The organism is Sphingobacteruim zhuxiongii (assembly GCF_009557615.1).
In the GTDB taxonomy this organism is placed as follows: Bacteria; Bacteroidota; Bacteroidia; order Sphingobacteriales; family Sphingobacteriaceae; genus Sphingobacterium; species Sphingobacterium zhuxiongii.
Window position 1 is genome coordinate 1 of record NZ_CP045652.1, and the last position, 57671, is coordinate 57671.

The 57671-nt window shown below is 38.6% G+C and carries 59 protein-coding genes and 1 tRNA gene (1 of these 60 running past the window's edge); 39 read left to right on the forward strand and 21 right to left on the reverse strand.

Going from position 1 to position 57671, the window contains the following annotated elements:
* The first annotated feature begins 100 nt into the window (after positions 1 to 100).
* Positions 101 to 1528: a chromosomal replication initiator protein DnaA gene (dnaA, locus tag GFH32_RS00005; RefSeq protein ID WP_153509124.1), complete on the forward strand. Its 1428-nt coding sequence runs from the start codon at positions 101 to 103 to the stop codon at positions 1526 to 1528.
* Positions 1529 to 1583: 55 nt separating this feature from the next.
* On the opposite strand, the gene GFH32_RS00010 is transcribed toward dnaA, so the two are convergent.
* From GFH32_RS00010 to GFH32_RS00035, 6 genes are all read right to left on the reverse strand, one after another.
* A complete protein-coding gene (locus tag GFH32_RS00010; protein WP_153509126.1) occupies positions 1584 to 2210 on the reverse strand; it encodes a CatA-like O-acetyltransferase in 627 nt (208 codons plus the stop codon).
* A gap of 173 nt (positions 2211 to 2383) precedes the next feature.
* A complete protein-coding gene (locus GFH32_RS00015; RefSeq protein WP_153509128.1) occupies positions 2384 to 2758 on the reverse strand; it encodes a hypothetical protein in 375 nt (124 codons plus the stop codon).
* Between the two features lie 253 nt (positions 2759 to 3011).
* A complete protein-coding gene (gene lpxK, locus GFH32_RS00020) occupies positions 3012 to 4040 on the reverse strand; it encodes a tetraacyldisaccharide 4'-kinase (RefSeq protein WP_153509130.1) in 1029 nt (342 codons plus the stop codon).
* Between the two features lie 3 nt (positions 4041 to 4043).
* A complete protein-coding gene (locus GFH32_RS00025; protein ID WP_160366849.1) occupies positions 4044 to 4505 on the reverse strand; it encodes a gliding motility lipoprotein GldH in 462 nt (153 codons plus the stop codon).
* A gap of 13 nt (positions 4506 to 4518) precedes the next feature.
* Entirely contained in the window at positions 4519 to 5829 is a 1311-nt protein-coding gene (locus GFH32_RS00030) for a PSP1 domain-containing protein (RefSeq protein ID WP_153509134.1), read from the reverse strand.
* A 100-nt stretch (positions 5830 to 5929) separates the two neighbouring features.
* Entirely contained in the window at positions 5930 to 7072 is a 1143-nt protein-coding gene (locus tag GFH32_RS00035) for a DNA polymerase III subunit (protein WP_153509136.1), read from the reverse strand.
* 127 nt (positions 7073 to 7199) lie between these two features.
* Here GFH32_RS00035 and dnaN point away from each other — a divergent pair, with 127 nt between their 5' ends.
* The 16 genes from dnaN to GFH32_RS00115 all read left to right on the forward strand — a co-directional run bounded on the left by dnaN (position 7200) and on the right by GFH32_RS00115 (position 21109).
* Complete coding sequence (dnaN, locus tag GFH32_RS00040) at positions 7200 to 8321, forward strand: DNA polymerase III subunit beta (RefSeq protein ID WP_153509137.1); 1122 nt, start codon at positions 7200 to 7202, stop codon at positions 8319 to 8321.
* A gap of 11 nt (positions 8322 to 8332) precedes the next feature.
* A complete protein-coding gene (locus GFH32_RS00045; RefSeq protein WP_153509138.1) occupies positions 8333 to 8989 on the forward strand; it encodes a DedA family protein in 657 nt (218 codons plus the stop codon).
* A gap of 124 nt (positions 8990 to 9113) precedes the next feature.
* A complete protein-coding gene (locus GFH32_RS00050) occupies positions 9114 to 9770 on the forward strand; it encodes a DedA family protein (RefSeq protein ID WP_153509139.1) in 657 nt (218 codons plus the stop codon).
* A 46-nt stretch (positions 9771 to 9816) separates the two neighbouring features.
* Positions 9817 to 10389, forward strand: coding sequence for a CAP domain-containing protein (locus GFH32_RS00055; protein ID WP_153509140.1), 573 nt, complete (start codon positions 9817 to 9819; stop codon positions 10387 to 10389).
* Positions 10390 to 10428: 39 nt separating this feature from the next.
* The gene (locus GFH32_RS00060; protein WP_153509141.1) at positions 10429 to 11301 is read left to right on the forward strand and encodes a YicC/YloC family endoribonuclease; all 873 of its coding nucleotides are present in this window, start codon (positions 10429 to 10431) and stop codon (positions 11299 to 11301) included.
* 1 nt (position 11302) lies between these two features.
* On the forward strand, positions 11303 to 11872 hold the full coding sequence (gmk, locus tag GFH32_RS00065; protein ID WP_153509142.1) for a guanylate kinase: 570 nt from the start codon (positions 11303 to 11305) through the stop codon (positions 11870 to 11872).
* The gene (gene nadD / locus GFH32_RS00070) at positions 11873 to 12454 is read left to right on the forward strand and encodes a nicotinate (nicotinamide) nucleotide adenylyltransferase (protein WP_194285654.1); all 582 of its coding nucleotides are present in this window, start codon (positions 11873 to 11875) and stop codon (positions 12452 to 12454) included.
* A gap of 111 nt (positions 12455 to 12565) precedes the next feature.
* Positions 12566 to 12754 (forward strand): CsbD family protein, encoded by a 189-nt coding sequence (locus tag GFH32_RS00075; RefSeq protein WP_149524213.1) that lies wholly within the window; start codon positions 12566 to 12568, stop codon positions 12752 to 12754.
* A gap of 264 nt (positions 12755 to 13018) precedes the next feature.
* Positions 13019 to 13798 carry a 5'/3'-nucleotidase SurE gene (gene surE / locus GFH32_RS00080; protein WP_153509143.1) on the forward strand — a complete coding sequence of 260 codons (780 nt, stop codon included), beginning with the start codon at positions 13019 to 13021 and terminating at the stop codon, positions 13796 to 13798.
* 3 nt (positions 13799 to 13801) lie between these two features.
* Positions 13802 to 14062 carry a hypothetical protein gene (locus tag GFH32_RS00085; RefSeq protein ID WP_153509144.1) on the forward strand — a complete coding sequence of 87 codons (261 nt, stop codon included), beginning with the start codon at positions 13802 to 13804 and terminating at the stop codon, positions 14060 to 14062.
* 20 nt (positions 14063 to 14082) lie between these two features.
* Positions 14083 to 14955 (forward strand): 1,4-dihydroxy-6-naphthoate synthase, encoded by an 873-nt coding sequence (locus GFH32_RS00090; protein ID WP_153509145.1) that lies wholly within the window; start codon positions 14083 to 14085, stop codon positions 14953 to 14955.
* Between the two features lie 129 nt (positions 14956 to 15084).
* Positions 15085 to 18384, forward strand: a complete 3300-nt coding sequence (secA, locus tag GFH32_RS00095) for a preprotein translocase subunit SecA (RefSeq protein WP_153509146.1) — start codon at positions 15085 to 15087, stop codon at positions 18382 to 18384.
* An 8-nt stretch (positions 18385 to 18392) separates the two neighbouring features.
* A complete protein-coding gene (locus GFH32_RS00100) occupies positions 18393 to 18851 on the forward strand; it encodes an SPOR domain-containing protein (RefSeq protein WP_153509147.1) in 459 nt (152 codons plus the stop codon).
* A complete protein-coding gene (locus GFH32_RS00105) occupies positions 18842 to 20053 on the forward strand; it encodes a M20 metallopeptidase family protein (protein ID WP_228384172.1) in 1212 nt (403 codons plus the stop codon). Before GFH32_RS00100 ends, GFH32_RS00105 begins: the two co-directional genes overlap by 10 nt.
* 1 nt (position 20054) lies before the next feature.
* Positions 20055 to 20624, forward strand: coding sequence for a hypothetical protein (locus GFH32_RS00110; RefSeq protein WP_153509149.1), 570 nt, complete (start codon positions 20055 to 20057; stop codon positions 20622 to 20624).
* Complete coding sequence (locus tag GFH32_RS00115; protein WP_153509150.1) at positions 20621 to 21109, forward strand: GNAT family N-acetyltransferase; 489 nt, start codon at positions 20621 to 20623, stop codon at positions 21107 to 21109. The genes GFH32_RS00110 and GFH32_RS00115 overlap by 4 nt, the downstream gene beginning before the upstream one ends.
* Here GFH32_RS00115 and GFH32_RS00120 read toward each other — a convergent pair.
* On the reverse strand, positions 21098 to 22414 hold the full coding sequence (locus GFH32_RS00120) for a M28 family metallopeptidase (RefSeq protein ID WP_153509151.1): 1317 nt from the start codon (positions 22412 to 22414) through the stop codon (positions 21098 to 21100). The two genes, GFH32_RS00115 and GFH32_RS00120, sit on opposite strands and share 12 nt — an antisense overlap.
* 93 nt (positions 22415 to 22507) lie before the next feature.
* Here GFH32_RS00120 and GFH32_RS00125 point away from each other — a divergent pair, with 93 nt between their 5' ends.
* The 4 genes from GFH32_RS00125 (at position 22508) to GFH32_RS00140 (ending at position 25037) form a co-directional block, all read left to right on the forward strand.
* On the forward strand, positions 22508 to 22822 hold the full coding sequence (locus GFH32_RS00125) for a rhodanese-like domain-containing protein (protein WP_153509152.1): 315 nt from the start codon (positions 22508 to 22510) through the stop codon (positions 22820 to 22822).
* Positions 22823 to 23034: 212 nt separating this feature from the next.
* Entirely contained in the window at positions 23035 to 24459 is a 1425-nt protein-coding gene (locus GFH32_RS00130) for a Glu/Leu/Phe/Val family dehydrogenase (RefSeq protein ID WP_153509153.1), read from the forward strand.
* Positions 24460 to 24495: 36 nt separating this feature from the next.
* Positions 24496 to 24801, forward strand: a complete 306-nt coding sequence (locus GFH32_RS00135; protein ID WP_153509154.1) for a hypothetical protein — start codon at positions 24496 to 24498, stop codon at positions 24799 to 24801.
* Entirely contained in the window at positions 24798 to 25037 is a 240-nt protein-coding gene (locus GFH32_RS00140) for a DUF6358 family protein (protein WP_153509155.1), read from the forward strand. The genes GFH32_RS00135 and GFH32_RS00140 overlap by 4 nt, the downstream gene beginning before the upstream one ends.
* A gap of 24 nt (positions 25038 to 25061) precedes the next feature.
* Here GFH32_RS00140 and gcvT read toward each other — a convergent pair whose 3' ends face one another.
* From gcvT to GFH32_RS00165, 5 genes are all read right to left on the reverse strand, one after another.
* Positions 25062 to 26141, reverse strand: coding sequence for a glycine cleavage system aminomethyltransferase GcvT (gene gcvT, locus GFH32_RS00145; RefSeq protein ID WP_153509156.1), 1080 nt, complete (start codon positions 26139 to 26141; stop codon positions 25062 to 25064).
* A gap of 104 nt (positions 26142 to 26245) precedes the next feature.
* Positions 26246 to 26932, reverse strand: a complete 687-nt coding sequence (locus tag GFH32_RS00150; RefSeq protein WP_153509157.1) for a pseudouridine synthase — start codon at positions 26930 to 26932, stop codon at positions 26246 to 26248.
* Positions 26932 to 27300, reverse strand: a complete 369-nt coding sequence (locus tag GFH32_RS00155; RefSeq protein ID WP_153509158.1) for a hypothetical protein — start codon at positions 27298 to 27300, stop codon at positions 26932 to 26934. Before GFH32_RS00155 ends, GFH32_RS00150 begins: the two co-directional genes overlap by 1 nt.
* Before the next feature lie 22 nt (positions 27301 to 27322).
* Positions 27323 to 27802, reverse strand: coding sequence for a DUF4112 domain-containing protein (locus GFH32_RS00160; RefSeq protein WP_153509159.1), 480 nt, complete (start codon positions 27800 to 27802; stop codon positions 27323 to 27325).
* A 2-nt stretch (positions 27803 to 27804) separates the two neighbouring features.
* Entirely contained in the window at positions 27805 to 28533 is a 729-nt protein-coding gene (locus GFH32_RS00165; protein ID WP_153509160.1) for an SIMPL domain-containing protein, read from the reverse strand.
* A gap of 154 nt (positions 28534 to 28687) precedes the next feature.
* Here GFH32_RS00165 and GFH32_RS00170 point away from each other — a divergent pair, with 154 nt between their 5' ends.
* Positions 28688 to 28879, forward strand: a complete 192-nt coding sequence (locus GFH32_RS00170; protein WP_149524232.1) for a cold-shock protein — start codon at positions 28688 to 28690, stop codon at positions 28877 to 28879.
* 74 nt (positions 28880 to 28953) lie between these two features.
* On the opposite strand, the gene recO is transcribed toward GFH32_RS00170, so the two are convergent.
* Both recO and GFH32_RS00180 read right to left on the reverse strand, forming a co-directional pair.
* Positions 28954 to 29670: a DNA repair protein RecO gene (gene recO / locus GFH32_RS00175; RefSeq protein ID WP_153509161.1), complete on the reverse strand. Its 717-nt coding sequence runs from the start codon at positions 29668 to 29670 to the stop codon at positions 28954 to 28956.
* A 3-nt stretch (positions 29671 to 29673) separates the two neighbouring features.
* Positions 29674 to 29898, reverse strand: coding sequence for a signal peptidase (locus GFH32_RS00180; RefSeq protein ID WP_153509162.1), 225 nt, complete (start codon positions 29896 to 29898; stop codon positions 29674 to 29676).
* A gap of 208 nt (positions 29899 to 30106) precedes the next feature.
* Between GFH32_RS00180 and rpmB the strand changes: the two genes are divergently transcribed.
* The 11 genes from rpmB (at position 30107) to GFH32_RS00235 (ending at position 41381) form a co-directional block, all read left to right on the forward strand.
* Positions 30107 to 30340, forward strand: coding sequence for a 50S ribosomal protein L28 (gene rpmB / locus GFH32_RS00185; RefSeq protein WP_153509163.1), 234 nt, complete (start codon positions 30107 to 30109; stop codon positions 30338 to 30340).
* A gap of 75 nt (positions 30341 to 30415) precedes the next feature.
* On the forward strand, positions 30416 to 30598 hold the full coding sequence (gene rpmG / locus GFH32_RS00190; RefSeq protein ID WP_085474106.1) for a 50S ribosomal protein L33: 183 nt from the start codon (positions 30416 to 30418) through the stop codon (positions 30596 to 30598).
* 41 nt (positions 30599 to 30639) lie between these two features.
* Positions 30640 to 30801 (forward strand): DUF4295 domain-containing protein, encoded by a 162-nt coding sequence (locus GFH32_RS00195; protein WP_153509164.1) that lies wholly within the window; start codon positions 30640 to 30642, stop codon positions 30799 to 30801.
* Between the two features lie 142 nt (positions 30802 to 30943).
* Positions 30944 to 31906: a signal recognition particle-docking protein FtsY gene (ftsY, locus tag GFH32_RS00200; RefSeq protein WP_153509165.1), complete on the forward strand. Its 963-nt coding sequence runs from the start codon at positions 30944 to 30946 to the stop codon at positions 31904 to 31906.
* Positions 31907 to 31919: 13 nt separating this feature from the next.
* On the forward strand, positions 31920 to 33254 hold the full coding sequence (gene rimO, locus GFH32_RS00205; RefSeq protein WP_153509166.1) for a 30S ribosomal protein S12 methylthiotransferase RimO: 1335 nt from the start codon (positions 31920 to 31922) through the stop codon (positions 33252 to 33254).
* A gap of 95 nt (positions 33255 to 33349) precedes the next feature.
* On the forward strand, positions 33350 to 34939 hold the full coding sequence (bshC, locus tag GFH32_RS00210) for a bacillithiol biosynthesis cysteine-adding enzyme BshC (RefSeq protein WP_153509167.1): 1590 nt from the start codon (positions 33350 to 33352) through the stop codon (positions 34937 to 34939).
* Positions 34939 to 35541 carry a Crp/Fnr family transcriptional regulator gene (locus tag GFH32_RS00215; protein ID WP_153509168.1) on the forward strand — a complete coding sequence of 201 codons (603 nt, stop codon included), beginning with the start codon at positions 34939 to 34941 and terminating at the stop codon, positions 35539 to 35541. Before bshC ends, GFH32_RS00215 begins: the two co-directional genes overlap by 1 nt.
* 81 nt (positions 35542 to 35622) lie before the next feature.
* On the forward strand, positions 35623 to 36084 hold the full coding sequence (locus GFH32_RS00220; protein WP_153509169.1) for a hypothetical protein: 462 nt from the start codon (positions 35623 to 35625) through the stop codon (positions 36082 to 36084).
* Between the two features lie 494 nt (positions 36085 to 36578).
* Positions 36579 to 39452: an aminomethyl-transferring glycine dehydrogenase gene (gcvP, locus tag GFH32_RS00225; RefSeq protein ID WP_153509170.1), complete on the forward strand. Its 2874-nt coding sequence runs from the start codon at positions 36579 to 36581 to the stop codon at positions 39450 to 39452.
* A gap of 315 nt (positions 39453 to 39767) precedes the next feature.
* Positions 39768 to 40520: a 3-keto-disaccharide hydrolase gene (locus GFH32_RS00230; RefSeq protein WP_228384173.1), complete on the forward strand. Its 753-nt coding sequence runs from the start codon at positions 39768 to 39770 to the stop codon at positions 40518 to 40520.
* 36 nt (positions 40521 to 40556) lie between these two features.
* Positions 40557 to 41381 carry an N-acetylmuramoyl-L-alanine amidase gene (locus GFH32_RS00235; RefSeq protein ID WP_153509171.1) on the forward strand — a complete coding sequence of 275 codons (825 nt, stop codon included), beginning with the start codon at positions 40557 to 40559 and terminating at the stop codon, positions 41379 to 41381.
* Positions 41382 to 41507: 126 nt separating this feature from the next.
* On the opposite strand, the gene GFH32_RS00240 is transcribed toward GFH32_RS00235, so the two are convergent.
* From GFH32_RS00240 to GFH32_RS00270, 7 genes are all read right to left on the reverse strand, one after another.
* Positions 41508 to 42821: a nicotinamide mononucleotide adenylyltransferase gene (locus tag GFH32_RS00240; protein ID WP_153509172.1), complete on the reverse strand. Its 1314-nt coding sequence runs from the start codon at positions 42819 to 42821 to the stop codon at positions 41508 to 41510.
* A 72-nt stretch (positions 42822 to 42893) separates the two neighbouring features.
* Positions 42894 to 43436, reverse strand: a complete 543-nt coding sequence (locus GFH32_RS00245; protein ID WP_153509173.1) for an NUDIX hydrolase — start codon at positions 43434 to 43436, stop codon at positions 42894 to 42896.
* A complete protein-coding gene (locus tag GFH32_RS00250) occupies positions 43437 to 45176 on the reverse strand; it encodes a phospho-sugar mutase (protein WP_153509174.1) in 1740 nt (579 codons plus the stop codon).
* A gap of 26 nt (positions 45177 to 45202) precedes the next feature.
* A complete protein-coding gene (locus tag GFH32_RS00255; protein WP_153509175.1) occupies positions 45203 to 45850 on the reverse strand; it encodes a hypothetical protein in 648 nt (215 codons plus the stop codon).
* Complete coding sequence (locus tag GFH32_RS00260; RefSeq protein WP_153509176.1) at positions 45850 to 46722, reverse strand: SDR family oxidoreductase; 873 nt, start codon at positions 46720 to 46722, stop codon at positions 45850 to 45852. The genes GFH32_RS00255 and GFH32_RS00260 overlap by 1 nt, the downstream gene beginning before the upstream one ends.
* 1 nt (position 46723) lies before the next feature.
* Positions 46724 to 47488 carry an enoyl-CoA hydratase/isomerase family protein gene (locus tag GFH32_RS00265; RefSeq protein ID WP_153509177.1) on the reverse strand — a complete coding sequence of 255 codons (765 nt, stop codon included), beginning with the start codon at positions 47486 to 47488 and terminating at the stop codon, positions 46724 to 46726.
* 47 nt (positions 47489 to 47535) lie between these two features.
* The gene (locus GFH32_RS00270; RefSeq protein ID WP_160366848.1) at positions 47536 to 50196 is read right to left on the reverse strand and encodes an MG2 domain-containing protein; all 2661 of its coding nucleotides are present in this window, start codon (positions 50194 to 50196) and stop codon (positions 47536 to 47538) included.
* Between the two features lie 105 nt (positions 50197 to 50301).
* On the opposite strand from GFH32_RS00270, the gene purD reads away from it, so the two are divergent.
* The 6 genes from purD to GFH32_RS00300 all read left to right on the forward strand — a co-directional run.
* Entirely contained in the window at positions 50302 to 51576 is a 1275-nt protein-coding gene (gene purD, locus GFH32_RS00275; protein ID WP_153509179.1) for a phosphoribosylamine--glycine ligase, read from the forward strand.
* Between the two features lie 98 nt (positions 51577 to 51674).
* Positions 51675 to 51749: transfer RNA gene (locus GFH32_RS00280), tRNA-Glu, on the forward strand.
* A gap of 155 nt (positions 51750 to 51904) precedes the next feature.
* Positions 51905 to 52258 carry an ISAon1 family transposase N-terminal region protein gene (locus tag GFH32_RS00285; RefSeq protein WP_153509180.1) on the forward strand — a complete coding sequence of 118 codons (354 nt, stop codon included), beginning with the start codon at positions 51905 to 51907 and terminating at the stop codon, positions 52256 to 52258.
* 40 nt (positions 52259 to 52298) lie between these two features.
* Positions 52299 to 53234: an ISAon1 family transposase gene (locus GFH32_RS00290; RefSeq protein ID WP_153509181.1), complete on the forward strand. Its 936-nt coding sequence runs from the start codon at positions 52299 to 52301 to the stop codon at positions 53232 to 53234.
* Positions 53235 to 53423: 189 nt separating this feature from the next.
* Positions 53424 to 54644: a site-specific integrase gene (locus GFH32_RS00295; protein ID WP_153509182.1), complete on the forward strand. Its 1221-nt coding sequence runs from the start codon at positions 53424 to 53426 to the stop codon at positions 54642 to 54644.
* Between the two features lie 768 nt (positions 54645 to 55412).
* A protein-coding gene (locus GFH32_RS00300) for a SusC/RagA family TonB-linked outer membrane protein (protein WP_194285655.1) crosses the window boundary here: on the forward strand, positions 55413 to 57671 show its 5' portion. The gene runs 990 nt beyond the window's last position; 2259 of the gene's 3249 nt are visible here — the first part of the coding sequence; it begins with the start codon at positions 55413 to 55415; its stop codon lies off the right edge, out of view.

The window sequence follows — 57671 nt, forward strand, 5'->3', positions numbered from 1 at the left end:
AGTTTTTTTGGTAAAAAAAAATGGTCATATTCGTAGTAGATAAAAGTTATGAACAGAATTTTTGTCAATTATTGGTTATCAAGTTATTAACAAATATAGAATGGAAAAAACGTGTACAAGTGTTTGGGAAAGTTGTCTTGCGGTCATAAAAGATAACATACCGACACAAAGTTTTAAAACATGGTTCGAACCCGTTAAAGCTGTACGTCTTGAAGGAAACGTTTTAACTATTCAAGTACCTAGTTTGTTTTTCTACGAGTGGTTAGAAGAACATTACGTAGGTATCCTAAGAAAAACGGTTAAAAAGTTTTTAGGAGAGCAAGGTCGCTTAGAGTACAATATCGTAGTAGAGAAGTCCTCGGCAAACACTCCCTATACAACGAACATTCCTTCAAATGGAAATGGTGCAGAAGGCAAGAGACAATCTATTCCTGTTCCTGTAGCGCTTAATAAAAACATCAAGAATCCATTCGTGATTCCTGGCTTAAAGAAATTGCAAGTTGATCCGCAATTGAACCAAAACTATACATTCGACAATTTTATTGAAGGGGAGTGTAATCGTTTGGCTAGATCAGCAGGATATGCAGTAGCGAATAAACCGGGAGGTACATCATTTAATCCCTTGATGATTTATGGCGATGTAGGTTTGGGTAAGACACACCTTGCACAAGCAATCGGAAATGAAATCAAGCGTAATCTTCCAGACAAGCTCGTAATTTACGTGTCATGTGAGAAGTTCTGTCAACAGTTTGTTGACTCATTAAAGAACAACACGATCAATGACTTTGTAAATTTCTATCAAGCAATGGATGTCATCATTATGGATGATGTTCATAATTTTGCTGGTAAAGAGAAAACGCAGGATATCTTCTTCCATATCTTTAATCATTTGCATCAGACGGGCAAGCAGATTATCTTAACATCGGACAAGGCGCCAAAGGATCTGTCGGGATTAGAAGAACGCTTATTAAGCCGTTTTAAATGGGGCTTATCAGCGGATATTCAGGTTCCTGATCTAGAGACTCGTATGGCGATCTTAAAGAAAAAGATGTACTCGGACGGGATTGAGTTGCCAGAAAATGTGGTAGAGTATGTGGCAAATCAAATTGATAATTCGGTTCGTGAATTAGAGGGCGCTATGGTTTCTTTATTAGCACAATCTACATTGAACAAGCGAGAGATTGATTTGAACCTTGCAAAATCTATGTTGAAGAACTTTGTGAAGAATACCCACAAAGAGATTTCAATGGAATACATTCAAAAATTAGTTTGCGAATATTTCGAAGTACCAGTAGAAATGGTGAAGTCGAAAGTTCGGAAACGCGAAATTGTACAGGCGAGACAGATTTCTATGTATTTAGCTAAGAATCATACAAAATCATCGCTTAAATCGATAGGTAGTTTCTTTGGAGGACGTGATCACTCTACTGTAATCTATGCGTGTCAAACAGTTGAAGACTTAATCGAAACAGATAAGAAATTCAAGACTTACGTGCAAGATATTCAAAAGAAGTTAAAAGCTTCTTAAACATATAGTAAAGCAAAAGATTTTTAAAGGGTATCCATATAGGTACCCTTTTTTGTTATTGATCCAGTAGATCCTGGAAGTATTCTAAAAGTTGTGAGACATGGAAAGCATCCATTAAACCATGGTGTGCATGTATTGATATGGGCATCATCATTTTCCCGTCTGCCCCTCTCGCTAGTTTTCCGAAGGATATCTTCGGACAGGAGTCCTTTTTCGAGAAAGCGCGAGCATGCGATAACCCAGTGAAATTAAACCAAGGTAGTGCAGAAAAATGAATTTCATTTTCTCCCCAGGGTGTTGACAACAGTGTGTTGCTAGCTCTAACGGTCTTTATTTCTTGTAGTGCTTTTTCAATGAATATGGCTTCATCTTCATTGTATTTGAAATAACCGAATCCGAAGCTATTATCAGGCCTATTAACCGTGGAGGCAGCATAAACGCTATCAAAGAGGTACACCTCGCCATCTATAATTCTATACTTGAAGTTTTCTACGGCATTGCAGGCCATCAATGTACGATATAGATAGTATAGGAAGAATGATTTGTTCTGTGATTTGGCATTCGAATAAGCCAAGCTACAGTCTACTTGCACATTGATTCCAAAGAATGGTTCTTCAAAACTTGAAAAAAATTGAAAGTGATTTTTCCGGGGCCAGTTATTGATGTCAATTCTGGTTTTCATGTCTTCTTATGTGATGAATAATCTTATTTACAAAATTCAATATAAGACTAATAGTTGATTTGTAATAGACGTTTTATGTTGGCTAATAGGATCTATTTGTCCATTAGCATAAGAAAAGAGGGGTTTGACAATTGTCAAACCCCTCTTTTATATGAAACATGAATAATTCTAGATTATTGTTGTTGAGGTTGTGCCTCAGGTGCTTGTTGTTTCGTAGCACGCGCTTCAACGATTTTAGCATATAATGGTTTTTGCTCTTCTGTCAATAAACCAACTACTTTGCTATCTAAGTCTGCGGTAATAGCCGCAATTTGTTCTGCTTTCTTTGCTTCATCTGTTTGTGCAGTATCAGCTTTAATAGCCAATTTTGCTTTCTTTGCTTCTAACACAACATCATAGATTTGTGTTTGCTGCTCTTGAGTTAAATTCAATTGTGAAGTCCACTCGGTTACTGTTTGTTTCGCTTTTTCCTCTGGATTCACTTCTTGTGCAAATGTTAGAGTTAATGAAAATAATACTGCGGATACTGCTAAAAATAACTTTTTCATGATCTGTCTTTTTTCGTTAAACATTTATTATTTACTCCGTTTCTGTACAATAATAACAGGGCTTTGCATCTATTTATTGTTCAATTGTATCACGTTTGTTACTTTTTAACATATCTTAACAGGAAGGACATTAGATGAAAAGGGTATAAATAGGGATAAAAATAGCAGTAGAAACCCTTTAAATGGCTATTTTGAAATCTTATACCAGAAATACAATAAATGGAACCAATTAACAATTGGAAGTCGAACCAATCTAACTGTTATGATTAAGCAGCGTGTCTAATTTGGAAAGAAAGCGTGTCTCCTGATCAATTCTGGTTTCAATCGGGATGTAATAGAGCGGGATATTAGAAAACTTGGCTAAATCTAAACGTTGAGCGTCTTTCTCTGTTGTGAGGATAATCTTTCGATTTGAATCTACGCTTTTAAATGCATCCAATACCTTATTGTAGTCCGAATTGCTATAATTATGATGATCAGGAAATGCTATATGTATAAAAGGAATCCCCTGTTTTGATAGATAGCCCTCTAAAGGCTTAGGATTGGCTATTCCGGTAAACAGGATAACTGTGTGGTCTGTGAGATCTTCGATCGCTGGAGCCACTGTAAGTGGCCGAAGAGGCTTATATACTATATAAGAGTAGAAAATCTCTGCTGTCTTGTTCTGTTTTCGAATCTTACGCTCGATTTTATCTTTATTTTCCTTACTGATATTCTCGGGACACTTTGTAATCAAGATGATATCAGCACGTTTAGTCTGATTGAAGCCATCACGAAAATTTCCAGTTGGTAAAAGAAGTATTGGTTTTAGTAGGGAATAATATTCAAAAAGGAGTATAGAACATGTGGGCTTAACTTTCCGATGTTGAAAGGCATCATCTAACAGGATTAGGTTATGCTCTTTTTGAAGAATCTCAATACCTTCTGCCCTATTCTCATCAACCGCTACGGTAATATTCGGATGTTTTTTTTTTAATTGCAAAGGCTCATCTCCAACATGCTCAACGCTGTCCGAAACCTGAACTAACCGAAAACCCTTTGTTTTTCGACCATAACCTCTGCTAAGGGTTGCAAGGCGATAATCTGCTTGCAATTTGTCAACAAGTAATTGAACCAAGGGAGATTTACCTGCGCCTCCGACAGCCAAATTACCAATAACGACAGTGTTTACAGGAAAGGTTTTTGAAGTCAATATGCCGAGATCATAACATTGATTTCTAACCCAAATAATTAGGGTATAGAGGATGGTAAACGGGAGTAATAACCATCGTAAGATTAGCATAACTTACTTTTTGATAAGCTTAAGACCCACATCATTAACACCATGAAGTGGGTTCTCACGCATATTTTGTTCAATAGAAAACTTATATTTTCCGGTATCCGGAAAGCTGTAGCTTTCTTTAATTAAAACCGATTGCTCGTATAGATTGCCAGCAGATCGTCCGGTCCAACGTCCATCTAATTCCGCAAGCTTTATTTCATGTCTATAAGCGGTATCTTTTAATCCTTTCCCTTTCTCGTGCAATAGCAAATAGATATTCGAGAAGGGGTAGTAAGCATTATGACGAAGATTGACATAAACATCAAATTTGACGTTTTTATCGGTTATCTGAACTTCAAAAGCAGGCTTGTTCTTGTATTCCCAACTTTGATTGGGAATATCGATATTTTTCTCAAAGAAATATCCATCCTGGCAAGAACTAACCAATAAGGTCAGAATAAAAAACAAACCAATACATGTCTTCATTCGTACGATATACTTAGTTTTCTGGTTTTGGACCTCCATCCTGAGGTTTATTATTTCTTCTATTTCTATTGTTGTTTGGACGTTTTTTAGGCCGAGGAGCTTGATTTACATCTTTAGCTTCTCCGTCTTGTGCCTTGACAGGCTGTCCATCGTTGTTTGCACTATTTGCAGACTTTTGTTGAGGACGTCGATTCTCCGGCTTCGCTGTAGAATTTGTTTCTTGCTTCGGCTTCGGCGTTCCTTCTTGTTTATCGGCCGCAGCATTTGGGCTCTTTTTCTTCTTCTTCCTCTTTTTCTTATTACGATCGTCTAAGCGGGTCAAACTATCTTGACCTACAACATTTTCGTAATCTGGAGCAACTTCTTTTTCGTCTTCATCGTCCGGAACGATACCCAATTCGGCAGGTTTCTTACCCTCAGCATTCATCGCAGCGAATTCTTTGACCTTCTCAGCAGATAATGGAATCCAGTTCTCTGCTCTCGGGTATGAGAACCACATCGTCTTTTTAAAGATGTCGATCTTTTGTAAGTACGCGACGCCTATTTCCGTTTCAATACGCTCGATATTCGAAGGAATATCTTTTAACGCATCCATATAACTATCGAGCTCAAAGTTTAAGCAACATTTAAGTTTACCACATTGCCCAGCTAATTTAAGTGTATTGAGGGATAGATTTTGATAGCGCGCAGCTGACGTTGAAACAGTTTTAAAGTCCGTTAACCAAGTTGAACAGCATAATTCACGACCACAGCTACCAATACCACCTAAACGGCTAGCCTCTTGACGCATCCCGATCTGTCTCATTTCGATACGGATTCGGAAGGCCTCAGCCATACGCTTAATCAATTCACGAAAATCGACACGACCTTCTGCTGTATAATAAAACGTAGCTTTGGTTTTGTCTCCCTGATAGTCGACGTCGGAGATCTTCATAGAAAGACCCAGCTCTAAGGCTAAGTTACGTGCTCGGTGCATCGTTTCCCATTCCAAATCTTTAGCCATTTCATATTTGGCTACGTCATTTTCATTCGCTTTCCGATAGATTTTCTTAACAACGTCTTCCGCTTTTGTATTATTTTTCTTGAGTTGTAGGCGAACCAATTCGCCTGTTAATGATACGTGACCTATATCGTAACCACCTGTATTAGGTTCTACAGCCACCATCTCCCCCATCTCTAAATAAATATTGTCCGTATTGACAAAAAACTCTTTTCGAGAACCTTTAAATCTAACTTCTACAATATCAAACGGTTTATAATTTGATGGCAAGTCCATATCAACTAGCCAATCGTATATATCTAATTTATTACATCCGCTGGTCATGCACGTCCCGTTGTTGTTACAACCGGCCGGAACAGTACCTAGTGTCTTGCTTCCGCAACCACCCCCGGATGAGCAACTGCCACATCCCATATTTTCCTTTTTATATATATTGAGTCTCCTTAAGAGACGACTTGTATTTAAACAATAAAACTAACTGCAAAGATAAATCTAAAAATAATATTTTAGGATTTGCATTTCTTTCGACAGAATAATGCGTTTTTTCCAAGAGGTCGATCGCTTCCGTCAATTGCTCTAAGCTAGTTATTTCACTAAACTTTTGAACAAATTCAAGCTCCTGGCCCTTTAAAAACAACATGTTGGATGCGCCATTCTGTACTAAAACTATTTGACGAAGAACATTTATACAGTAGATTATGAAAATTTTCTGATTTTCTCTACCGAGTTTACTCAGCTCTTCTTCACATAACTGAATAATATTAAGACCAGAATCCGTTACTATAAACCGAAACCAACGAATGAGTAGATCGAAATGTGTATTCGATTCTTCCGCTAATTGATCGATCGCTTCCTGAATATTCCCATCAGCAATAAAAGCGATTTCGTTAGCGCGATCTGACGATAAGTGTTTTTCCTGAACTAAGTAAGTTGCTAGTTCCTCATGACTCAGCTTGTTGACCTTCACTAGTTGTGTTCTAGAAATAATTGTATTCAAGATTTTATCTTGATTTTCAGCAACGAGTAGAAATAAGGTCTTTGCAGGAGGTTCTTCAATTAATTTCAGAAGCGCATTCCCCTGCGTATCTAAGTATTCGGGCAACCACATGATAAGCACCTTATATTCGGCTTCAAATGCCTTCAGGCTAAGTTTTTTGATGATGTCGTGCGCCTCAGCGATATTGATGTTGGCTTGTTTGTTATCCGCTTCAAGTTGTCCACGCCAATGATTTAAACTTAGATAAGGATTATCTAGAAAAGCTTTACGCCACTCCTCCATGTAGGTAGTAGCTGTTTCATCAGCTTTCTTCGCAAAAAAGGGATAGGAAAAATGTAAATCTGGATGGATTAATTTCTCATATTTGATACAAGAGGAACATTTGCCGCAACTATCCGTTGCTTGTTTATCTTCGCAGTTGATAAATTGAGCATAGGCAAGCGCAAGTGCAAGACTTCCTGAACCCTCGGGACCGAGAAAGAGCTGCGCATGGCTGACCCGATTTTCTTTTACTGTAGAAACAAGCTGTTCTTTTAATGCTTGATGCCCTATTATCCTATTAAACTGCATACTTTATAGACAAAGTTACAAAAATATAGATACCTCATTGATTTTATTACCGAGTAACTCGTATTTGCATTTCAGATATTTAGATTCTTTTCTGTATTATTGCATATAAAAACTATTTTCCCAGGAAATGAGATTCATTGTATCCACCTCTATTTTATTAAAACAATTACAATCTATCAGCGGCGCTTCAAGCTCTAGCACGGTGCTCCCTATTTTAGAAAACTTTTTGTTTGAAATCAAAGACAACTTATTGACAATTTCAGCTACGGATTTACAAACCAGTATGGTTACGAGTTTGCAGATTGAAGCGAAAGAAGAAGGTCGTGTGGCAATGCCATCGAAAATCTTGATTGAAACGTTGAAAACGTTGCCAGATCAACCTGTTGCTTTTTCTGTAGACATGAGTACACTGGCGATTGAGATCAGTGCAGGCGATGGTAAGTATAAATTAAGCGGAGAAAATGCCGATGATTTCCCGAAAATCCCTGTTGTAGACAATATCTCAACGGTAAACCTTGCTGCACCAGTATTGTTAGAAGCAATTAACAAAACGATTTTTGCGGTAAGTAACGATGAACTTCGCCCGGCAATGTCTGGTGTATTAGTACAATTAGCGGAGCAGACCATAACTTTTGTAGCGACTGACGCTCATAAATTAGTTCGTTACCGTCGTACAGATATCGGTGCTGAAAAACCAACGTCATTAATCTTACCGAAGAAAGCGCTTACTTTATTGAAGTCATCTTTACCATCTGATGATGTGAATGTTTCAATTGAGTATAATAATACAAACGCATTCTTCCAATTCGGAAATATTAGCTTAATCTGTCGTTTAATCGATGAGCGTTACCCTGATTATGAAGCTGTAATACCTCGTTTAAATCCAAATAAGCTAACGGTAGATCGTTCACTGTTCTTAAATACATTACGTCGTGTTGTTATTTTCGCTAACAAAACAACACATCAAGTACGTTTAAAGATTTCTGGATCAGAGTTACACATTTCAGCAGAGGATCTAGACTTTTCTAATGAAGCACACGAGCGTCTAAGTTGTCAATTCGAAGGAGAAGACATGGAAATTGGTTTCAATGCGAAATTCTTAGTAGAGATGCTTAATAACTTAAACTGTGAGGAAGTTGTATTAGAGATGAGTACTCCTAATCGTGCAGGCCTATTGTTACCAGCGATTAAAGAAGATGGTGTTGACGTCTTGATGTTAGTGATGCCAGTGATGTTAAACAATATTTAATAGCAAAGCAATTGGAATTTATTTATACTATTATTGACTTTATTCTGCATATCGATGACCATCTGGTGGAAATCGTCAATAATTATCAAACTTGGACTTACTTAATCCTCTTCCTGATTATTTTTGCAGAAACAGGATTTGTTGTTACCCCATTTCTTCCTGGAGATTCCTTATTATTTGCAACAGGAGCGATTATCGCAAAACCAGAAACTGATCTAAACGTCTTTGTGATGTGGGGACTGTTAATGGTGGCAGGTATTTTAGGTGATATGGTGAATTACCATATCGGAAAATATTTTGGTCCGAAGGCCTTCAGTGGAAAATATAAATTCTTGAAAAAAGAATATCTAGAGAAAACAGAGAAATTCTACGAGAAATATGGTGGTAAAACGATCATTTATGCGCGTTTTGTTCCGATTATAAGAACCTTTGCTCCTTTCGTAGCAGGCGTTGGATCCATGTCATATGCAAAATTTGCTTCTTATAATGTTATTGGAGCTGTTGTATGGGTTACTTCATTCTTATTTATTGGATACTTCTTTGGAGGTTTACCTATTATCAAGGATAACTTTACTATCGTGATATTCGCTATTATCATCCTATCGATGGTACCGCCAATAATCGAAGTAATAAAAGAAAAATACGGAAAAAAGAAGGAAGCCAATTAGGCTTCCTTCTTTTTTTATACTTAAAGCACTCCCTCCTGACTGAAAGTAAAAGCGATAAACGTGTTTATTATTTTAATTGATAATCCAATCAAACTTTCGGAGTTTTGTACGGTATTTAAGATAGATGGAACTGATCACAACATTAATCGATTTTATCCTGCATATTGATAAGCATTTAGTCAATATTACGCAGGAATATCAAGCTTGGACCTACTTAATCCTTTTCCTGATTATTTTCGCTGAAACAGGTCTTGTCGTTACCCCTTTTCTTCCTGGCGATTCTGTTTTATTTGCTGCAGGGGCACTGATTGCTAAACCCGAAACCAATCTGAATATATTTGTGATGATGGGACTGTTGATTGCAGCTGCCATTATTGGAGATTTTGTGAACTATGAGATTGGGAAGCACTTTGGAGCAAGAGTTTTTAAGCCTGGATCCAAGATTTTTAAATCCGCTTATCTTGAAAAAACGCAAGGCTTCTATCAGAAATACGGACTAAAGACCATAATTTATGCTCGTTTTGTGCCAATCGTGCGCACTTTTGCCCCATTTGTAGCAGGTATTGTTAAAATGCCTTATCGACAATTTGGTGCTTATAATATAATTGGAGGAGTTTTGTGGGTCGCCCTGTTCTTATCGGTGGGCTATTTTTTCGGACAGATTCCCTTTGTAAAAAATAATTTTTCGCTTGTGGTACTGGCAATTATCTGCATATCACTGCTTCCTCCAATAATAGAAGTACTAAAGGGGCGTTTCTCAAAGAGACAGAAATTACAATAGCTGTTTAAACGCTTTTTGTAATTGCTAGTCTGTTTAAAGAAAAGCTATGCGTTATTTATTACTTGCTATAATCCTTTGGGCTAATCCCCTATTTGCACAGAAAAACATCAAGATCGACCGCTCCGAGGCTAAACAAGCCTATGAGTACCTCAATAAAATTCGGACTAATCCAGAGAAATATCGGCGTTCTTTGCAAATTTCAAATATTAATAAAGTTACACGGACGAAATTAAGCTGGAACAACAAACTGGCCAAGGCGGCGGAGTATAGGGCTTATGATATGGCTAATCGAAATTACTTTGACCACACTAATCCAGAGGGCATTGGCCCGAATTTCTATATCCAAGAAGCAGGATATGACTTAAATAAAGACTGGTTGAAGCGAAAATCAAATAATAATTTTGAATCTATTGCAGCGAATCATGAAAGTGGAAATGACGCCATCGATGCGTTTATAATAGGGCATGGCTCTCCCGGAAAAATGCATAGAAAGCACCTTTTAGGGATGGATCAATGGAATGGTTCTCTTCAAGATGTAGGCATAGGCTTTGCCCGTGTTCCACGTGGTTCAACCTATAAAACCTATATCTGCGTGATTATTGCTAAGCATGATTGGTAATTAGCCTATTTCTTTTCTTGAAGTTTTATACCTTTGCATATGATAAAATCGATGACAGGATACGGTATTGGTTCTGCTGATAATGGAACCGTTAAATATACTGTAGAAATCAAATCTTTAAATTCCAAGTTCTTAGAACTTAATCTTCGTCTACCCAAAGCCGTTTCTGACAAGGAACTTTTCCTTCGTGGGGAATGTAGTAAGCTGATCGAGCGCGGTAAAGTGAATATCAATATTTCTACAGAATATGTTGATCAGACAGCTAAAGGAGCATCGATTAATGCAGAATTGTTGAAGTCCTACTATTCAACATTGCAAGCGATAGCAAATCAATTGGGGGATACTAAAGCAAACATCTTCGAGCAGGCACTAAATATGCCAGAAGTAATTAGCCACGATGACGAAGTGGATGAAGAAGAAGGTAATGTGCTTACTTCGGCTTTTTATGCCGCTGTGGAGAAATTCAACACCTTTAGAAAAGATGAAGGCAATGTGTTAAAGCAAGATTTGCAACATCGCGTCGAATTGATATTATCGCATTTAACAGAAGTAGAAGCTGTTGAAGGTAGCCGAATCCCATTGATACGTGAACGTATTAATCAGTATATGGAGGAAGCTGTAGGAAAAGAAAATGTTGATATGAATCGTTTCGAACAAGAGCTCGTCTTTTATATTGAGAAATTGGATATCACGGAAGAAAAAGTTCGTTTACGCAGTCACTGTAATTATTTTATCAAAGCATTAAACGGTGCAGATTCCAATGGAAAGAAATTGGGCTTTATTTCTCAGGAGATGGGAAGAGAGATCAATACCTTGGGTTCTAAAGCAAATAATGCTCAGATCCAACAGATTGTGGTAAAAATGAAAGATGAATTAGAAAAAGTAAAAGAGCAATTGCTTAACGTACTATAGCATGAACGGTAAATTATTAATATTCTCTGCTCCCTCAGGTGCAGGAAAAACAACCATAGTTAAACGATTATTAGAAAAGCATAGTGATAAAATAGCTTTTTCCATTTCTGCTAGTACACGTGAAGCGCGCGGAACGGAGAAGGATGGAATTGATTATTATTTTATCTCCAAAGAGGACTTTCTTCATAAAGTAGCAAAACAAGAGTTTATTGAATTCGAAGAAGTTTATAGTGGCACTTTTTACGGAACGTTGCGATCAGAAGTAGAGCGCATCTGGAGTGAAGGGAAACACGTAATCTTTGATATTGATGTTGTTGGTGGGCTGCGTTTAAAATCAAAATTCCCGGATCAAGCGTTAGCGATTTTTGTGAACCCTCCATCTTTAGAAGTGCTAAAGGAAAGACTTACTGGTCGAGGAACCGATTCACCAGAAAAATTAAAGGAGCGTTTCGCTAAAGCGGAACACGAGCTTAGTTTTGCAAGCAAGTTTGATGTCGTGCTTCAAAACAATGATCTAGATACTGCCTGTGCGGAAGCCGAGAAACTAGTTTTAGATTTTATAAACGCTTAAATGAGTATTTCAAAGGTAGGTTTGTTCTTTGGTTCTTTTAATCCAGTGCATATTGGACACTTGATTATCGCGAACTATATGGCAAATTATACCCATTTAGATGAGGTTTGGTTTGTGGTATCCCCACAAAACCCATTTAAAGAAAAGAAGAGTTTGGGCAATATGTATGATCGTTTAGAGATGGTTAATCTAGCCATTGAAGATACCGAGAAGTTGAAAGCTTCTGACATCGAATTCAAATTGCCTCAACCCTCTTATACAATAGATACATTGACCCATTTGCGGGAAAAATATCCAAATAAGGAATTTACCTTAATTATGGGTGAAGATAATCTGCAAGGATTAATGAAGTGGAAGAATGCAGAGGTTCTCCTCCGTGATTACCAAATTGTGGTCTACCCCCGTCCGGGTTATGATGGCGGTGATCTTAAAAATCACCCTTCCATTCGAATGACCGACACGCCAGTTATGGAGTTATCCTCAACGTTTTTGCGTCAGGCTGTAAAAGAAGGAAAATCAATAAAATTCTATACTGCGGATAAGGTTATTGAATTTATCGATAAAAAGGGTTTATACACTTAGCAATCTTGCTAAACAGCGTCATTCCGATTTTTAAAAAAAATCAAAACAACTTTCCATTAGTCTTGTTGTCTTATTATAGATAATCACATAACATTAAAGGAGATTTTTATAATGGATAAGTTAGATTTAAAAGGAAAATGGAACGAGATGAAAGGTAAAATCAAGCAAGAATATGCGGATTGGACTGATGATGATTTGAAGTATGAAGAAGGTAAAGATGATGAGTTATTAGGAAGACTTCAACAAAAGCTCGGACAAACAAGAGAAGATGTTATTACCTGGCTGAAAGGTTTAGGATAATTAAAATGTAGTACAAATAGGAAAGGTGATTCATATGAATCACCTTTCTTTTTTTTGTCATTTTGTTTGTAGCTGAGGCCTACTTTATACTTAGCTCAAGCCTACCTTAGCCCTTGAACATTTGAATTTAAGGGCTAAGCTTCGAATTAGCTTGATGGCTATTAAGACATTGTCTGTCTTCATCTGGTCGACATAATGAATAAATAACATAATCATCAATTTTGCATAAAGGTACTTTTCACTTCTTTTCTCTAACTTAGCATTATGTCAAAAAAGAAACCCACTATACTTGTTGTCAATGATGACGGAATTACTGCTCCGGGCATAAAAGTGCTTCTAGAGGTGATGCAGGAAATTGGAGAGGTGATTGTTGTCGCTCCTGACAGTCCTCAATCGGGAATGGGACATGCCATTACGATTGGTAGACCATTACGATTAGATAAAATCGATTTATATGCGGGTGTTGAAATGTATAAATGCTCCGGTACACCGGTTGATTGTGTTAAACTTGCAGTAAACAAAATATTTAAAGGCAAGAAGCCTGATTTATGTGTTTCGGGAATTAATCATGGGTTGAATTATTCCATCAACGTCCTGTATTCAGGCACCATGTCTGCAGCGGTCGAAGGTGCTATTGAAGACATTCCTTCCATCGGGTTTTCATTGGATGACTTTTCGCATCACGCGGATTTCTCGCATACAAGAAGCTATGTGAAAACTATTGCGCAGCAGGTGCTATTGAATGGACTTCCTAAGAATACGCTGTTAAACGTTAATTTTCCAAATGCTTCAAAAGAGATTCAAGGGATTAAAGTATGCCGTCAGGCAAATGCGAAGTGGTTTGAGGAATTTGACGAGCGCTTAGATCCATATAATAGAGAGTATTTTTGGATGACGGGTAATTTTCTGCTACAGGATCGTGGAGAGGATACGGATGTATATGCTTTGGCCAACGGATTTGTATCCATTGTTCCTACGCAGTTTGATATGACCGCACATCATGCTATCCCGGAATTGAATTCATGGAGCTTTGACGGAAAATAAGAAATGAAGAATAATTTTTTATTGGGTTTGGTATTAGGAATTATCGCTCCCGTTTTAAGTTACTGTTTAACTGTGTTTACCGACTTGCAAATGCAGCTGTTTCCAAGTAAACCTGCCGGATTTTATGTGTTGGCAGCGACTGTTAATTTGGTCGGTGCCTGGATGGCACATAAGCGTGGTTTCGATAAAATTGCAACCGGATTGATTCTGGCTACATTCTTAGGGATGATGGCGCTAATTTTTACAAAAAATATTTCAATTTAGGCCTAGGAGGCTATTTAGATATGGATAAGTTAACACTGGGATTCTCTCCCTGTCCAAATGATACTTTTATTTTCGACGCGTTAATTCATGAGAAGATTGATACCGAGGGCTTACAGTTCCACGTGGAATATCATGATGTCGAAACCTTAAATGAGAAAGCTTTCAGCAATGATTTGGATATCACAAAATTGAGTTACCATGCTTTCGCTTATGCGGTGGAAGACTATGAGCTGTTAGATGCAGGAAGCGCCTTGGGGTTTGGCGTGGGGCCTCTTTTGATCTGCAAAGACGCAAAACTAGCGGAAAAATTAGCGTCCTATGTGGGTGGAGAATTGCCCTCGGAGCTAGCAGAATTAAAAATTGGAATCCCAGGGAAATATACAACAGCGAACTTCTTATTGGGCTTGGCATTTCCAACTTTAACGAATAAGAAAGAGATGGTTTTCTCAGAAATTGAAAAATCCCTATTGGATGGCAGCATCGATTTGGGGCTGATCATCCATGAAAATAGATTCACCTATATGCAGAAAGGATTGCATAAAGTTGCTGATCTAGGAGATTTTTGGGAAAAAACGACCGGTTCTCCGATTCCTTTAGGTGGGATTGTCATAAAGCGTTCCTTGTCGAAAGAGGTTAAGGAACGGGTGAACAGATTGATTAAGGAAAGCGTGCAATTTGGCTTCGCAAATCCGAAATCGGGGTTGGAATATATTCGATCTCATGCCCAAGAAATGGAAGAAGAGGTCATGTATAAACATATTGAATTGTACGTTAATAGCTATTCAGAGCAGTTAGGCGTAGAGGGAAGAAGGGCCGTCGATCGTATGTTTCAAAAAGCAAGAGCCTTAAATCTAATCCCTCCAACGGAGAAAAATATATATTTAATAAAATAATTGATAAAAAAGATTTGGGAAACTGTTAGTTATCATCTGTAATAACTAAATTTGCCCGATTAATGTCAAAATGTCTGCTACTAGGGTTTGGAGTCATTATTGTACATGCCAATACAGAAATAGAGAATTATGTTAAAATTTTTAAGCAAATTATTCGGCAGTAAGTCTGAAAGAGATATCAAAGGGATACAACCGATTGTACAGAAGATAAAGGATGAGTACGAAAAACTATCGGGCTTGAGCCATGATGAATTACGCGGAAAAACCTTAGCATTTAAAACTAGAATTGCAGAGTATTTGCAAGACATTGATAAAGAAATAAACGAATTGAACCTACATGCGGAGACTACCGAAGACATGGAGGACAAGACGGCAACCTACGAAAAGGTTGATAAATTAACCAAAGACCGCGATAAGCAGTTAGAAGAGGTTTTGGCGGAGATTCTTCCAGAAGCCTTTGCTGTTGTTAAAGAAACAGCAAGACGTTTTACAGAAAATAAAGAAATTAAAGTTACTGCAAGTGACTTCGACCGCGATCTAGCGGTTCGAAAATCAAACGTAACTATAGATGGTGATTCTGCTATTTGGAAAAATACATGGTCAGCAGCAGGTACTGATGTTACTTGGAATATGGTTCACTACGACGTACAGTTGATTGGTGGTATTGTATTGCACCAAGGAAAGATCGCAGAGATGTCTACGGGTGAGGGTAAAACGTTAGTTGGTACTTTGCCAACGTATTTGAATGCCCTTTCTGGTCAAGGTATCCATATCGTAACGGTCAATGATTATTTAGCACGTCGTGACTCGGAGTGGAATGGCCCGATTTTCGAATTCCATGGATTAAGCGTGGATTGTATCGACAAACATCAGCCAAATTCTCCACAACGTCGTCAAGCTTATCAGTCGGATATTGTTTACGGAACGAACAATGAGTTTGGTTTCGACTATTTACGTGACAACATGACAAATACGAAGGAGTCGATGGTTCAACGTAAGTTGCATTTTGCAATGATCGATGAGGTTGACTCAGTTTTGATTGATGATGCACGTACGCCATTGATTATCTCTGGTCCTATCCCAATGGGAGATCAACACGAATTCTATCAATTAAAGCCAAGAATTGAGCGCTTAGTAAACGCACAGAAGGCTTATATCAACACCGTATTAAACCAGGCTAAGAAAGCGATTGCAGAAGGCGATACTGATGTTGAGAAAGGTGGTTTGGCACTATTCCGTGCTCACCGCGGATTACCAAAAAATAAAGCGTTAATCAAGTTTTTAAGCGAGAGCAATCACCGTCAGGTATTGCAGAAAGTTGAAAACTACTATATGCAGGAGCAGAATCGTCATATGCCAAAAGCAGATGCGGAGTTGTTCTTTGTTATTGATGAGAAAAACAATCAAGTAGAGCTTACAGAAAAAGGTATTGAATTAATTACAGCGACAGGCGAGGATCCGAGCTTCTTTATTTTACCAGACGTAGGTACTGAAATTGCAGAGATTGAAAAAATCGATATCCCTGTTGAAGAGAAAGCGCAACGTAAAGAAGAGTTAATGCGTGATTACTCAGTAAAAGCAGAGCGAATTCACTCAATTAACCAATTATTGAAGGCTTATACATTATTCGAAATTGATGATCAATATATCGTTGATGAGGGTAAGGTGAAGATCGTAGATGAGCAAACAGGTCGTATTATGGATGGTCGTCGTTATTCAGACGGTCTACATCAAGCGATTGAAGCGAAAGAAAATGTGAAAGTAGAAGATGCGACACAAACTTACGCGACGATTACTTTGCAAAACTACTTCCGTATGTACCATAAATTATCAGGTATGACGGGTACTGCTTCGACTGAAGCGGGTGAGCTTTGGGAAATCTACAAATTAGACGTTGTCGAGATCCCAACAAACAAAGGAATTCAACGTGATGACCGTCAAGATTTTATCTACCGTACGGCGCGCGAAAAATATAATGCGGTTGCTCAGGAGATTCAGAAGTTAACAGAAGAAGGTCGTCCAGTATTAGTGGGTACTACTTCCGTTGAAATTTCTGAACTATTAAGTCGTATGTTGAAGCTTCGTGGTGTTAAACACAATGTGTTAAACGCGAAGTTACACCAAAAAGAGGCTGATATCGTTGCAGAAGCTGGTCGTCCAGGTCAAGTAACCATTGCGACAAACATGGCTGGTCGTGGTACGGATATTAAGTTAACAGAAGAGGTTATCAATGCGGGCGGTTTAGCGATTATCGGTACAGAGCGTCATGAATCACGTCGTGTTGACCGTCAGTTAAGAGGTCGTGCGGGACGTCAAGGTGACCCGGGATCATCTCAATTCTTCGTGTCATTAGAAGATCCATTGATGCGTTTATTTGCGTCAGAGCGTATTTCTAACTTGATGGTGAAGATGGGCGTTGAAGATGGCGAAGTAATGCAACACAGCATGTTAACTAAGTCTATCGAGCGTGCGCAACGCAAAGTAGAGGAGAACAACTTCGGGATTCGTAAACGTCTATTAGAGTATGATGACGTAATGAACTCTCAACGTAAGGTTATTTATACGAAACGTAAGAATGCTTTATTTGGAGAACGTTTAGACGTGGATTTGAACAATACAATTTATGATGTTGTTGAGGATATCGTATTACAAGCAAAAGAGGACAATAATTTTGATGAATTCCAAATCGAGGTAATCCGCGTATTTGCTGTGAACCCTGAGATTTCTAGTGAGGAATTCGCATCGACCGCAGGTCTTGATTTAGTTGAGAAATTATTTACTCAAGTAATCAACTATTACCATAAAAAAGCAGAAAATATCGCTGCATTGACCTTGCCAGTATTGACGAACGTAATGGCTGAGCGTGGTGGAATGATCGAAAATATTGTAATTCCTTTCTCTGATGGCATTCGTGGCATCCAAGTTGCTTCAAACCTTAAGAAAGCGATTGAAAGCAACGGTAAGGATGTGTTCAGATCATTTGAAAAAGGGATCGTTTTAGCCTTAATTGATGAGGCATGGAAAGAACACCTTCGTGAGATGGATGATTTGAAACAATCTGTTCAGAACGCTGTTTATGAACAAAAGGATCCGATTATTATCTACAAAATGGAGGCTTATAACTTGTTTAAGGCTATGTTAGCTTCCATGAATAAAGATATCGTTAGTTTCTTATTCAAAGGAGAGATTCCAGGACAACAACAAGACGCTCAGAATATTCAAGCGGCTCGTCCGGAGGCACCTCGTGTGAAAACGACTGAAACGAAAGAGGAACTTAGTTCACCAACGGGCGTTAGTGAAGAAGATTTGAATACCCAAGAGCCACAAGTTACCCAACCGATTCGTAAAGAGCAGGAAGTGGGAAGAAATGATGAGTGTCCTTGTGGATCAGGTCTTAAATACAAGAACTGTCACGGAAAACAAGGTTAAAAAATATAATGATTAAAAGAGGATTTATTGTAGGTTGCTTCTTTCTGATGTTGTGCCAATTTGCACAAGCGCAAGAAGGAAAAGTATTTGTTGTTAAAGATTCATTAATTGGGCTTTTACAAGAATATCGAGCGTACTATGCAATAAATCCTTCTTCTTCATCCAAACCGCTGGTTACATTAGAGGAGAAGAAAATAGATAAGCGCTACGCGAAGCGCGTCAAGGTTCGTGGGTTTCGTGTACAGATTTTCTCTGGTAGTAACCGAACTGAGGCAACCAATGTACAGAACAGTTTCCTACGCCAAAACAGTGATATGGGCGCTTATTTAGATTATGTAGAGCCTAATTATCGTGTAAAAGTAGGTGATTTTACGAGTCGTTCAGAGGCAACAGCATATATGCGAGAGCTTCGTGGAACTTATAGAAATGTTTTTGTGTTCGTAGAAGATGTTTGGGTATGGCAATAGCGGAGGAGAGCATGTCCAATATTAAAGAAAAGATTCAAAACCTCGCTGACGTATATTTTCAAGATACTATAACCAACAGGAGACATTTACACCAACACCCGGAACTGTCTTTTGAGGAGTACAATACTTCAGCATTCATTCAACAAATTTTAAGAGATTTAGATATTCCCTTTCGCTTAATGGCCAATACGGGCATTGTAGCAGAAATCAAGGGAGATATTCCTTCTGACAAGGTTTTAGCATTGCGTGCCGATATGGATGCGTTGCCAATTACCGAGGTGGAAGGTAGGACTTATGGTTCCTTAAATCCAGGCGTTATGCACGCTTGTGGGCATGATGTTCATACATCTTCATTAATTGCAGTAGCGAAGATTTTAAACGATTTGAAAGGCGATTTGCCGGGTACAATCCGTTTTATTTTTCAGCCCGGAGAAGAAAGATTACCGGGAGGGGCTTCGTTGATGATAAAAGAGGGCGCTTTAAAAAACCCAGAACCAATTGGTATTGTCGGGCAACATGTGATGCCTTTCTTGGAAACAGGGACAGTAGGATTCCGGTCTGGAAAATATATGGCCTCTTGTGATGAGTTATTTATGACCATTCGCGGAAAAGGTGGACATGGCGCTCATCCCCATCAAAATATTGATCCGATAGCTATATCGGCTCAAATTATTACGGCTTTACAACAAATTGTTAGTCGTAGTGCCGATCCTCGTATTCCAACAGTGTTGTCTTGGGGCAAGATTATTGGAAATGGAGCGACGAATATTATTCCTGAAGAAGTGTACATGGAAGGTACTTTCCGGACATTTGACGAGACCTGGCGAGCAGAGGCGCATGAAAAAATGGTGAAATTGGCGGAAGGAATTGCGGATAGCATGGGTGCTAGCTGTGATTTTGAGGTCAGAAAAGGATATCCATTTTTGATTAATGAGCCCGAAATTACGGAGGCATCGCGAGGTTTCGCAGAAGAGTACTTAGGAAAAGACAAAGTTGTAGAGCTGGACTTATGGCCTGCAGCAGAGGATTTTTCATATTATTCGCAAGAAATTTCTGCATGTTTCTATCGTCTAGGGACAGGGAACAAGGAAAAAGGAATTCAATCAGCGGTTCATACGCCGACATTCGATATTGACGAAGATGCTTTGAAAATCAGTATTGGGCTGATGAGTTATATCGCATTTCGTTATTTATCTGAATAAAATGTCTTCACATCATATCGTTCGAGAAAATCAAGAACCGGCTTTATTTATTGTCGATCCACACAATATTAGTTCGGAAAATCTAGGTCAATTATTAGAATGGAGTCCTACGGTTATCACCCTAGCCCAGAACTATGAAGTGCTCTCTTCCTGGGGGATTAAAGTGGATGTGTTGCTTGTAAAAGGAGCAATTGAATTTGAAATTGAGGAGCACTTGAGTGTAATTTCCTATCCTGAAAGTTTTTACTCGGTTCTATTTGATTATCTTACAAGCAAGCGGAACTTTACCGTTAATTTTGTAGTAGATCAATTTGAAAAAGTAAACCTTCTTCCCTACTTACCAACCTTTACCATCAATTTAATATCCAACGGCTTCAAATATGTATTGCTTAAGCAATATGAGAAATGGCTACCTGCCGGATTAATTTTGCATATTCCTGACGAACGTCATTTGCAGAATCATTTTACAAATGTAAATTTACTAGACGATAATAAATTAGAAGTTCGTACAGATGGTTTTGTAAAAATGGAAATGTCGAACGAATATGTATTAATTGGAGAAGCCTTATGATTTCTATTGAAAGAGCAAAAGAGTCTGATGCCGGTGTGATTCGTGACCTAGCATTGGCAACTTGGTATCCTACTTATAGTCCAGTATTAGATAAGGAGCAGATTGATTTCATGTTAGCACAGAGTTATTCTATTGCTGCACTTCAACAAGGGATGCGTGATGGGGCTGAATTCTATCTTTTTTTAGAGGATGGGATCGCGCAAGGCTTTATGAGTTTGTCGATTCACTCGGAAAAGATTCGTATCGATAAGTTATATCTACTTCCTGCAACCCAAGGCAGAGGATTTGGAGCGATGTTGATCGATTATGCAGCTGAAGAAGCAAAGAAGCACGACCTATTGATTTTAGAATTGAATGTAAACCGAAACAACAAGGCTTACCAGTTCTATCTAAAACAGGGGTTTGAAGTAGTAGAGACTGTGGATATTCCCTACTACCAATTTGTTTTGAATGATTACGTTATGCAGAAAAGCTTAATTTCTTAATTTTTCTACTCGGCTAGGAGTTTGCTTTCCATTGATAATTCCAATCGCACCCGCAGCAATAGCCTCAATACTAGATTTTATATTATTAATATCTAAGGTGCTAACCTCGTCTTTTACGGTATGGTAATAAGCGTCCTTATCGATTTGAGACGTTGAAAAGGTGTGTGCAGGAACGCCTAGTGCCGCTAATACCGCATTATCGCTGCGATAGAATAAGTTTTGTGTTTTGTAGGGATCCGGATGGAAGGTAAACGAAGAACCCTTCAGGTTTTCTTGCATCAGTTTTCCTAAGTTCGAAGCATCGAATCCTGTAATGTATAAACTGTTTTGGCCAAATCTAGAGTCCTTCCCTATCATTTCTATATTTATCATGGCGGTTACTTTCTCTGGATCTATATTGTTCGAGAAATATTTAGATCCGAACATACCAATCTCTTCTGCTGTAAACGCGACAAAGATTAATGTGCGTTCATTGCTGTTTAATTTTTTATAATATCTCGCCAATTCGATAAGGGCTGTTGTACCCGAAGCATCATCATCTGCTCCATTCGCGATGGAATCCTGTCCTTGGGCTTGGATAATTCCGATATGGTCATAGTGCGAGGAAAAGATTACGAATTCGTTGGATTTCGATTTGCCAGGGATAATTCCCGCAACATTAAACATTGGGAGGGCCTCCTCTTGGCGCAGCGAAGAGATTTGGAACTTGTCGACCATTTTGTCAGCAACAATAAAAACTTTGCTTGGAGCGCTTGTATTGGCCTTGTCTTGCGTTGTGATGTTGTCTCTTCCAGCGTATATCTTTTTGAAACGAGCTAAGAAAGCTTCATGTTTTTTATCGACTAAAATTATTGCACTTTCTGGCTTTTGCGCATACTCTCTAAACTTTTGGGAGAAGTCGTCGTCGGCGCTGATCTTTACTATGGGTAAGTTCGAGTGCTCATCTATGTTGATGATTGCTCCACCTCCAACGATAATATATTGTTCGTTTGCTACTGACTGACCGTCCCATAGAATAGATTGTGAAACAAGTTTGGATTTGTTCATCACAAAAGATTGACGGAAATTCTCTTCAGCATAAGGCTTTAGGCCAATGTTTTTAAATTCAGAAGCAATGAAATCAGCGGCTTTACTAATGTCGGGGACTGATAATGCCGATCGACCGCGCATATCATCTGATGCCAATGTATTAATTATTCTACTGATATTTTCTGTGCTAGTGATTTGACGATCTTTATGCTTCTGAGCAAAAGAAAACTGCAAAGTAAGCGCGAAGAACAGCGATAGTGCCGTGGTTTTATTCATGTTTTAAAATTTTTTTGAATTTAGTAAAATTAATAAACTAATGACAGAGGGATTCGTTTAATTAATTATCTTTGGTAAAATAGCATAAATACTATGAAAGAAATTAGCGTTCAAGAATTAAAGGATATGATGGACCATAACGTTGAGTTTCAACTAATTGATGTTCGTGAGCCCTTTGAATATGAAGTATCGAATTTGAATGGAGTAAATATTCCATTGTCGGGAGTTGTAATAGAGTCTGATAAGATATCTAAAGAAATTCCGGTGATCATCCAATGTCGTTCTGGCAAGCGTAGTGCTCAGGCGGTTATGCTTTTGGAACAACAGGGTTTTACAAATCTTTCGAACCTTCAAGGTGGTATTCTAGCATGGAGAGATGCTTTTGATACGGAAATGGAAGTATATTAGAAAATATTAGATAATAAGATTATCAATAAAAAGTCCAAGCCTAGCTTGGACTTTTTTGTTTTAGGGTTGTTTTTTATATTTCTGTTAAAAAATGATTTTATTTGTTACCATTTGATTAAAAATGCTGTTTTTAGCGGTCTGTGTTTTGTAAATATCACAAAACGACTACCTTTATACTAATTTATACCAAGTGTAAACAAATCTTATAATCTATGTCCAATCAAGACAATACAACCTACAGTTTTTTCCAGGGAGTGGCTCGTAATTTTGATAAAGCAGCGAAGTTCACCAAATTCTCTCCAGGGATTCTCGATCAAATTAAAGCCTGTAATTCGATTCTTCGGGTCAAGTTTCCCGTGAAAATTGGAGAAGAGATTGAGGTTTTCGAAGCCTATCGCGTTCAGCATTCCCATCATAAACTGCCTTGTAAAGGAGGGATTCGTTTCAGTATGGAGGTCGATCAGGATGAAGTTATGGCTTTAGCCTCTTTAATGACCTATAAATGTGCCATCGTGAATGTTCCTTTCGGAGGGGCGAAAGGTGGGATTAAGATTGATGCGAAGAAGTACTCAGAATATGAGTTGGAGAAAATTACACGTCGCTATACGACTGAGTTAGTGAAAAAGAACTTTATCGGTCCTGGGACAGATGTTCCAGCGCCAGATTATGGTACTGGAGCCCGTGAGATGAGTTGGATTGTCGATACCTATACGACGTTAAATCCTAATGAGATTAACGCGCAAGCTTGCGTTACAGGGAAGCCGATTTCTCAAGGTGGTGTTCGCGGACGTACAGAAGCTACCGGACTAGGTGTTTTCTTTGGTGTGCGGGAGGCTTGTAAAAAAGAAGAGGATATGGCTGCTCTAGGGCTTTCTGTCGGCATTGCAGGTAAACGAGTGATTGTACAGGGATTGGGTAACGTGGGCTATCATGCCGCAAACTATTTCCAAGAAGAAGGAGCATTACTAGTTGGACTTATTGAATACGAGGGGGCTATTTATAATGCTAATGGATTAGATTTGAATGCGGTTGTAGCGCATAGAAAATCTACAGGTTCGATCTTGGATTTTCCTGGTGCAGAAAATATAAAAGACTCATCTAAAGGTTTGGAATATCCATGTGATATCTTGATTCCAGCTGCCTTAGAATCTGTAATTAATGGCCAGAATGCAGGGAATATTCAGGCTCAGATTATCGGAGAAGCAGCTAATGGACCGTTAACTCCGGAAGCCGATGAGATTTTAAACCAGAAAGGAAAGTTGGTTATCCCAGACATTTATCTGAATGCTGGAGGTGTAACAGTTTCCTATTTTGAATGGCTAAAAAACCTGAGTCATGTTCGCTACGGACGCTTGGAGAAGCGATTCAGTGAAAACATGTATGCAGAAATTTTGAATATTATTGAATCAATGACGAATCAAAAGGTCTCGAAACTTGAGCGTAAAATTATTCTGCGGGGTCCTGATGAAGTAGATTTAGTGTATTCAGGCTTAGAAGATACGATGATTGGTTCTTATCAAGAGATTCATGACATTTGGAAGAATACAGAAGGAGTCGATGACCTGAGGACAGCGGCCTTTATCTGTGCAATCAACAAAGTGGGTGAGTCTTATAAAGAACTTGGAATATTTCCATAAGAATAAAAAGATTTATATAATCATTACCTTTGTTGTATGAACAAGGTAATTCAACAGACTAAACAGGCCTTTCTGTTTAGTCTGGCTTTTTATATTCTCTCCCTAATTTTACTGCTTTTCAAAGTAGGCTTCGCTCCTATCCTATTGAGCATTGCGATGTTAGTTTCTTTAATTTGGGTGGTGCTTGTTCTTCGAGAAATTATGCTGTCGACCAGCATAAATAACACCGAAAGAATGATGATAGCTTTATTCGTAATTGTATTGAATATTGTTGGCGGTATTGTCTATTTTTCATTTCTTAGAAATAGTATAATTGAAAAGCCTGTAATCAAGAAGAAATGACAAAGAAGTTTATTTTAAATGTGGTATTAAATTTAGGGATTGTATTTCTACTGCTTAGCAGTGTTGCTGGATATAACAGCGGAAATATGCTCTATCTAGGCTTATCGATAGCCTTATTGGTTGTTTTGGTATATCTAAAAATAGTTCTACTAAAGCAAGTTAGTCGTGATGTTCAAACAAAAAAAGCGGAACAAGCGCGAGAAAATACAAAGCAAAAAAAGAGGGCTACTAAATAGCCCTCTTTTTTTGTTTCTATAGTCTTATTTTACAAAAGGTGGCTTTTTAACAACAGCCTTAATCGCTTGATTACGGATAGAAATAAAGATTTCTGTCCCATCTTTTGCAAAAGCAGTATCCACATAGCCTAAACCAACTGATTTTTTAAGGCTTGGGGATTGCGTTCCTGAAGTAACACGACCGATTTTGTTACCCTGAGCGTCTACAATATCATAATCATGACGTGGGATTCCACGATCAATCATTTCAAATCCAACTAATTTTTGAGTTAAACCTTTCTCTTTTTCTGCTTTTAAGTTTTCTGAGTTTACAAAGTCTTTAGTGAATTTTGTAACCCATCCTAAGCCCGCTTCTAATGGAGAAGTTGTATCATCGATGTCATTTCCGTATAAACAGAAGCCCATTTCTAATCGCAACGTATCACGAGCACCTAATCCGATTGGTTTAATACCGTATTGTGCTCCTGCTTCCATGATCGCATTCCACACTTGTTCTGCATGCTCATTATCAACATAGATTTCAAAGCCTCCAGCACCTGTATATCCCGTTGCAGATACTAATACATTCTCAACGCCGGCAAATACACCCTTTTGGAAAGAATAGTACCCCATAGGTGCTAAATCAATCTCTGTTAACCCTTGTAATGCGTCAGCAGCTTTAGGGCCTTGTACCGCAAATAGAGAAGTTTTATCAGAGATGTCTTTCATCTCTACACCGTAAGTATTGTATTTACTGATCCAGTTCCAGTCTTTTTCAATGTTCGAGGCATTGACAACTAGAAGGTAGGTTGTGTCATCGATTTTATAAGTTAAGAAGTCGTCGACTATTCCGCCATCTTCATTCGGTATATAAGCATATTGTACTTTGCCATCGTATAGCTTCGATGCATCATTTGAAGAAATCTTTTGAATAAGATCTAGCGCTTTTTCACCCTTTAAGATGAATTCGCCCATATGACTTACATCGAACATACCTACTCCAGTACGAACTGTTTCATGCTCATCATTAATGCCGCTGTACTGAACCGGCATGTTAAAACCAGCGAAAGGAACCATCTTCGCGCCCAAAGCAGTATGTAGATTAGTTAACGCAGTATTTTTCATGTTAAAATTAAATGTGTTTTAGTACTACAAAAATAGATAATTAAACGATAAAAACGGTCTGATTTCTAAATGTTAAGAAAATCAAACAATCGATTACGTAAATATTAGAATGTTGTGATTTTTAAAATAGTCAGCGCGCGTTCAAACTCCGGCTGAAGGTTTGCACGGATTTCTACAAGTTCGCCTGTTTTAGGTTGCGTAAATTTTATGCTTGAGGCATGCAATAACATGGTGTCATGTTCGAATGTTTCTTTCCACAGCTTATTCTGTTTATTGCATCCATGAGGTCGATCACCAATAATCGGGTGAAGGATATGGGCAAAGTGTCGTCGAAGCTGATGCATACGTCCTGTTTGCGGGTTCGCCTTTATGAGGGAATATCTGGATGTTGCGTGTTTCCCAAAGGGAAGGTCTATCTCAGCATGTTTAATGGTTTCGAAATGGGTAACAGCCTCTTGGATCGCTCCGTTTTCTTTTTTTAGCGGATAGTCAATTGTTTCCTTTAGCTGTGAAAATCCGCGTAAGACAGCTAGATATTCCTTTTCAATACGATTATTTGCGAAAGCCTGCTGAATTAAGGAGTCCATTTCTTTATTTAGCGAAAATAGAAGCACACCCGCTGTTTTCCGGTCGAGTCTATGGGCGGGACGCACCATCCTGCCAATCTGATCTCTTAATATTTGTAATGCAAATTCAGATGTGTCGGCAGCAATAGAAGAGCGGTGAACAAGTAAACCGTGTGGTTTATTAATCGCGATGAGGTCTTGGTCCTCGTAAAGAATTTCAAGCATTACTGTGTTTTTAAGGCTTTAATGAGCTCATTTGCCTTTTCATCTAGTTTTGGGCTGATCCAGACTTTACTAAATGCGCCTCCCCCAACAGTGACTTTTTCACCGTTCCAATTGACTTCGCAAAGAGAGAATAGATAGTAGTTTTTGGTCTGCACGTATGTATTTACAAATTCTTCAACAACCCGATCACCAAAGAGCATCATGCCAAATTCGACAGCGTCTTTATGTTCGTATTTCAATTGTTTTTCAAGAATTTCTTTGGCGCGATTGCGCAACTCATCATTTATTTTGTCTTTTGACGGGTTCGTTAATATAGCGGCCAGCATGATAAATACGCCTAGCAAAGCGAAAAGTCTAGTTTTGCTCATATATGCAAAAGTAAGGAAAAGATTAGAAGATAAAATGGTACAGCCAGATACTAAGTGCATACATGCCGTATAAAAGTAGGGTTATTACAATTGCAAGAATGGATACAATTAGAAATATGATGTTTTTACCACTTCCTGTGTGTTTGTTTTCGTAATAATGCTCACGGAGAAGCTTGATGTTCTTGTCGTTTGCTTTATTGAAAAAGTCGAAGATGTTTCCTAGGAATGGTATTGCTCCTAGTAGTGCGTCCCAGGTGACATTTAATAGCATTTTAATCGCCAATTTTCCGCTTGCACCGTTTCTATACATCACTGTTACTAAAACAAGTGAGACAATGAAGGTTGCAATTTGTCCAGCGAAAGGGATAAAATTTAGAATAGGGTCTAATCCAAAACGGAAATTACCAATACGGAAACGACTATCCATTAATACGGATAGTCGTTCAACCCAAAGAAAATCTTTATTTATACGCTCAATATTTGCGCTATATTTATTTTCCATTTTTATTTTAATTCAAATACTGCTTCAATGTTGCATGATAGTTTGATTGGACGAATATCAATATCCAAGTTGTTCCCGCCGCTTGCATCAGATTCCATGCTGTTTGTTTTTGACATTGCCATACTGTAAGCGCGAGGCTGAGGCATAACATCGTTCCAACTGAAGCTACTATTATCATTAATCATTAACGATTTACCTACTGTTTCTCCATCGGCAGCAGCTAAAATCTCCGCATTGATTCTTGCATCTTTTACAGCAGCAGTTTTCAATTCTTTTTCAATAGCTTTCTTTTGAGAATGGTCATATCCGCTAATGGATGTACTTTGTAAGCCTTGGGCATCTACATCATCAATCATCGGATTTAAGTTTTTCAAATCGGTTACTTTTAAGCGATACTGACGTGATTGTAGTAACTCGTTGTTCTTTTTCTTGCGATTTTCAGCGTTATAACTGTAAATATTTTGAATCGTGAAGTCCTCTTTTTTTACTCCATATTTCATTGCCGCGTCGTGTAGCTGTTTTTCCAAGGTTTCGATCGCTACCTTTTTCTTGTTATTTCCGTCTTGATAATATTCCTTCAAAGAGATCGATAGATATATAATATCTGGCGTAACTTCTTTTTCTGCAACGCCACGAGTTGCTACTCTTCTGCTGTTTTCCATAGATACATTTTGTGCCTGTGCAGTAACTACAAGGGCGATAAGTGCTAAGATTGATAATAATTTTTTCATAATAACCATTTAATGCTTTTCTAATCTCAAAAATCTTTCCAAAAGATATACAGCATAGACAAGTGGCTCTTGAAAATGTTTAATCATATTATACAATTATTTAGTTTTTATTTAGAAAATAATTGATACCTTTAAGAAATAATAAATTAATAACATGCAACAAGGAGTAGTAAAATTCTTTAATGAAGCCAAAGGTTTCGGCTTCATCATTCCAAATTCAGGCGAGAGCGAAATCTTCGTACACGTTTCTGGATTAATTGACAAAATTCGCGAGAAAGACGAAGTTTCTTACGAAGTAGAGCAAGGTCGTAAAGGCCTTAACGCGGTAAATGTAAAACTTATCTAAGAGAATAGATTCAATATATATTTATTGTGTAAAAGCCCATCGAATATTTTCGATGGGCTTTTTTTTGTTCTTTTTTAATCGAATATTTCTTCCAATACATAGAGCGAATTTAGTTCGCCAAAGTTTTCAGTATGAAGACGATAATAGTCCACAAGCTTTTGTAAAAGATAGCTTCTATCCTCTCTTTTTAATCGCGTTTTGTTACAATTGCTAAAGGAGGAATTCGCTAATTCTCTCAAGATCGAGGTGTAAGGTTCTTGAAGTGTATATACATGTGGAGGCAATATGCTGACAAAGCGACCTTCAATAAGGTCGAAATAGGGTTGATCGTTGAACGAGGGTTTAAATCCTAAATAATGGGTAAGTTTAAGTAGAAAAATGAGGTGATAATTTGCTAATCCTACCTCAGATTCATCTAACCACATAATAGCATTCTCTAAAAATTCGAAAAGATGTTTGTCAGTGGCTTGATGACGTAGCACTTTGTAGAGAATTTCGTTTAAAAAAAGTGCAATTGAACTTTTTACGATATCTAAGGGTACATGCTTCAGTACTGGACTATGTTGTGCTTCTTTAATGCGCTGAAGATTGTTGTTTTCTTTGTTGTAGACCACGAGTTCCAATAAATGGAAAGGTTGCAACATGTTAGTGGATATTTTTGCCTTCGGTTTTCTCGCACCATTGATCAAATAGGATTGTAAACCGAATGCCTCGGTATAGATCTGCGCGACAACGCTACTTTCGGAATAGTTTGTAATCTTTAGGGTAATGCCCTTAGTTTGATGCAACATGATTTACTTCTCGCTCTGCCCCTTTCGATCTTCGATCAACGTGTTACGGTCAATCTTGCGAAAAACACGATACATTAAAGCCACCACTCCTATTCCAAAAAAGATTACGCCTAATGTCATGATTAACTTATACCAGTTATTATCATTCTCCATCAGCGTATATCCTAAGAAAACGCAGATTATGCCGGCTGTTAAAAAGACGATTCCCCTTAATAGATACTTGTTCATTGTGAATTGTTGAAAACTATTATGATCTTGCTGACTAAATATTTAATGCAAAATACAGTATTTTTGCTGACTTCTACAGCACTCCCCGATTATTTTAAAAATAATTACTGAAATAATATTGTATTTCCCAAAAGAAATATAGATATTTGCACACTCGTTTCTAAGGGAACGTATTTTTAAACAAGACAACAATAAAAAATCGAATATCATGTCAAGAATTTGTGATTTAACAGGCAAGGCGGCATTAAAGGGGAATAACGTTTCACACTCGAACGTTAAAACTAAGCGTAAATTCTATCCTAATTTACAGACCAAACGTTTTTATATTCCAGAAGAAGATCGTTGGATTACGTTGAAAGTTTCTACTTCAGCAATCAAAACGATTAACAAGAACGGTATTACAGCAGCAATTGATAAATTTATCAAACAAGGTCATATTTAATAAATAGGCGCCTGTTGTATCAACATCAAATAGAATCATGAAATTCACCCGTGAGGGTATTAATAAAGTAAAACAATGGCAAAAAAGGGAAATAGAGTACAAGTAATCTTAGAATGTACTGAACACAAAGAAAGTGGTCTTCCGGGAATGTCTCGCTATATCACGACTAAGAACAAGAAAAACACTACTGAACGTTTGGAGATGAAAAAATTCAACCCAGTATTGAGAAAAGTAACAGTTCACAAAGAAATTAAGTAATCAATTCAGAATCCTTCGGGATTTTATAAAAATATTATACCATGGCAAAGAAGGCAGTTGCATCATTACAAAAGGGTGGTGGTAAAGAATATACTAAAGTAGTTCTTACCGCTAAATCTGCAAAAACAGGCGCATATACTTTCAAAGAGAGTATGGTTCACAACGACAAAGTAAAAGACGTTGTTGCTGCGGCTACTAAATAAGCAGTAAGATATTCCTTTTTTTTAAAGTTTTTCTTTAAAAATCTTATAAACAGCCGTTTTGGTAGTACCAAAAGGGCTTTTTTAGTATTTCCGTTTTCAGTATCTTTGAGCGGAAAGCATCGAGAAATTAGACATATACATCATGGGATTATTTGATTTTTTTAAAAAGAAGCAAGAGACTCCAGAGGCCCAAGAGGCGCTGAATAAAGGGTTAGAGAAGACGAAGGAGGGTTTTTTTGCGAAAATTACCAAAGCGGTTGTTGGAAAATCAACAATTGATGATGATGTATTAGATAATTTGGAAGAGGTGTTGGTTACCTCAGATGTCGGTGTGACAACGACCTTAAAGATCGTTGATCGTATTCAGAAACGCGTCGCTCAAGATAAATACGTTACTACTGACGATTTAAATGGATTACTAAAGGATGAAATCCAAGCCTTACTCGCTGAAAACAATAGTAATGATTTTGAGAACTTCGAATACGGCAACCATAAACCCTATGTGATTATGGTCGTTGGTGTAAATGGTGTTGGTAAGACAACCACCATTGGGAAGTTAGCGCATCAGCTGAAAGAAGCGGGGAGCAAGGTTGTATTAGGTGCTGCAGATACGTTCCGTGCAGCAGCAGTAGATCAAATACAATTGTGGGGGGATCGAGTAGGTGTACGTGTTGTCGCTCAACCCATGGGGTCTGATCCTGCGTCGGTTGCTTTTGATACGGTAAAATCTGCTGTGGCAAATGGAGATGATGTTGCAATTATCGATACAGCAGGCCGTCTTCACAATAAGGTTGGCTTGATGAATGAGCTGACGAAGATTAAAAATGTGATGCAGAAGGTTATCCCTGATGCACCTCATGAGATCTTGCTAGTTCTGGATGCTTCGACTGGTCAAAATGCGATTGAGCAGGCGACACAATTTACGCAAGCAACAGATGTGAATGCTTTAGCATTAACCAAACTTGATGGCACAGCGAAGGGTGGTGTGGTAATCGGTATTTCCGATCAATTCAAGATTCCTGTAAAGTATATTGGAGTAGGAGAGAAGATTGGTGATTTACAGTTATTTAATAAAAAAGACTTCGTAGACTCGTTATTCCAGTAGTCTACATATTCCTATGAAAACAAAGATAAGAAATACAGCTCCCGTATTAGTGAAGCCACGTGTAAATGTGGTTACTTTGGGCTGTTCTAAAAATATTCACGATAGCGAGGTTTTAATGGGTCAGTTGAAGGGCAACCAAATGGATGTCGTTCATGAGGCTAATAACATTCAAGCGAATGATATCGTTGTCATTAATACCTGTGGATTTATTGATAATGCTAAGCAGGAATCAATAGATACCATTTTGCAGTTTTCGGAACTTAAAGATCAAGGTAAAGTCAACAAGGTAATTGTTACAGGTTGTTTGTCCGAGCGCTATAAGCCTGAGCTAGAAGCTGAGATTCCGAATGTAGACGCTTTTTTTGGAACAAACGATCTTCCAGAGTTACTGTCTACGATTGGAGCAGATTATCGTCATGAGCTTCTCGGTGAGCGCTTATTAACGACGCCATCTCATTTCTCGTATTTTAAGATTGCCGAAGGGTGTAATAGGCCATGTTCCTTTTGTGCCATCCCGCTTATGCGTGGTAAGCATGTTTCAAAATCTATTGATGATTTAGTAAAAGAGGCGAAGTTTTTAGCGTCTAATGGCACCAAAGAACTGATTCTAATTGCGCAGGATTTAACATATTACGGTTTAGATATCTACGGTAAACGAAATCTATCTGATTTGCTACGCCATCTATCTGATGTCGATGGAATTGAATGGATCCGTTTACAATATGCTTATCCTTCAGGTTTTCCAATGGATATTTTGGATGCCATGAATGAGCGATCGAATATTTGTAATTACCTGGATATGCCACTTCAGCATATCTCCGATAATATGCTAACCTCAATGCGTCGCGGAACGAGCAAGCAAAAGCAAATTGATCTAGTCAATAAGATTCGCGATAAAGTTCCTAATATCGCATTGCGTACAACACTTATCTGTGGTTATCCTGGCGAAACTGAGCAAGATTTCAACGAGATGTTGGACTGGGTTGAAGAGACACGCTTCGATAGATTAGGTTGTTTTACTTATTCTCATGAGGAAAAGACACATGCTTTTTCATTAGAAGATGATATTGCAGAAGAGGTGAAACAAGAACGTGTTGACCAGATAATGGAGGTTCAACAAGGGATTTCTTATGATATTAACCAAACGAAGATTGGCAATACCTATAAAACATTGGTTGACCGCGTTGATGGTGATTATTTTATCGGAAGAACAGAATTTGACTCTCCAGAGGTTGATAACGAAGTTGTTTTAGACGCGAAGTCCAATTACGCTCGTATTGGTGATTTTGTACAAGTTAAAGTCGACCGTGCGGAAGACTTTGATTTATATGGAACTATTGTAAAATAATAGTAACTATATCTAGGAAACGGCCGGCTTACCTTATTTTTTTGTAATTTAAATGCTTCTTTGTTTTACATTTGAAGCAGACTTACAAAAGCTAGATGAAAGCGACATATATTGATTATAGCGATACCGGCAGTTTTTCCAAGACCTTATTAGCTTATCTGGCGAAACAGCCAGATTTAGCTTCTTATTACGGGAATTTCCCTAATCTTGATGGCTTTAAACAGCAAATTGAAGAGCAAAAGAAATTCCAATATCGTGAACTTCTTGTTGATCAACTTAAGGTTCAATACGGCAGTTTGCTGGAAACTTCCCCTGAAGTCGCTCAAAATCTAGAGCGCTTAAAACAAAACAATACTTTTACGGTTACCACGGGTCATCAATTGAATATATTTACAGGGCCCCTATATTTTATTTTTAAGATTATTACAACCATAAAGTTGGCAAATGATCTTAAAGTAAAATTTCCAGAGAATGACTTTGTACCGGTTTACTGGATGGCAACGGAAGACCATGACTTTGCCGAGATTAATCACACGCGTGTCTATGGTAAAAAGATTAGTTGGGATGTCGATGCTTTGTCTGCAACAGGCCGCATGAAAACTGATAGTATGATCGAGGTCGTTAAGCAATACTGTAATACGTTTGGGCTCTCCGAGAATTCAAGTAAATTAACAGAATTGGTCGAAGAAGCATACTTGTCTAATTCGAGTTTAGCAGACGCAACGCGCACGTTTGTCAACTCTCTCTTCAAATCTTTCGGCCTTGTTATTATCGATGCAGATCAGACGGCCCTTAAGAAGGTTTTTGCACCGATTATTGAAAAAGATATACTAGAAGAGCATAGTTGGCACAAGATTGAAGAGACTTCGAAATCATTGAAGTCCGCTGGATATAATACGCAAGTACATGCGCGAGAGATAAATTTCTTTTATTTAACCGATGAGTTTAGAGAACGTATTGTTCGTACAGCAGATGGGAGGTTTGAGGTACTTCATCAAAACATTTTCTTTACGGAAGACGAGATTAAGCAGGAAATAAAGCAAAATCCCGAGCGCTTTAGTCCGAATGTGGTAATGCGTCCATTGTATCAAGAGTTAATCCTTCCCAATTTAGCCTATATTGGAGGGGGTGCCGAAATTGTTTATTGGTTACAACTTAAAGCAAATTTTGATTTCTATAAGGTTCAATTTCCAATTCTAGTACCTAGAAACTCCGCATTGATAACGGATGATAGTATTGCTGGAAAGGTGTTTCGTTTAGACTTTACTTTTAAGAGTATTTTCAAGCCTGTAAATACCTTGAAGAACGAATATGTTCGTCGCAAGACAAAACATAGGTTAAATCTACAAGATGAATGGATGGAGCTGAATTCAATTTTTGGGAAAATTAAGCTTCGTGCGCATAAAATAGACCCAAGCCTAGGCCCAAGTACTGATGCTGTTAAAGCGCGCCTAAAAAAGGCTATAAACAGCTTAGAGAAGAAGCTGTTGAAGGCTGAGAAAAGGAATCATGAGGATGCGTTGATTCAGATCGAGCGCGTCAAAGATAAATTGTTTCCTGGAGGGGGCTTACAAGAAAGAACGGAGAATTTTGCTGTTCTGTATATAAAATATGGGGACGAGTTATTCAATGATTTATTGAAGAACTTCCAGCCCTTAGCATTTAAATTCAGCGTACTCTACTAATGACAACCTACGAAAATCTACAACATTCGAATTTTTATTCTTATTACAGCAAGACTGGTCTTTCAGTGGCTGATTTTGAGCAACTAAGTCATCTATTTGAATTTCGTGAAGTTGACCATAACCAATTGATTATGCGTGCTGGAGAGGTTTGTAAACATATTCTTTTTGTAGAAAAAGGATTGTTACAACTGTTTAGTTTAGATGAAAAAGGAGGGGAACATATTATGCAGTTTGCTCCGGAGAACTGGCTTTTAATGGATCGTTCTAGTATGTATTTTAATGAACCTTCCAATTATTACATTAAAGCGTTGGAGCCATCTACAGTCGTGTTTATCCAGCCTAACTTCCTGGAAGAAGCGGGTAAAATAAATCATGAATTCACCTGTTTTACGGAAACTTCTCTACAAAGAAATATTCATTTTCTCCAACGAAGGATTAATTCTTTATTAGCGATGTCTGCAAAAGAGAGGTATTTAGAATTTGTTGCAATGTATCCGCAATTGTTACTGCGTGTGCCGCAATGGATGATCGCTTCTTATTTAGGGATCACTCCAGAAAGTTTAAGCCGAGTGCGAAGAGAGATTGCGAAAGATTCTTTCTAAATGCACCTTAGTTTCGGATAAATTTTCTCCTTTATTAATTATTTGTTATTATTGTTTTTATACCGATTGAATATAGAAACTATGATAAGACCTATTTACATCCTTTTTGTCGCTTTTATTAGTTTAACCTCCTGTTCTAAAGAGGAGATAGATCCAAATAGGTTTCGAATGGAAGTTGATTTACTACAAGGTTCCTGCGGTGTTATCAAATTGGATATTTCTAAAGGTAAAATGCGTCAAGACTTCCGTGAAAGCAAATGTGAGCCGAATATATCGAGTGAATATTCTACAGTACTTCCTGAAGAGCAATACGAAAAATTAGTCCGCATGGTTGAAGATCTTCAGCTACTCAATATTCGTCGTGACGATTGTCAGCGTTGTACAGATGGAAAAGATGTCTTTGTAAAAATTAAAATGGGAGGACAATCAAATCAATTTACACTAGGTTTTACCCCACAAAAGACTGACGAGGGACGGTACAATGAATTTCTTCAGTTTTTAGACGATTATTTAATTCCCAAAAGCACATTAGAAAAAGAATAAACCAATTAAATGGCGGACAATTTATATCCAACTGATCAGAATAAAAAAGCATAAGTTGGCCTTTCTTTATAGTTAATGTTGACGATTGGTATCCTGTATAATTCGCGGTATGTTTTCCTTTTTTGTTTCCGCGATATCATTCTCCATTCTCTTCATTGAACATCAAGCCTCTCCGACAATAACCGTAGAATTTATCCGTATCGAATAGCTATATTTTTTACATTTCGATGTGAAAGTTGTTCATTTAGGGATATTATACTGATAAAACCTATATGCTGATCGAATTGAAACAATAGTCTTGAGATATTAGATATATTTTAACAAAATGTGCAATCGATTGATGTGTTAATAAATGTTTCTGAGACTTAAGTGGACGCAAAAAATATCTATAAAAAGCGTATCTTTGCACATCTAATTTTTTTATAGCGAAAGTATCCTAAAGAAATTGGATAACAGAACGTTAAACATTGTAAATTTTGCAATTCCATCGTAAAATGAGTAACATAAATTACCAAGAGAAATTCCAGGATCGCCATAATGGTCCTAGCGCTTCGCAAGTAGAGGAAATGTTGACTGTACTTGGCGTTAGCTCTTTAGAAGAACTTATTGAGCAAACAGTACCTGCGCAAATTCGTAAAAAAGAGCCTTTAAAGTTACCTGCAGCATTAAGTGAGGTGGCTTACCTTGAAAAGGTTGCTCAAATCGCCGAAAAAAATAAAGTATTCAAATCTTATATCGGTCAAGGATATTTCGATGTGATTTTACCAGGAGTGATCCAACGTAACGTATTCGAAAATCCAGGATGGTATACACAATACACGCCTTATCAAGCAGAGATCGCTCAAGGTCGTCTTCAAGCGTTATTGAACTTCCAAACGATGGTTTCTGACCTTACAGGATTAGAAGTTGCAAATGCTTCCCTACTAGATGAAGCGACGGCAGCTGCCGAAGCGATGTTTATGCTATATAGCACACGTAAAAACAAAGACGCTCATACTTTCTTAGTAACGCCAAACATCTATCCTCAAACATTAGACGTATTGCAAACTAGAGCGGTACCTTTTGGTGTTGAGATTCGTGTTGCAGATTTAACGGTAGATAACCTAGCCGACGATGTATTCGCTGCTTTTGTTCAATACCCTGCCGCTGACGGTTCTGTAGCAGATTATAAAGAGTTCACAGCGTTTGCACACGATAAAAACATTACGATCTGTGTTGCTACAGATTTAATGGCTTTAGCTCTTTTAACGCCTCCAGGCGAATGGGGAGCGGATGTAGTTGTGGGTAACTCTCAACGTTTCGGAGTACCAATGGGTTTTGGTGGTCCACACGCTGCGTTCTTCGCAACAAAAGACGCTTACAAACGTAATATTCCAGGTCGTATCATTGGTGTAACTTCAGACTCAAATGGAGAATACGCTTTACGTATGGCCCTTCAAACTCGTGAGCAACATATCCGTAGAGATAAAGCTTCTTCAAATATTTGTACTGCGCAAGCGCTATTAGCGATTATGGCGTCATTCTACGCGGTATATCATGGTCCTCAAGGAATCAAAAATATTGCTTTAAGAATCAACGACTTGACTAAACTTGCGGATAAAGCAATTCAAGCATTAGGATACAAACAAGTTAATACTTCATACTTCGACACCTTGCGTTTTGAAGTTGACAAAGAACTTAGCCCATTGAAGTCAGAAGCGTTGAATCAAGAGCTTAACTTCTATTATGCGGATAATACCGTAGGAATCTCTATTGACGAGACAACTACCTTAGCAGATATTGAAACAATCGTTAAAGTATTTGCGAAGATTAAAGGTAAATCAGTAAACGATGTTGACTTATCTGCATTCACAAATGAATTAGGAAACTCAATTCCTGAGGAATTGGAGCGCACTTCGGATTACCTAACGCATCCAGTATTCAATAGCTACCATTCGGAGAGTGAGATGTTACGTTACATCAAGTCTTTGGAGGCGAAGGATCTTTCATTATGTCATTCTATGATTCCACTTGGATCATGTACCATGAAATTGAATGCGACGACTGAAATGGTTCCTGTTACTTGGGCTCGTTTTGGTGGCTTACATCCATTTGCTCCAGTAGATCAAACAACGGGCTATATGCAGTTGATAAACGAGCTGAATGACTGGTTATGTGAGATTACTGGATTTGCTAAAATGTCTTTCCAACCGAACTCTGGTGCGCAAGGAGAGTATGCAGGTCTGATGGTAATTCGCGCTTATCACCATAGTCGTGGCGATTTACACAGAGATATCTGTTTAATCCCTGCATCTGCACATGGTACTAACCCTGCGTCAGCTTCAATGGCTGGTTTAAAAGTGGTTGTTGTAAAATGTGATGAACGTGGAAATATCGACGTAGAAGATTTAAGAGCGAAGGCAACTGAACACGCAGCAAACCTAAACTCTTTAATGGTGACTTATCCATCAACACACGGTGTATTCGAAGAACCTATTGTTGAGATTTGTAATATTATTCACGAAAACGGTGGACAAGTATACATGGATGGCGCAAATATGAACGCTCAAGTAGGTTTAACCAGCCCAGGATATATTGGTGCTGACGTTTGTCACTTGAATTTACATAAAACGTTCTGTATTCCTCACGGTGGTGGTGGTCCAGGTATGGGGCCAATTGGTGTGGCATCACATTTAGTGCCTTTCCTTCCTAACCATGAAGTGATTGAAATATCAGGTGAAGAAGGTATTTCTGCAGTATCTGCAGCACCTTTCGGTTCGGCATCAATCTTAGTTATTTCTCACGCTTATATTGCAATGATGGGTGGAGAGGGATTAACGGATGCAACGAAAACAGCAATATTGAACGCAAATTATATTAAAGCACGTCTAGAGTCGCACTATCCTGTATTATATGCAGGAGCAAACGGCCGTTGTGCTCACGAAATGATTTTAGATTGTCGTGAGTTCAAGAACGTAGGTGTTGAAGTTGCCGATATCGCTAAACGTTTAATGGACTACGGTTTCCACGCTCCAACTGTATCTTTCCCTGTTGCTGGTACTTTGATGGTAGAGCCTACTGAATCTGAATCAAAAGCGGAATTAGATCGTTTCTGTGAAGCATTGATTGCTATTCGTCAAGAGATTGCAGCAGTAGAGAACGGAGAAGTTGATCAAAAAGACAATGTATTGAAACATGCTCCGCATACGGCACGTGTTGTAACGGCTGATGAGTGGGATAGACCTTACTCACGTCAAAAAGCAGCGTATCCTGTAGAGTATTTAAGAGTAAATAAATTCTGGCCTTCTGTAGGTCGTGTAAACGATTCACAAGGTGATAGAACATTAATCTGTTCATGCCCTCCAATCGAAGCTTACGCTGAAGCGTAAGGAAGATTAAGTCGGTTAATTCAGACAATAGTCATTTGACTTCGGTCAACCAAGCGCCTCCATTTGTGGGGCGCTTTTTATTTGTAATAGCAATAGGACTTTTGAATCTGTTCAGTGCACGTATTTTGCCCGCTATTTTTCTTTACCTGCCCCTCTATCTTTCCGGGTTTACATATACAGAGATAAATGCCCTATCCTATAGATTCTTAGGTAGGCTTTGTTTTATTGATTCGGTTTGGGTGGGTTTAGCTGCGATATGGAGATTGCAGAGTCTTATCGCAATTTCTTATCTTCGATTTAATAAAACCTAGAGCTATGAGCAGAATAAACCTATTACTTACAACGTTATTTTTATTGTTGACTGCAATGTCCACAGAGACATCCGCCCAGAAGAAACTATTTAAGTTTGGGGTAGAGAGAAGTTTTGAGGAGTCCATAATTAATGGTAAAAAGCAAGGAAAACCAATACAGTGGATTGATGTGAATACTTCCGACACCACATGGGTACCTAAAGGGAAGGTGTTAGTGAACAAAGGGAATCCAATTGGCGTCATTCGTTCTGAAAAAATGTATGAGAATTTTATCATCCATGTAGAGTGGCGACACTTAGAGAAAGGAGGGAATTCGGGAGTGTTTGTTTGGTCGGATGCGGTTCCTGGTAAGAATGACTTACCGTTGGGGATGGAAGTTCAGATGCTGGAGTTAGATTGGGTAAATCAACATACCAAGGATGGTGTTGTTCCTCCGATTGCTTACGTGCATGGTGAATTATTTGGTGCTGGCGGAATGACCGCTTCTCCGGATAATCCCCGTGGCGAACGGAGTAAGTCTCTTGAAAATCGCTGTCTGGGAGTTGGAGAGTGGAATAAGTATACGGTCGTTTGTATCGACGGTACGGTAAAGTTGGCGATAAATGGTAAATTTGTGAACAGTATCCGACTTGCTTCAAAGCGAAAAGGGTATGTTTGCTTAGAAGCCGAGGGGGCGCTAATGGAGTTCCGGAATTTTCAATTAATTGAATTGGAACCCGGGATAGTTAGACCCGAATTTGTTGTCGATGCACTTTAGATTGCATTTAACAATCAGTACATAAATGAATAAATAATGATTAAAAACGTATTTCTGTATTTTGTAATTGTCGTATTAGCGACTTCATGTGCTGGTGGAAAATATGCCGCTTCTGAGAAAGTATACAAAAAGAAGGCTCAGGAATTTGCAGAGGTTTATAAAGAAGCTCCAGTGGAGGGGCAGCTCGCAAAAATTGCTGCAGATCAAAAGGAATGGATTGCATCAACGAACTTTGGAATGAGGAAACCTAATTATGTAATGATTCATCATACTGCACAAGCTTCCTTAGATCAAACGGTTAAGACATTTCATAATCAGAAAGTAGGGGTAAGCTCACATTATGTGATCGGTCGCGATGGAAAGATTGTACAGATGGTTAATGATTATTTCAGAGCGCATCATGCTGGTGCTGGAAGATGGGGGAATGATACAGATTTAAATTCTTCTTCGATTGGTATTGAACTTGACAACAATGGAACAACCGATCCATGGCCAGATAGTCAAATCCAATCTTTGGTAAAGCTTTTACAATACTTAAAAACATCCTATAATATCCCTCAAGGGAATTTTATAGGCCATATGGACTACGCACCATCTCGTAAGAATGACCCGTCTAGATTTCCGTGGAAGATATTAGCGGATCAAGGATTTGGATACTGGTATGATCAGCCACTTGAGGAAGTGCCCGCAAATTTTGATGTGAAAGTCGCGTTAAAAATTATAGGCTTTGATGTGAAAAACCTAGATGCTGCAATTAAAGGGTTTAAATACCACTATATTCAAGAGAACCCGAATGTAGCGACACTGAACGAACAAGATATGCGTATTTTATATGCGATTTTTAAGAAATATCTAGATTAGAAACCTTGAATTTATAATAGCGTATTTTGATGTCTTTCAAAGGGGAAAGATAACTTCAAGAACAAAAGAAAGAGCTTTATCATCACGATAAAGCTCTTTCTTGTATTTAGCGATTCCGCATATATGTTAAATCTCTTTTACGAATTTCTCATCGTAGTTCTCGATATCGATAATGTATTTGTTTTGAATAAGGAAGTCGAATAACGGCTTTGCTTCTTCCGAGACCGGCATATTTTTCGTTGTAACGATTTGCTCCTTCTTTTTGTCGAGATATGGGTAAGCATAAAGTTTTACGTTTTTGCTGAACATGCCCGAGATATAAGATAGCAGCTCGTTGGTATAGTTTTCCTTGTTGTAGTTATGTGTATTGAATATATTCTTCAAGTTGAATACGTTGGTTGCAATACCGACATGTCTTGGTTTGAAGCTTTGAACAAATTCTGCGAGGTGATTGTTACGGCGAAAGTTAGATACTAAAATGTTATTTCCTGTGGAACATAAGTATTCAGCACGTTCTGCGAAATAATTTAAATCCTCATCGGTGATATTAGAGTTTTCATCTAATACATTACCCATAAGTACTTCGATTAAAACAACCGTGTTTTCTGCTGTAGCACCAGTATTCTTGCGGAATTCTTCTACGGCTAAGTTGAATAGGTCAAAGTTTGGGTTTGACTTCTGACGATACTTAGTGCGGAGAATAATGATATTCTTCTTATAAAGATAATCTTTGATTTGTGCTGCTTTCGCATCAGGTTTAAATATGGCGGCTTTTGCGAAACCTTTAGCGATTAAATACAAGTTTAATAAGCGTTCATTTGCCTTTTCAAAGATAGGTCCTGACACTTTCACTAAATCGATCTCTACGGAACCAATTGATAGGTTGTCGACTAATGACTCAATCATGGTTTGCGGGTTTTCCGCATAATAATACGCTGCAAAAACAAGATTAACACCTAAGATTCCCAACACCTTTGTTTGTAATCGGTTGTCACTATCTAAGAGGCGAACGTGAATTACAATATCATTTGTAGGTCCATCGACTTCATGTTGGAATCGGATACCGATCCACCCATGTGGTTCATTGGATTTCGTGAAATTTAGCGTAGTTACCGTATCTGCAAAAGCAAAGAATTTCTTGCTGTCGTATTTTTCTCCTTGTAAACGTTCTTTTAATAAATCGAATTCATGATCTAGCATTTTGTTCAAGCGCGTGCGGCTAACATAGCGACCTGATTCTTCAACACCGTAAATTGCATCAGAAAAAGCCATATCATAGGCAGATATCGTTTTTGCAATCGTTCCAGAAGCTGCACCCGCTTCAAAGAAATTACGAGCTACTTCTTGCCCTGCACCAATCTCGGCGAACGTTCCGTAAATATCAGGGTTAAGGTTGATTTTTAGCGCTTTTCGCTTTGTTTCATAAATTTCTCTAGCCATACGGCAAAGGTAACAAAATAGCGTTGAATATTGCGATATGGAGGGCTAAGAAAGAATAAAGTTAGGTTTATATTATAATAAACCTAACTTCTTAAAACTGTAGAATAGGGCAGAGCTGTGCAATGCCTGTCCGATTTTATTTTCAAATAGGAATGTCTTCGCTTCTTCAATATCCATCTCCACGACTTCGATATCTTCTGATGCATCAAGTTCTTGTTCCTGTATTTTTACTCCGTCGCGTAGAATATAAGTGTATGTTGGATTCCCGGAAGTAGCAGGATTAGCATAGAGTTTACAAACATATTCCAGAGAACCGAAAGCATAGCCCGTTTCTTCCAATAGCTCGCGTCGAGCAGCTACTTCTGGATCTTCACCATCTTCAACCACCCCAGCAGGTAATTCTACGAGGATCTCTCCTGCGCCATGACGATATTGACGAACAAAGAGAATTTTGTTCGTTTTCGTAATAGCAACCATATTCACCCATTGAGGGTATTCTAAGACGTAGTATTCGTCTTTTATATTGCCGTTAGGCATTTCTAGCCGATCTACTCTTAACGTCGCCCAAGGGCGTTGTATGATGTATTTAGAGTCTAATACTTTCCACTTTTCCATTTAGTCTTTGATTATATCCGCCATCATGACGTCAACTTTATCATCTAAACGGTTTGAGACTTGTCCATAATCTGTAGAGAAGGATAACTTCTCTTTCACTGAACAATAGAACTTAATCTTTGGTTCTGTTCCCGAAGGACGCGCAGAGATTACATCACCATCGATCGTGATGAACTGAAGAACATCAGATTTCGGTAAATCAATTTTCGATTTCTTACCCGTTTTCATGTCAGTTGTTTCGCTCAGTTGATAATCGCGAACCTCAACGACTTCAATATCACCTAAAGACTTTGGAAGGTTTGCACGCAGATCAGCCATCATTTGTTTGATCTCATCCGCTCCCGCCTTACCTTTTTTAGTTAAAGAGATAAGTTTCTCTTTGTAGAATCCGTACTTTAAATATAATTCAATCAATACATCATAGAGCGATTTCCCTTGACTCTTAAAGTAAGCGGTCATCTCAGCAATAAAAGCACAAGAATTTACGGCGTCTTTATCTCGAACCAGGTCACCAACTAAATAACCATAGCTTTCCTCTCCGCCAACAAGGTAATTTTCCTTGCCAAGCAAATTGGTCATTACTTCTCCGATGTATTTAAACCCGGTTAAAGTTTCGTAGTATTTAACCTGATGTGCATCCGCTATCGCGGCGAATAAATTCGAGGTTACAATTGTTTTTACGATGTAGTCATTAGGTTTAAGTTGTCCTAATGCTTTTTTTGATGATAGCACATAGTAGCTTAATAAACTACCAATTTGATTGCCATTGATGAGTTGGAAAGTTCCCGATGGAGTCTTGATTGCCACTCCAACGCGGTCGGCATCTGGGTCTGTTGCCATGACTACATCAGCGTCAATATCTTGACCTTTTTGCTTTGCTTTTGCCATAGCCTCTTCTTCCTCTGGATTAGGATAGATGACCGTTGGGAAATTACCATTTGGCTCCGCTTGCTCATCAACAATAGTGACTTGTTCGAATCCCCAAGCTTTTAATATTTTTGGTACAACTGTGATACCTGTTCCATGAATTGGCGAATAGACAATCTTTAGGTCTTTTTGCGCCTGTACAGCTTCTGGATGGATCGAAAGCTTGGTATTAGCGGCAATGTAGATATCGTCAAAATCCTCTCCCACGAGCGTAATGTTTCGCTCGTCGCGATCAAATTTGATTTCATTCACTGACTGTATGGCATTCACCTCGGAAATTACATTTTTGTCATGAGGAGCAACCAGTTGTCCTCCATCATTCCAGTAAGCTTTATAACCGTTGTATTCTTTCGGGTTGTGAGAAGCCGTAAGCATGACACCGCCCTGGCAGTGGAAATGACGAACAGCAAAGGATAATACTGGAGTAGGACGTAATTCTTTGAAAAGATAAACATGAATACCATTCGCAGAAAACACATCGGCAACAAGATTTCCGAATGCCTGTGAATTATTTCGACTGTCGTAAGAAACGGCGACTTTAATATCCTCTCCTGGGAATTGCTTAATCAAATAGTTAGCTAATCCTTGTGTCGCTTTGCCAATCGTGTATTTGTTCATACGGTTCGAACCGACACCCATAATACCCCTTAAGCCCCCTGTACCAAATTCTAACTCCTTGTAGAAAGAGTCTAATAATTCTGTCTCTTCATTGTTGTCGACCAGTTGTTGCACCTCAGCAACCGTTGCTAGGTCGTATTCGTTCGTCAACCATTGGTTGATTCTCGATTGTGTTTCTTTATCTAAATTGCCCATAAGGTCTTAATAAATAGTGTTCTTTTTTATGCGTCGCAGCCGCCGTAAGCGCGGTCAAGTAAAGTGACATACCAGCTGTTTCCGAATTTCTTGACGTGGAAAATTAAACTTTCTTCGTCTTGCGCTAAGATAACGCGGTAACTGCCATTTTCCAACTCTTGAATACGTTTTTTATTCGTTTCGTCGTGTTTTGTCGGCTCAAACTCTTCTTCAAATTTTAAAATAGTCTGTAGAAGTTGTGTTTGACTATTTGAAGTCGTATCACAGAAGAAGCCTACTTTATCCCATTTCATAGTCCCACAATCATATTCAGGTAGCTTTTCGAACGTTAAAACCTGATCATTTTGTAGGGGAGGATAGGCGTAATATTCCGGTACAGGCTTTTTGAAATCGAACGTGTCAAGTAAAGAAAACGTGTCTGCAGCTCCCGGACGGTAAATAATTGCAATACCTTCCTCAGGATGGATTAATGCATTGATTTTCTCATTGTCTTGGCTTATATAAGCCCGAACAAAGCGAGTGATTACTTCAGAAATTTGCTGAACTTCTTCTGGTTGATCGATTGCTTCACGCTGTGTAGTATCGAGTTTTTCTTCCGTCTTTTTATTGCTGTTATTACAAGCAGTAAATAGCAGCACGCATACAAAAAAGTATGCTAGGCATTTTCTAATCATTATTTGCTGTTTTTCCGTATTGTTTCTTCTATTGCATCCCACATTTCTGGCTGTATGGCTTCTAATCCACTTAATTGACCGGCACCTTGGAGCCATTCACCTCCATCAATGGTAATGATTTCCCCATTAATATAGGCGGCATAATCCGATACCAAAAAAGCTGCCAAGTTCGCCAATTCCTGATGATCTCCAACACGTTTCAATGGGACACGATTCTTAAAGTCAAATTTTGCAGCTAAGTCGCCCGGTAATAACCTATCCCAAGCGCCTTTTGTAGGGAAGGGACCTGGAGCTATCGCATTATGTCGAATGCCATATTTTCCCCATTCAACAGCCAACGATCGCGTGAGCGTCAAGACACCACCTTTTGCTACAGCAGACGGAACCACATAGCCCGATCCGGTGAATGCATAAGTCGTAATAATATTCAAAACATTGGCCTGCTGTTTCTTTTCGATCCAATTTTTGCCAAACTCTAGCGTACAATTAACCGTACCTTTTAAAACGATATCAATAATCGTTGAAAAGGCGTTCGCCGATAGACGCTCGGTTGGGGAGATAAAATTTCCCGCTGCATTGTTCAGAAGAACGTCGACTTGTCCAAAAGCTTTCTCTGCTTGGATACGGAGGTTCGAAACTTCTTCCGGATTGCGAATATCACAGGCTATAGGTAGAACCTGATTGCCTGTTTTCCCTGAAATCTCAGTCGCGGCTTCTTCTAATACCGACAATTTTCTGCTGCTGATAACTAAATTAGCACCAAGTTCCGAGAAATAGGTGGCCATAGCTTTGCCTAAGCCTGTACCGCCCCCAGTAACGACGATAGTTTTGCCTTTTAAGGCATCTTTCTGTAAAGCTCCTTGTACTGCCATATTATTTCTTTGTCAAGTTGTCGATTATAGTCTGTAGTATTGAACGTGTGCTTGGTGCCCACCATTGTTTAAGCACTTGCTCAATGGCTTGTTCTTTCGTTTTTTGGATATTTTGCAATAGATCTCGACGAATATTCAACTTGGTAGCAGCCCATGCATTCTTTTCGAATTGCATGTAATGCTTTGCTCTTCTTCCTGCCGCAGTTTGTATGCGATCGAAAGGAACGAGTTCATCTACTAAGCCAACTTCTAACGCCGCTTGAGGAGATAGTAATTTTCCCTCCAGTAGGAAACGATGTGCAGTTCCTTTGCCAATCCAGAAGCTGTAAAGTTCGAAGATGCTAGAAGGCACAATGATGCCCACAGGAACCTCATTAAGGCCGATTATAAACTCTCCTTCAGCCATCACCCGATAGTCACAGCAGATCGACAATACGCAGCCTCCAGCAGGACTATGGCCTGTAATTGCAGCAATGCTAGGTTTAGGGAATGCGGCTAATTGGTGCAGAAGGTCTATAAACTTTTCCCAGAATAAGCGTATTTGATTTTCGTCATATTGAAATAACGTTATTAAATCAAGACCAGAAGTGAAGAACCCTTCTTTTCCTTGCAAGACGATTGCTTCTACGCTTGGATTATCCTGTTGTTGTTGAATCGTCGTAGCGAGCTCCTCAATCATTTCTAGATGCATGGCATTTGATCGGCCACGATCTAATTGGATGTAACATATATGATCTGTTACTTGTGTCTTTAAGTATGAACTCATAAGGACGGATTTAGAACATTAATAAGGGTAATTTACAGAAAATATTATCATTTCACATCAAAGTCGGTGACCCTTCTATACAAATTTCCCTTTAAATCAATGCCTTCCAAAGTAATACGATATGTTCCCGCCTCATCTGAAGTGTAGAAGTCAAAATGTGCTTTTCCATCCTTCGTTGTAATGATATTGGGCTCCCAATGTATGGTCGTTCTCAGATCACGCTGAAAGCCAGACGTAGAATTTGGCTCATAAACGGGTTTATAAAACTCCTTAACAAGCGATAGGCCCTGGGGTTGTGCAACAAGCATACCTGTTGGTTTCGAATTCGTAGCAAATCCACCGCCTCGTTTTGTGGTAATAATGAGCACGCCATTACCGCCGTACATACCGTAAACGGATGTATAAGACACACTTTTAAGGACTTCGACACTTTCGACGTCCTGAGCAGAAATCATAGATAGCATATCCGCTTCCGTGTACATTCCATCGACAATAATCTGCATCGGAGAATCATTCCCTCGAGTCATATAAGGTTTCCCATTTCTAAATATAACGCCGAAAAGCCGACCATTAAGACAAGCTTCTAAGTTTGGGCATGAAGATAACTCTTCAGCCGTAATTACTTGATCAGCATTTCCCGGACGATTTAGATTGCTAGAGTGTTCGGCTGCCTTTGGTCTTACCGCTCGAACAATGACTTCTTCGATTTGAATAGTTTTATCCATCAATCCTTTTTTCTCGAGCTCCGTGTAGAATTCACTATTAGCAAGTAGCTCATTTTTGAAAAGACTATTTATGCTGTTATTCAACAATGGGCCGTTACGCTCTTGATTAATCTCTGCTGGGGGGGTATTCACTAAACTTAAGTCTATGTTTTTTTTGTCTTTTTGATCCCGAGCAGAAACAATAAACTTAATACTATCCGGGAAGATTAGGTTGTTAAACTCGAAATAACCGTTTTCATTCGCTACAGTATCAATAAACTCCATGTAATTATTGGTGGATATCAACTGTATTTTTGCATTCGGAACGGGAGCTTTTCTTCCTATTTTTCTAGCAAATCCTGCTAAATTGATAGCTTTCTCTGCTTGGAATTTTGGCTTCTTGTCTAGCGAGTCTAAATTTTTCCAAGCGATTTTTCGCCAACCTTGAGTTAATAACAAACGGTCTAAATCCTCGGTCTTATAGCTGCCGTCGGCATTAAAATAAAATGAAGGACGCTCAATATATCCCTTCACATCTGCCTGTAACAATAAGCTGCTCAGTATATTAATTCCCTCTTCAGAACTTGTGCCTATATGGCTCAGGTTCACAACGGAGGCGGATAATGCTGCGGTTGTTAAACTATCTACAGTCGTACCCAAAATAATGTCGCTCGAGACTTTAGATCGCTTGCTATAACTATTTTTATCTAACGTAACTTGGAGTGTCGTTTTATAGGATTTGTTATTAAAATAGGCCCTTTCCGCCACAGGTGTCAGCATATGATCTAAAATACTGATCGTGATTACGCCTGTTGGGAGATCCTTCTGTTCTTTGATAAATGTTAGGTTTTTCTTAGTTGCTAATTGTTTTGCGATATAGAATACCTTTCCAAGGTGTTGATAAATGATGTAAATATCTTTTCCATTCAAATGATCTTCAGTGAGGTTTACCTGCGTATAGATCTTGTTAAAATTCGTAGCGACAAGCATATTGTAACCACTCTTTGCTCCCGTTGGTAAGGCTACGGTTTTTGTGCTTCCATCATTAAATTTTACCTCTGCTCGATATGTTGTGTTATCCGAAAGAAAGACAGTTGTCGCTGCCATTCCTAACTCATTGCTTTTCACGCGTCCCGCAGTATCATTGCTGTTTGTAATAATGTTTACGGTTGCTGGGATTCCCCTGCCTTGTGGATTAGTTGCCTTAAAGGCGATTTTATTAAGTTCATTGGAAAGGTAGTTCCCGCCCTCAGGAAAAAACTGCACGTCGTTTTCGGAAAAGAATGATTTTCCGTTAATGTATTTCTTTATCGTTCTGCGGTCGGGTTTCTTTATGCTAAGTAATATGCCTTTTCCACGATTCTTATTGTCGACTTTAATTAGTATTTCGCCGTTTTCATTTAAAGTTGCTCTCCCTTTGTCGACAGGTTTATTTTGATCAAAAATGTCGTAGCGAACGGCTGTTTTGGGGAGGAGTGAACCGTCCGTATTGTTCACCTTTATTTGATAGTATTGGATACCATCCATGCTTACCAAGCTGACGTTTGTAAAAAGCTCATCGGTCCTCATGTTACCAATTTCGATTACTTTCTCGAAAAAATAGTATGAGCTGTCGTTCCGCATCCAGTTCGTATAAGCTCTCAATCGATACGATCCTTCCACTAATGTGTCTGTCAGCTCGATATCCCCAGAACTTAGCCCGCTAATATTAGCGTGGAGTCTGGATGCGATGATCGATCCTTTTGGATCAATGAGGTCAATATGTACTAGGTTGGAAAGTGTCGAGAGTTGATTTTCGATGTCAATAACCGTATAAGCCTTATACCAAATGGTTTCCCCCGCGCTATATAAATTTCGATCGGTGTGTACATGGATCTTTTCTTGGGGATGGTTTGAAGCATAATCAAATAGTTGCTCTTGTAGTTTATTTATATCTTGAGCGAAGGTTATATGGATTTGTAATGATAGCAAAACCACGGTGAACAAATAGAGGAGACGCTTCATAATTCTAGTCAGTAAAATCATTATAATGATACGAAAAAATGATAAGAAATTATAAAAGATGCGATGATAGGATGATATTTACATTTGCTTCAATATCTTTGCGATATGAATATTCTTATTATCGGCTCTGGAGGTAGAGAGTCTGCCTTTGCCTATAAAATCTCTAAAAGTCCTAAACTATCAAAATTATTTATCGCACCTGGAAATGCCGGTACTGGACAGTACGGCGAGAACGTGGCGTTGAAAGTAACTGATTTCAAGGGTATTGGTGAGTTTTCACTTGCCAACAATATCGAAATGATTGTTGTTGGACCAGAGGAACCATTGGTTAAGGGTATTCATGATTATTTCCTTGCAGACGAACAGTTGAAGCATATCGCAGTGGTAGGCCCTCAAGCAGAAGGTGCTCAACTAGAGGGGTCTAAAGACTTCTCTAAAGAGTTTATGATTCGCCACCAAGTACCAACAGCGGCATTTCGTTCATTCGACAAGTCTAATCTAGAAGAAGGATTAGCTTATTTGGATACGCAGAAGCTCCCAATTGTATTAAAAGCAGATGGATTGGCGGCAGGTAAAGGCGTATTGATTTGCGAGTCCTATGAAGACGCAAAAGCAGAGCTAAAAGCAATGATTAGTGACGCGAAGTTTGGTGAAGCTAGTCAAGTTGTTGTCGTTGAAGAGTTTTTAAAAGGTATTGAACTATCCGTATTCGTATTAACAGATGGAGAGAACTATAAAGTTTTACCGTCTGCAAAAGATTATAAGCGTATCGGAGAAGGAGATACAGGATTAAACACAGGTGGTATGGGGTCGGTTTCTCCCGTTCCATTCGCTGACCAGGTATTCCTTGACAAAGTAGAAGAAAGAATTATCAAACCAACTGTAGATGGTTTGAAAAAAGATAATATCCCTTATAAAGGCTTTATTTTTATCGGATTAATGAATGTGGATGGCGAGCCTTTTGTTATTGAGTACAATGTTCGTATGGGCGATCCAGAGACAGAATCTGTATTAGTTCGTATTGACTCTGACTTAGTTGATCTTTTGGAAGGTGTCGCGCAAGGTAACTTAGCTGATCGTTCTTATACCGTAAGTCCAAAAACTGCAGCTACTGTAGTTATCGTTTCTGGAGGATACCCGGGAGACTATGAGAATGGGAAGGTAATTAGTAATATGGAAAACGTAAAAGAGTCCATAGTTTTCCATGCAGGTACGAAGCAAGTCGGAGCAAATGTCGTAACAGCTGGAGGTCGTGTTTTGGCAATTACCGCATTGGAAGAGGATCTGTTTTCTGCACTTCAACAAGCTACCGCCGATGCGGGAAGAGTGTTTTTTGAAGGGAAATACTTTAGAACTGACATCGGATTCGATTTGATATAAAAAATAATATTTTCAAATCCAATGAGTTATACGTTTGCTTTAAAAAATATTTTGGCTAAATAGATAAAGAGGCTATATTTGCATCACCAAAGCAAAAGGGCCCGTTCGTCTAGGGGTTAGGACGCAAGATTTTCATTCTTGAAACAGGGGTTCGATTCCCCTACGGGCTACCAGATCGAAGATCAAAAAACACAAAAGCTTGCAACTTTAACGTTTGCAGGCTTTTTTGTTTTACGGCAGGTCAAAATGTTCAGAAATTGGATCAAGCTGAATTCTTGGGGGGAGTGTTAAAAATTTCTTAGTTTAGCGTCTTTAATACAAATATCCCTTGCAAGAAGCCGAACGTAAATTACTATCCTTATTGATGCCCGAAGGGCTTTTGGAATACTTCCAGATTTTAGAAGTCGATCAGGTCGACAATCAACTCCATATTTACTTAGATGAACTTAATATTGCTCCGACAGGCTATGAGCACAGCAAGTTGGAGTCAAAGGGTTTTATGCCTTCTACTGAAATTTCAGACTTTCCCATTCGAGGCCAGAAAGTTACGCTACATATCCGCCGTCGTCGATGGACGGTACTGGATACCGGAGATATCATCACAAGAGATTGGAACCTAGTGCGTGAGGGCGCTCGAATGACTACGGAATTCGGGCTTTTTTTAAAGAAGATATTTGGATAGCTACCCTGTAAGCGCCCAATTGGTAGGTCTGTTCTTCCAGATGGACGGCAAACAACTACAGGATCAATACAAGAACCACCTCAGTGATTTCCATGATTGGGACCAAAAGCCTCATGCCGAGAGCTGGACATTGTTCCCTGAAAACATATCGGAACACCTGAGCATTGATGAGACCAGCTTCAGCAACGGTGAATTATATACCATTGTTAGCAGTAAATCGGCAAAAGGGCGTAAAGGAACGATTTTAGCAACTATAAAGGGTACCAAGGCTGAGGATATCATGGCTGTTCTCGAGCGAATACCCTTGCGCTCGAGGAATAAGGTAAAGGAGGTGACCATGGATATGGCTCCCAACATGGCCAAGGCAATCCGTAGATGTTTCAGAAATGCCAGACGTGTGGTCGATCGGTTCCATGTCCAAAAGTTAGCTTACGATGCCGTGCAGGAACTCCGTATCAAGTATCGTTGGGAAGTCTTGGATGCAGAAAGCAAGAAAATAATGGAATCACGAAAGCGAGGGATCCCGTATGAACCGGAATTGTTGCCAAATGGTGATACGCTCAAACAGCTGTTGGCTAGATCCAGACACCTATTGTTCAAGCATCCAAGCCGATGGTCGGAAAGCCAGAAACATCGTGCTGAATTATTATTCCTGCGGTTCCCCAAGCTAAAACAGGCTTATGATCTTGGAATTGCCTTAGGGGACATCTTCAACAAATGCAAGGACAAAAAGGTAGCATTTACCAAGCTAGGCCTATGGCACAATCAGGTTGAGAATGCGGGTATTGCTTCCTTTGAGAGCGTGGCAAAATCCATTGCAGCGCATCATCAATACATCCTACACTACTTCGACAATAGAAGTGCCAATGCTTCCGCAGAATCCTTCAATGCAAAACTCAAAGCTTTCAGAAGCGTCTTCCGTGGCGTAAGGGACACAACATTCTTCCTGTACAGAGTGATGAAATTGTATGCTTAAAAATCTTTACCCCCCAAACTTTCGGTATGATCCCAAACTTTTAGTGAGTCATTCAGTGAGTCATTAAATTTGATTGAAGCACTCACTGAAGCGAATTCAATTCGCTGATTTTCAACATGTTCTATAGATTGACATCTTGATGTGTTTTTGCTGCAAGGCTAATTTTGTTACACGTTTAAATGTTAAGTCATGAGTACAAATTATTCCTTGCTCTTCTACTTGAAGAAACCAAAGAATTATGTGAATGGAGCTAAGCCCATTTACATGAGAATTACGATCGATGGATCAGTATGTGAAATCTCCACAGGAAAGAGTTGTGACCCAAGTCGGTGGAATTCCAAAGCAAATCGATCTAAAGGCAATACTGAGGAGGTCAAGACTTTAAACAGTTATCTGGAAATGTTGAATCTGAAAGTTGCTGCTCTCCACCTTGAAATCTTGAAATTAGGAGAAATACCTACCATTGAACTCCTTAAATTAAAAATTACAGGGAAGGCAGAAAACCAAAAGACATTATTGTCGGTTCTAAGAGATCATAATCTTAAAATGGATTCCTTGCTTGGCAATGGTTTTAGGGAAAATACCTTAAAAGGTTACAGGACGACCCATTCACATTTAGAAAGCTATATAGCAAAGGAATTTTCTGCTTCCGATGTTGAACTCCATAAAATTGACCATTCATTTATAGTTGGGTATGAATACTATCTTCGAACTGAAAAAGCATGCTCTGATATTTCAGCTGCTAAATACATGAAGCATCTAAGAAAGATTATTAATCTAAGTCTAGCGCATGAATGGATTACGTCAAATCCTTTCAAGTTTTATAAGACAAATGCTAAGCCTAAGGAGAAATCCTACCTGAACAGAGACGAATTAACACGAATCGTAAACAAAAAGCTGGAGATTCTAAGGCTCCAACATGTCAGGGACATATTTGTGTTCTGCTGTTATACGGGACTTTCCTATGCGGATGTATCAAAATTAACCAAACGCAATATTGAGGTCGGTATTGATAATAGATTTTGGATAAAGATCAACAGACAAAAGACAAATACACTTTCATCTATTCCTATTCTTCCAAAGGCACTTGAAATCCTAAAGTTATATCGAGATTATCCTCCAAGTAAATCTAACGGACAATTATTGCCCATATTGAGCAATCAGAAAATGAATAGCTACCTCAAAGAAATAGCAGATCTGTGTGGAATAACAAAAGAGCTAACCTTTCATATTGCAAGACATACGTTCGCAACCACAGTGACACTTTCAAATGGGGTACCGATTGAAACGGTTTCTAAGATGCTCGGCCATCTTGACATACGCACAACCCAGCATTACGCGAAATTACTGGATAATAGAATCAGTAAGGATATGGAAGAGTTAGTAACGAAACTGGGTATTGATTTCTAATGTATATAAAATTGATAATTAGTAATTCTAGATTATATTTTCAATATCGGAAATGCACAATATTTAAACGCGTGACAATCAATATGTTTCTATTTGAATTTTCCTTTCTAAAATAGTGGTAATTTATGTGCGTTTGATATTTTGGAGTATTCCAAAATTCTTTACTTAGACACATTTCATTCAGATAATTAGTTTGATTTTACTAAGAATATTAACATTTTCATAAATTTTAATACTCAATAATTTGAGGAGAGTATATTGTTCTTTTCACGATTAGGATTCCACACCATGGTAACTGAGCTTGATATGTGTGTGTGATGACGATGAAAGAGCCAAATAAGAGGCAGAAGGGAATATCATGTGCTGTTTGAGCGAAAATATGATGCAAAGCCATTTGCGATGGAAATAATTCAAAAGGTTAAAAATTGAATATTAATTTAAACAGTTTCTAGATCTTACGCTTTGGAATAACACGATTTCCCTAACAAAATCCCTTTTTATCTCATAAAACATGAGAAACTAGTAATTCCAAAAGTAATCCATGTTCAAAAAGTTATTTTTTTACCTAATTAGATTTTTTTTGAATGCTATATATCATTTTGTAGATAAATTTCTATCAATTACATTTGATTAATAATCAATAAGTATCCACTAAATCTAAAAATAATGAAATAGAAAAAACTTAATCCAGAAAAACACCTAAAACAAACAAACACTTAATCCGCCTAATAAAAAAGGCGACCAAATTAACTATCAATTATTACTATCATGACTCAAAAAAAACGTGTTTTTTTGGGGGCAAAGTCCTTGTCGATGCTTGCGGTGTGCTTGTTGAGCTCCTCCCCGGAAGTGTTTGCAGAAAAAGGGAATTTTGCCTCTACAGTAGTTGTTGTACAGCAAAACACCATCACCGGATCTGTAAAAGATGATGCTGGAAATCCGATCGTTGGAGCAACAATATTAGTTAAGGGTACCACACGAGCAACAAGTAGCGATGCGAAGGGTGAATTTTCCATCAATGCCAATACAGGCGAAACCATCATTATTCGAAACTTAGGTTATTTAACACAAGAAATCACTGTATCCAATGCCGCAATCAATGTTACATTACTGACTGACAATGCAAATATTGATGAAGTTGTTGTTATTGGTTATGGCACTCAGAAAAGAGCAAACATTACTTCAGCAATTTCCACAGTGAATGGCGATGCACTAAAGAATGTTTCCCCGTCCAACCTTTCCAATGCAATTGCTGGCCGTGCTCCTGGCGTTAAAGTAACCGGAACCTCAGGATTAGCAGGGGCTAGTTCAAAGATCAGATTCAGGGGGAGCTTTGCAGAGCCTTTGTTTGTCATAGACGGTATTGTCCGTGATAAAGCTGCGTTTGATGCTTTAGAAGCAAATGAAGTAGACCAGATGTCCTTCCTGAAAGACGCAGGGGCAGCAGCAGTCTATGGAACACGTGCAGGAAATGGGGTTGTTATTGTGACCACCAAAAAAGGAACAGTAAAAACGCCTGAATTCAATTTCCAAAGCAATATTGCGGTAAGTAATCCGACCATGACACCATTAGCGGACCTTACGACAGCAACAGACGAACTTACTTACCAAAATAGGGTCGCTGAATTTCAAGGCTTGCCAAAACCAAATGGACAGGAAGAGTTTGATTACTTTAAAGACAAAAATTATAGCGTTAATGACGTAATATGGCGAAATCCAATCAGTAACCGACAGTCAATTTCCGTAGCTGGGGGAAGTGAAAAAATCACTTACTATAATTTATTAAGTTACAGGAATGAAAATGGGTCTTATCAATCAGTTGATCACCAGAAATTCAATTTAAGATCCAATGTTTCGGCAATTATTACGGATGCATTCAGTGTGGATGTTAATATTTCAGCCAATCAACAAAATTCCAATCGTTTCTATTGGCCGTTTAGCACATCATCTAATGACGACGACTTTGATGTATCTGATTTTTATCGTGTGACCTTCAACTGGCCAAAAATGTATCCTTTCTATCTAACGCAAGATGGAACTCCAAGTAATACACCAACTGCTTTCCCTGTACAAACCCCAATGGGTAGTTGGCAGGCATGGAACGTAATCGATCAAGTCATTGGTGATCGTTACATTGACCGTAAAGTTAGGCAAGTAAATCCAATCTTGTCGTTGAACTTAAAACTGGACAAATTGGTTCCTGGTCTATCAACAAAATTTGTGGGTAGTTATATCGGTGAAGATTATCTGAGAAAGCGCTATATGAGCTTCCAAAAGAACTATACTTTTACCTCATTGGATCCAGATGGCAATCCGTTTATTCCTGCCCCCCCTTCGGAAGACCGTATAAATATCTTTACTTTCAGTCAGCAAAATCCGTTTATGGATTACTATACGCAACGCAGATGGGAGTATCAGATGAACTTTTTCTTGAATTATGCTCAAACCTTTGGCAAGCACGACATTGGTGCAACCTTAGTATTTGAACAGGGAGAGAAGGGATTTACGAATATTACTTCAACCGCCCAAAGTCCAATTACGCCACTTGACCAAATGCATGTTTATCCAACGGACCGTAATTTTAGGGCAACTAATGGTTGGGAAGGAATAGACGCAAGACAATCGGTTATTGGCCGTTTTAATTATGCCTATGGAAGTAAATATCTTTTAGAGGGCTCCTTCCGCTATGATGGTGCCGCATTATTTCCAGAACAGGAACGCTTTGGTTTCTTCCCTTCAGTATCCGCTGCTTGGAGAATTTCAGAAGAGGAATTTTTTGCGGGTATAAAGGATAAAGTTTCTGATTTAAAACTTCGTTTTGCGTATGGAGCTACAGGAAACTACCTTGATGTCAATGGAAATGCGATCAACCCTTTTTCTTTTTCTGAGAAGTATGCAACGACAACAGGATTCATTTTCGGTGACCGTTACTACAATGGTTTGGCTTATGGATCGACTCCAAACCCAAATATTACTTGGACAAAATCGGAAAGTTACAATTTAGGGTTGGACTACGGTTTTATCAAC

Bases quoted from the DNA above. Each gene is read 5' to 3' on its own strand.
- dnaA (WP_153509124.1), top strand. From the start codon at position 101: ATGGAAAAAACGTGTACAAGTGTTTGGGAAAGTTGTCTTGCGGTCATA.
- GFH32_RS00010 (WP_153509126.1), bottom strand. From the start codon at position 2,210: ATGAAAACCAGAATTGACATCAATAACTGGCCCCGGAAAAATCACTTT.
- GFH32_RS00015 (WP_153509128.1), bottom strand. From the start codon at position 2,758: ATGAAAAAGTTATTTTTAGCAGTATCCGCAGTATTATTTTCATTAACT.
- lpxK (WP_153509130.1), bottom strand. From the start codon at position 4,040: ATGCTAATCTTACGATGGTTATTACTCCCGTTTACCATCCTCTATACC.
- GFH32_RS00025 (WP_160366849.1), bottom strand. From the start codon at position 4,505: ATGAAGACATGTATTGGTTTGTTTTTTATTCTGACCTTATTGGTTAGT.
- GFH32_RS00030 (WP_153509134.1), bottom strand. From the start codon at position 5,829: ATGACCAGCGGATGTAATAAATTAGATATATACGATTGGCTAGTTGAT.
- GFH32_RS00035 (WP_153509136.1), bottom strand. From the start codon at position 7,072: ATGCAGTTTAATAGGATAATAGGGCATCAAGCATTAAAAGAACAGCTT.
- dnaN (WP_153509137.1), top strand. From the start codon at position 7,200: ATGAGATTCATTGTATCCACCTCTATTTTATTAAAACAATTACAATCT.
- GFH32_RS00050 (WP_153509139.1), top strand. From the start codon at position 9,114: ATGGAACTGATCACAACATTAATCGATTTTATCCTGCATATTGATAAG.
- GFH32_RS00055 (WP_153509140.1), top strand. From the start codon at position 9,817: ATGCGTTATTTATTACTTGCTATAATCCTTTGGGCTAATCCCCTATTT.
- GFH32_RS00060 (WP_153509141.1), top strand. From the start codon at position 10,429: ATGATAAAATCGATGACAGGATACGGTATTGGTTCTGCTGATAATGGA.
- gmk (WP_153509142.1), top strand. From the start codon at position 11,303: ATGAACGGTAAATTATTAATATTCTCTGCTCCCTCAGGTGCAGGAAAA.
- nadD (WP_194285654.1), top strand. From the start codon at position 11,873: ATGAGTATTTCAAAGGTAGGTTTGTTCTTTGGTTCTTTTAATCCAGTG.
- GFH32_RS00075 (WP_149524213.1), top strand. From the start codon at position 12,566: ATGGATAAGTTAGATTTAAAAGGAAAATGGAACGAGATGAAAGGTAAA.
- surE (WP_153509143.1), top strand. From the start codon at position 13,019: ATGTCAAAAAAGAAACCCACTATACTTGTTGTCAATGATGACGGAATT.
- GFH32_RS00085 (WP_153509144.1), top strand. From the start codon at position 13,802: ATGAAGAATAATTTTTTATTGGGTTTGGTATTAGGAATTATCGCTCCC.
- GFH32_RS00090 (WP_153509145.1), top strand. From the start codon at position 14,083: ATGGATAAGTTAACACTGGGATTCTCTCCCTGTCCAAATGATACTTTT.
- secA (WP_153509146.1), top strand. From the start codon at position 15,085: ATGTTAAAATTTTTAAGCAAATTATTCGGCAGTAAGTCTGAAAGAGAT.
- GFH32_RS00100 (WP_153509147.1), top strand. From the start codon at position 18,393: ATGATTAAAAGAGGATTTATTGTAGGTTGCTTCTTTCTGATGTTGTGC.
- GFH32_RS00105 (WP_228384172.1), top strand. From the start codon at position 18,842: ATGGCAATAGCGGAGGAGAGCATGTCCAATATTAAAGAAAAGATTCAA.
- GFH32_RS00110 (WP_153509149.1), top strand. From the start codon at position 20,055: ATGTCTTCACATCATATCGTTCGAGAAAATCAAGAACCGGCTTTATTT.
- GFH32_RS00115 (WP_153509150.1), top strand. From the start codon at position 20,621: ATGATTTCTATTGAAAGAGCAAAAGAGTCTGATGCCGGTGTGATTCGT.
- GFH32_RS00120 (WP_153509151.1), bottom strand. From the start codon at position 22,414: ATGAATAAAACCACGGCACTATCGCTGTTCTTCGCGCTTACTTTGCAG.
- GFH32_RS00125 (WP_153509152.1), top strand. From the start codon at position 22,508: ATGAAAGAAATTAGCGTTCAAGAATTAAAGGATATGATGGACCATAAC.
- GFH32_RS00130 (WP_153509153.1), top strand. From the start codon at position 23,035: ATGTCCAATCAAGACAATACAACCTACAGTTTTTTCCAGGGAGTGGCT.
- GFH32_RS00135 (WP_153509154.1), top strand. From the start codon at position 24,496: ATGAACAAGGTAATTCAACAGACTAAACAGGCCTTTCTGTTTAGTCTG.
- GFH32_RS00140 (WP_153509155.1), top strand. From the start codon at position 24,798: ATGACAAAGAAGTTTATTTTAAATGTGGTATTAAATTTAGGGATTGTA.
- gcvT (WP_153509156.1), bottom strand. From the start codon at position 26,141: ATGAAAAATACTGCGTTAACTAATCTACATACTGCTTTGGGCGCGAAG.
- GFH32_RS00150 (WP_153509157.1), bottom strand. From the start codon at position 26,932: ATGCTTGAAATTCTTTACGAGGACCAAGACCTCATCGCGATTAATAAA.
- GFH32_RS00155 (WP_153509158.1), bottom strand. From the start codon at position 27,300: ATGAGCAAAACTAGACTTTTCGCTTTGCTAGGCGTATTTATCATGCTG.
- GFH32_RS00160 (WP_153509159.1), bottom strand. From the start codon at position 27,802: ATGGAAAATAAATATAGCGCAAATATTGAGCGTATAAATAAAGATTTT.
- GFH32_RS00165 (WP_153509160.1), bottom strand. From the start codon at position 28,533: ATGAAAAAATTATTATCAATCTTAGCACTTATCGCCCTTGTAGTTACT.
- GFH32_RS00170 (WP_149524232.1), top strand. From the start codon at position 28,688: ATGCAACAAGGAGTAGTAAAATTCTTTAATGAAGCCAAAGGTTTCGGC.
- recO (WP_153509161.1), bottom strand. From the start codon at position 29,670: ATGTTGCATCAAACTAAGGGCATTACCCTAAAGATTACAAACTATTCC.
- GFH32_RS00180 (WP_153509162.1), bottom strand. From the start codon at position 29,898: ATGAACAAGTATCTATTAAGGGGAATCGTCTTTTTAACAGCCGGCATA.
- rpmB (WP_153509163.1), top strand. From the start codon at position 30,107: ATGTCAAGAATTTGTGATTTAACAGGCAAGGCGGCATTAAAGGGGAAT.
- rpmG (WP_085474106.1), top strand. From the start codon at position 30,416: ATGGCAAAAAAGGGAAATAGAGTACAAGTAATCTTAGAATGTACTGAA.
- GFH32_RS00195 (WP_153509164.1), top strand. From the start codon at position 30,640: ATGGCAAAGAAGGCAGTTGCATCATTACAAAAGGGTGGTGGTAAAGAA.
- ftsY (WP_153509165.1), top strand. From the start codon at position 30,944: ATGGGATTATTTGATTTTTTTAAAAAGAAGCAAGAGACTCCAGAGGCC.
- rimO (WP_153509166.1), top strand. From the start codon at position 31,920: ATGAAAACAAAGATAAGAAATACAGCTCCCGTATTAGTGAAGCCACGT.
- bshC (WP_153509167.1), top strand. From the start codon at position 33,350: ATGAAAGCGACATATATTGATTATAGCGATACCGGCAGTTTTTCCAAG.
- GFH32_RS00215 (WP_153509168.1), top strand. From the start codon at position 34,939: ATGACAACCTACGAAAATCTACAACATTCGAATTTTTATTCTTATTAC.
- GFH32_RS00220 (WP_153509169.1), top strand. From the start codon at position 35,623: ATGATAAGACCTATTTACATCCTTTTTGTCGCTTTTATTAGTTTAACC.
- gcvP (WP_153509170.1), top strand. From the start codon at position 36,579: ATGAGTAACATAAATTACCAAGAGAAATTCCAGGATCGCCATAATGGT.
- GFH32_RS00230 (WP_228384173.1), top strand. From the start codon at position 39,768: ATGAGCAGAATAAACCTATTACTTACAACGTTATTTTTATTGTTGACT.
- GFH32_RS00235 (WP_153509171.1), top strand. From the start codon at position 40,557: ATGATTAAAAACGTATTTCTGTATTTTGTAATTGTCGTATTAGCGACT.
- GFH32_RS00240 (WP_153509172.1), bottom strand. From the start codon at position 42,821: ATGGCTAGAGAAATTTATGAAACAAAGCGAAAAGCGCTAAAAATCAAC.
- GFH32_RS00245 (WP_153509173.1), bottom strand. From the start codon at position 43,436: ATGGAAAAGTGGAAAGTATTAGACTCTAAATACATCATACAACGCCCT.
- GFH32_RS00250 (WP_153509174.1), bottom strand. From the start codon at position 45,176: ATGGGCAATTTAGATAAAGAAACACAATCGAGAATCAACCAATGGTTG.
- GFH32_RS00255 (WP_153509175.1), bottom strand. From the start codon at position 45,850: ATGATTAGAAAATGCCTAGCATACTTTTTTGTATGCGTGCTGCTATTT.
- GFH32_RS00260 (WP_153509176.1), bottom strand. From the start codon at position 46,722: ATGGCAGTACAAGGAGCTTTACAGAAAGATGCCTTAAAAGGCAAAACT.
- GFH32_RS00265 (WP_153509177.1), bottom strand. From the start codon at position 47,488: ATGAGTTCATACTTAAAGACACAAGTAACAGATCATATATGTTACATC.
- GFH32_RS00270 (WP_160366848.1), bottom strand. From the start codon at position 50,196: ATGAAGCGTCTCCTCTATTTGTTCACCGTGGTTTTGCTATCATTACAA.
- purD (WP_153509179.1), top strand. From the start codon at position 50,302: ATGAATATTCTTATTATCGGCTCTGGAGGTAGAGAGTCTGCCTTTGCC.
- GFH32_RS00290 (WP_153509181.1), top strand. From the start codon at position 52,299: ATGGACGGCAAACAACTACAGGATCAATACAAGAACCACCTCAGTGAT.
- GFH32_RS00295 (WP_153509182.1), top strand. From the start codon at position 53,424: ATGAGTACAAATTATTCCTTGCTCTTCTACTTGAAGAAACCAAAGAAT.